Source organism: Elusimicrobiota bacterium, assembly GCA_026388155.1.
Classification (GTDB): Bacteria; Elusimicrobiota; Elusimicrobia; order Elusimicrobiales; family UBA9959; genus UBA9634.
Genome location: JAPLKI010000021.1, coordinates 1 through 57671, shown reverse-complemented (window position 1 = coordinate 57671; position 57671 = coordinate 1). Strand labels below are relative to the sequence as shown.

Below are 57671 nucleotides of genomic sequence, written 5' to 3'. Positions count from 1 at the left end.
TTCCTCTTCTTCAGGACGGCACTTGATATTTGAAAAAGTCCCGAGCGGCACTTCCACAAAAAGCGGCCTCTGGCTTAATGCCGTAACTTCCTTCGGGTCCACGCCTTCGCTCTTATAAATACCGGCCATGAGCGAAGCGCAGGTTTTTGCTCCGCAGGCGCCCATGCCGGCGCGCGTGACGGCTTTGAGCTGGTTTAAATCCCTTATGCCGGAGCGGATAGCTTTTCGTATTTCGCCTAGCGTAACCCGCTCGCAGCGGCATATAATGACCGAGTCCGGCATTGCGGAAAAACCTCCGGCCGTTCTTTCCGGCTTCTGCTGCTTGTAAAGTTTCAGGCCGGCGGCCCTGTCGGCAATGGCGGCCGTTGTTTTCGCTATTATTATCATGGTGTTTTCGGCCTTAAAATCCTTCACATCCGCCACCTGCGCGTCCCCAAGCTCCGCGCCTTCGCAGTCGGTAAGCTTTATGGCGTCCCCTTTTTTTACGAGGCCGCGGCCGATTTCAAAAGGAAGCGCCACTGTGGGACTTTTCTGGTCTTTGCGCTTGTCGACCAGAGTAACGGCAAGCCCCGGACAGATGAGCAGGCATTTGTAGCAGCCTATGCAGTCACCTTCGAATTTCGGGATATCCATCATGCTATTTTTAGGTATTTTTATGGATTTTTTAGGGCAGACCGTGGCGCAAGGGTCGCAGGGGATCTCCTGGCGGCAGTGAAGCACGGGATAAACGGCTTTATCATGATCCCTTGCTGCGCTTTCATGTGTTTTGCCCGGGCGCGCCTTAAGGGTTTGCAGGCGCTCAAACCAGAACTGCGGCACGGGACCTGTCATCACGCCAAGGCTTTTAAGCACCTTGTGCGCGGTTATCCTGCCGCTGAACATAGCCGCCGACGCCTCGGCTATCTCTTCCGCGTCGCCGCATACGAAAGCGTTCATCCCGAAAGCCAGTGCCTGGGCATGGAATTCGTCAACGGGGTTTAACCCCACCGCCACCAGCAGCGTGTCGGCCGCGAAGGTTTTTTCCGTGCCTTTAAGCGGCTTGAAATTTTCGTCCACTTGCGCCACCGTGACAGACTCCACCTCGGTTTTCCCGTTGGCGCTGACCACTGTGTGGCGGGTGTAAACCGGAACTCCCAGACGCTTTATTTTATCCAGATGCACCTTATAGCCGCCGCAGCGGTCCGCGGCCTCTATAAGACCGGCCACTTTTATGCCGGCCTGCAGGGCGTGATACGCGGCGATAAGCCCCACATTGCCCCCGCCGACTATGAACAGATTTTTTGACGGCCGCACCAGATCGCGGTTCACTAAAGTCTGGAAGGCCCCCGCGCCGTAAACGCCCGGCAGGGTATTTCCTTCAAAAGCCAGCGTTTTTTCCCTGGCGCCGGTGGCGCTTATAAAAGCTTTGGGCTTTATAAGGCAGTAGCCGCCGTCATAAACCACGCCGGCTCGCTTGTCTGAAAAAACGGCGACGCAGGAGGCGTTCACCCATACCTTCACGGAGGGGTACGCCTTAAGCTGGTCCTCCAGCTTATCGGCTATGTCTATGCCTCTGGTGCCGGCGAAACAGTCCTCCACCGACCCGAAAAATTTATGCGTCTGCAGCACAAGCTTGCCGCCAAGTTTGTGTTTATCATCTATTACAAGCGTGCTTATGTTAAGCTTTCCCAGCTCCGCCGCGGCGGCAAGTCCCGAGGGGCCGCCCCCCACAATAAGAGCGTCCACTTCAATTTCTTCAACACGCCCGAACTCCTGCACGCAGACGGTCCGCGGCATTTTCGGCAGGCCGCAGAGAGCGGCCACCTTCATGCCTTCTTTTACCTTCGTCACGCAGGCCTTTACCGGCAGGCCGTCGGCTATTACGGTGCATTGGGCGCATTGGCCGTTGGCGCAGAAAATGCCCTGCGGACTGCGGTCTTTTTTATGATAGCTGAAAATCTTAACTCCGGAAGCGAACAAAGCCGAGGAAATAACCTCGTCCTCAAGCGCCTCCAATTCCCGCCCCTCAAAGGTAAAATGGAGTTTCTTTTTTTCTTCAATTTCAAGCACGGGGTGTTCGATTATTCGTTCCATAAGTCGCCTTTGCCAGGCCGTCTCGGGAAAGTGAGGGTGCCGCGGTGTGATTTTTACCGCCGAGAACCAGGTCCGCGGCTGCGCCCGGATTCCGCCCGGTAACAATATAGTACAATAAAAAACCTGATATGGTGAACAACAAGCTGCGGGCGGCGCTTGAACATTTTTTTGAAAGCCGTATATTTATCTTTTGCGCGGCCGCGGCCGTGTTTTTCATGGCGCTTTGGCAATTGACCCGCCAGACGCTTTGCTCCATTCAAAGCCTTTACGCTTACGCGGATCGCGGCGAACTTATACTGCACGGCCTGAGTGACAAGGCTTTAAGCTACAGTATGCCTTTTTTCAGCCTGCTGAACGCTTTGGCCCTTTATGACTGGCCCGGGACAATAAAACCATTTATCCTTCTGGCTGGCTTTTTGGTTTATCTGCTTTGTTATTCCATCGGCGCGGCAGGCGGCGGGCCCCTGCGCGGTTTAATTTTCGCTTTTTCAGCCGTATTGCTGGGTTTTACCATTAAGATCACAGAAGGTGAACAGCTTGTTTACACGCTGGCCCTGCTTTTATATGCCCACGCCGCCACCCTTAAGCTAAAAAAAGACACGGCCCTGGCCGCGACAACAGCCGGGTTGGCCCTTGGCGTATCTCTGCTCATCCGCTCGCCGATGTTCCTTTTCCCTCTGCCGGTTATTTTATGGGAGCGCTTTCGGGGGGAGCATATGTCCTTACGGCGCTACGCCGTTAACTCGTCGCTTTTTTTAATCTGCGCCTACATCCTGCTGATGCCCTGGGCGCGTGTCAATTACTCCCTTTTCGGCCGGTTAATTCCCTTTGAGGAGGCTCGTGGCGCCTGTAACCTGATAACAGGGGCCAAGGGGACCGTGTTTACCATGGAAGGGGACTGCAGGGCCTTCGGCGGCCTTTCCAGAACGGAATCTGTTTACTCCTGGGCCCTTAAAACCGTGGCGGCTTCGCCTTTTAACTACGCTGAAGCCGTAGTTAAAAGGCTTTGGCAGGCAGCCCTGATGTTCCCCCTGCTGCTGGCGGCCGCTATTGCCGCGCTTTTTTTCTCGCGCCGGAGAGAGACGCGTTTTCTCGCTTTGCTGGCCGGCTATTTTATAGTCATCCATTGTCTGTTGTCCATTGAAGAGAGATATTTTTATCCTCTGCGCTACCTTTTAACGCTTATTATTGCGGCCGGGATATTTGACTTTCTGAAAGCTTTCTGGCCGGGCGCGGAAAGAAAAGACGGAGGAGTATTTATCTTCAGCGGCGTTTTCGCCGTTCTGATCGCTTTTTCGTTCTGGGTCGTCTATGAAACTGTTTTATGGCCGGGCCGGGCCTCAGAGCCGGTCATTGCGGTCACGCGCGGGCTTACGATTAAACCTTCCGACGCCTGGCTGTTCAAGAAGAAAGGGGAAATTTTACTGTCTTTCAACAGCACTGAAAACGGCATTGCCGCCCTTACGCGCTACGCTGAACTTTCCAAAAACCCCTCCCCGGAAATAATTTACATACTTGATACCCTGGCCTCAAAAAAACCGCTGCCCCCCGACGGGCTGGAGAACGGCTACGATCCCGCCCTGGTAAAAACGCTGCGCGAACTGGAATTGAACGACATGAGATCCGCCGCGGTCTCTTTTACGCTCGCGCAGGGGATGTGGGAAAGAGAAAAGAACTCCCTTAAGGGGCTGCCCTATGAGAAAGACAAACGGCTGGCCGCCGGCATACGCCCCTCAAATAATAGTTTTTGGGAGCAGGACATTTATTCGACCCTTTATTATTTTCCGCTGAAGCGGCGCGAGGCGATATTGAACCGGCTGGCCTCCCTTACGGCCCTTACGCCGAAACTTGAGTATCTGAAATTACAATCCGCCCTGGAAAACGGAAAAAAGACCCGCGCAGCGCTCGACCGGCTTTCACTGGAACTGGAAAAAAGCCTGCCTTCCTCGGAATTTAATTATAACCGGCAGGCCGGCGCTCTGCTTGAGGCCCTGCTTAAGCCGGCGTCCGGCTGCGAAACAAAAAACATACCCGCACTTTCCGCCGCCGCTGTACGCGCCGTTGAAATATCACTTTCGAAAAACGGGATTCAAAATACAATAAACCATTTTAGCCCGGAGCCCGGAAAAACCGGCTGGCGGGAAATTTCACTTTTATACTCCGCCTATGAAGCGGAAATCGCGGGTCAAAGCCCCCGCGCGCAGGCAAAAACCCTCGCAGCCTCAAACCCCGACAACCTCATTTTCTTTTATTTAGCCGCCTGCGGCGGCAAAGAACCCCGGGGCGCGCAGGCCCCGCCCTTTTGGCCCGGAAAACTCGGTTTAACTCCCTCGCCCATATCTCCCGCGCCAGCGGACTACTCCAAAAGAGCGGGACAGGCCCCGCCGGCGTTTGGCAAAAGCATTTATCCGTTGACGGCAGCCGCCTCGGTTTTTCTTGAAGACGGCCAAAAAGACACGGCGCTTTGGCTTCTGCAAACGGCGAATAAAGCCGTTGTTTTTGACGCCGGAGGAGCGGAATCAGCGGCCATAACAGCGCAAGCGGCCGGAGACTATAGGCTCGCTCTTAAGCTGGTAAAGAAGGGACTGGCCGCGTATCCGGGTTCCCCGCCGCTGTATAATGCCCGCGGCGTGCTCTCACGCCTCAGCGGAAAAGACCCGGAAGCCATGGCTGATTTCAAAAAAGCCATGACGCTTGACGCACACTACTTTCCGGCCGCGCTAAACCTGGCTTCAAGCCTTGAGCTTACGGGCGATAAACCGGCCGCGCTTAAACTTTATCTTGAGCAGCTGGCAGGCGCCTCGCTTACGCAAGAGGCAAGGCACAACGCAACACAGGCCGTTTTGCGCCTTGAAACACGCTAACCCGGAAATTGCGATTGAAGTCGTTTTTCATTGAAAGACACTGCGAACAAAAATATCCATGGCAATTTTCGGGTAGGCAACAGGCTACAGGGGAAAAATGCAACCTGACACCTGATACCTGTAACCTCCCGAATTCCAACTGGGGAATTCGGGCTGGTTGTGATATAATATTCAAGGAACACTCAATAAAAAGGGGATGAAAATGAAAAAAACGCTTTTAACCTCGGCTGTAACGCTTATCTCGTGCGGCTTCCTTGCCGCCGAAACTGTTAATTTCAACGACGCGGATTTCGCCAAAAACCTTAATGCTGTAGCCGTTACGGCCGCGCAAAATGTTAAAAGCGATACGGCCCCGGCGATAAAACCGGCTAAATCCAGAACCGGCCAGTATTTCCAGGTTTCCGGGTACGTTAACCTCAACGGGAACGGCTGGATGCCGCAGGGCGGCGGGTTTACCAGCGTCAGCCTCTCCGGCTGGGCCTCCTTCCAGGATTCCACAGGCAAGGTTACGTCTAACCAGACCTATATAACCACGCAGGCCTCCATGTGGATATACCCCAACCAGTATGTCTTCCAGACGGTGTGGCCCAATGTCTATGTTCAGTTTTACAAGGACGGCAAACCCGTGGGCTCCGCCAACATGAGCGGCAGCATCAGCGTGAGCGGCTGGCCGAGCAGCAACTTCGTCTCGCTTAGCGGCTCGGGCTACCTGAACGGCTCCATTTATGTGGAGGACGCGCAATAGCTTTTCGCAACGACGAAAATCGGTTTCAAGTCATAAGTGAAAAAGGCGGCCTTTAACTTAAAGCCGCCTTTTTTATTGAGCGCGCGATTTTATAAGATATAGCCATGCTTTTACTTGAAGGAAAAACCCTTTCGGCTGAAATACTGGGCCCGCTTACTCCGCGCGTGGAAGCGGTGAAGGCCCGGCTGGGCCGTCCTCCGTCGCTTGCCATAATAAACTACTTTCCGGATTCCCCCTCCGCCGTTTATGTAAAGCGCAAGGCGGCCGCCTGCGAAAAGATCGGGATAGCGGTAAAACTTTTCAGGCCCGCGGACGCCGACGGCTACGCTTCCCTTAAAACCCTGCTGGCCCGCCTGGGCGCGGACGCCGCCTGCGACGCTATCATGCTTGAACGCCCGCTGCCGGACGGCTTTGAGACCCTTGAAACCTGGGACGCTCTGCCCGCCGCCAAGGACGTGGACGGCCTGTCCTCCCTCAATATGGGCCGGCTCGCGATCGCCAGGAAATTTTCAGAAATAGAAACCGGCGGCTTTTTCACGCCTTGCACGGCGCTGGCGGTAATACGCCTGATGAGGTTTTACGGCATAGATCCCGCCGGGAAAGTCATAGCCGTGGCCGGCCGCTCGGCGATAGTCGGAAAGCCGCTCGCGCAGATGCTGACAATGCTTGACGCCACCGTTACGCTTTGCCACACCAAAACGCCGGACCTGCCCGGGATCTTTAAACGAAGCGATATCGTGATAAGCGCGGCGGGCAGGCCCCGCTGGATCAAAAAGGAACTGCTTTCAAAAGACGCCGTTGTGATAGACGTGGGCACTAATTTTGACGAGAACGGGAAAATGTGCGGAGACGCGGATTTTGAGAACATAAAAGACAGCGTCAAAGCCGCCACGCCCGTTCCGGGCGGCGTGGGCCCCGTGACTCTGGCCTGCCTGCTTGAAGCCGCGGTTGCGGCCGCTGAGAAAACCCGAAAATAGAGAAGGAAGGAATAATGCTGATATGAAAAAAACAACCTCCATACTATCCGCGCTTTTTATCACGGGCGCCCTGCTTTTGCCCGCCCTCGCCCAGGACGAAACACCCGCCGCGCCGCCGGACGGCGCGGCGCAGGCCGATACCGCGAAAAAACCGGCCGCGACTCCGAAGAAAGCCGCGGCAAAAAAGAAGCCCGTAAAAAAGACCGCGGCAAAAAAGAAAAAAACAAAAAAAGCGGCGGCTCCCGCGCCGGTATCCGAATATAAATTTAAAGCCGTGGACGCGCCGCCGACATATAAGTTCGATAAACGATCCGACCCCATAATAAAAGCCAAGCCCAAGGCAAAAACGCCCGCAAAAAAAGACAAAAAAGGAAAAAAAGACAAAAAAGGAAAAAAGTCCGCCGCCAAGGACGCAAAAAAACCCGCCGAAGAGGCCGCCCCAAAACTAAAAGAAGCCCCCGGCCTCGGGGATGAGCCGCCGTCAAACAATCCAGAGGGAAGCCAGTAATGGCGGACCTGCTGGTAAAACTCTACTCCCTGCCGGAAAGCGGCGGGGTTTATTCCGCGCTTAAAGAAAAAGGCATTGAACTAAAGCGGGCCATCGGCCCGGAAAAAACAGCGGTGGTCGGGTGGGTGCTGGCCAATTTTTCAAAAGCCTGGGCAAGCGAGGCGGATGTGGCATTTTCGCAAAATCCGCCCGGCATTTTTATCGCCCTTAAAGACAGCGGCATAATCGGCTTTGCCTGTTATGACACCACCGCCAAGGGCTTTTTCGGGCCTATCGGCGTTGCGGAGAAGGCGCGGACAGGGGGACTCGGCAAGGGCCTGCTCTTGAGGACACTGGAAGCCATGCGTGAAGCCGGCTACGGTTATGCCATAGTGGGCTGGGCCGGGCCTGTGGATTTCTTCAAAAAGACGGTGGGCGCGGTGGTTATTGAGGGTTCCGAGCCGGGAGTATACAAGAATCTCGTAAAAGGGTGATTAAGTATCCGGCCAATGAAACTTAAGAACGACTGGCACAAGGATTTTTTCAACAATTCCTTTTACAACCCGGCTTCGCCGGCGGCAGTGGAAAAAGCGCCATCCGAGGCGCTTTTTGTTTTAAGGCAGTTGAAACTTAAAAAGGGCGCGGCTCTGCTGGATCTTTGCTGCGGGCCTGGCAGGCACTCAGTGGAATTTGCCAAAAAAGGCATGGCAGTTACAGGCTATGATTTCTCAAAAGATTACCTGAAAGAAGCCGCAGCCCGCGCCAAAAAACGCAAAGTAAAACTCCGCCTTGTCCGCGGAGATATGCGGGAACTTAAACACAAAAACGAGTTTGACGCCGCGGTCAACCTTTTCACCAGCTTCGGTTATTTCCAGAAGTTCTCGGACGACCTGAAAGTTTTAAAGGGGCTCTCCCGCGCGCTGAAACCCGGCGGCAGGCTGATGATAGACGTTGTTCACGGAGATTTTGTGCGCGCGCACTTCCGCCCCCGCAACTGGACGGAACTGCCAGGCGGGGGCTTCCACCTTGAAAAAACCTTGTTTCAAAAAAGCCGGAAAGGTGTTTTTAACACCTGGACCATATTAATACCCGGCAAAAAACCGGCCAGCCGCAGTTTTTACACCCGCCTCTACGACAAAAAGTCGATGAGCGCGGCGCTCAAAACCGCGGGCTTGCGGCCCCTGAAATTCTGGGGAAGCTTCAAAGGCCGCCCGCTCACCCCAAAACGCAACCGCCTTATAGTATTGGCAATAAAAGCCGGCAAGTGAAACCTTTTTATTAGATTGTCCGCATGCTTCAATGCGCGATTAAGCGGAGCATCGAACAAGAACATGAATTACACATCCCGCACGAAAGTCGGTTTTCACAGACACACATTGCTGCGGCTGCTATTCCTGTTCAGCCTCTGCTTCCAGGCTCAAATTGCCGCATGCCAGCCGGTTTTGGAAGTCCCATATCTGGACACACCGCCTGTCATTGACGGAATAATTGACGAACCTGTATGGGAAAAAGCGAAAAAAACAACGGATTTCACACAGCTTCAGCCTAAAGAAGGCGCGCCCATGACGGAGGAAACGGTCGCCTATATAGGTTACGATTCTCGCAATCTTTATATCGCTTTCCACGCCAAAGACGCGGAGCCGCAAAGGATCCGCGCCAATATGACTCCCCGCGATCAGATATCAGGAGACGACTGGGTGGGGATCATTCTGGACACTTTCGGCGACCAGCGCCGGGCCTACGAGTTCTTCTCAAACCCGCTGGGAATTCAAATGGATATTTTCTCGCACGCGGGCAATGAAGACCTGGCGCCGGATTTTGTCTGGTACGCCGCGGGCAAAATCACCCCTGACGGTTATACGGCCGAGTTCAGGATCCCATTGAAAAGCCTGCGCTTTCCTGATATCGAAAAACAGCATTGGAGAATCTCTTTCGTAAGAAATATCGAACGAAAGAACGAGAAGGCCGTTTGGCCGCTTTTCCACAATGATTCCGGAAGCCTGTTTTCCCAGATGGCGAACCTGACGGGTATTCATGGCATCGCCCCCGGAGGGCGGCTGGAACTGATCCCTGAATTTACGGCTTCCAGGACTATTCCTGTTGAATCCGAGAATAATGCTTTCCACCTGGATTCCTGGAATATGCGCGCGGGCTTAAACGCCCGCTACGGAATCAATCCCAATTGGGCCATGGACGCCGCCTACAATCCGGATTTCAGCCAGGTTGAGGCGGACCAGCCGCAGGTTCAGGTAAACCAGAGATTTCCTTTGTTTTTTCCCGAAAAGAGGCCGTTTTTTATGGAAGGGGCGGATTTGTTCTCCACCCCGCTGCGCATTGTCAATACACGCACGATCGTCGATCCGCTATACGGGCTTAAACTCACGGGCAAACAGGACGCCTGGTCCGGCGGCGCCCTGCTGGCCGACGATCGCAGCCGTAACGGGTCCTCCTTCAATATCCTCCGGCTGAACCGCGACATAGGTTCGGAATCCACCATGGGCGCCGTTTACAGCGGCCGCGAGCTGGGCGGGGGGGAATATAACCGCGTCACCGGCATAGACGGGAAACTTCAGCTCAGCAAACTTTACACTATGCAATATCAGGGCGTGGGCAGCTTCACCAAAGAGGGAGGGGCAGTGCCTGTTGAGGGGACGGCTTATAATATCAGCCTGCAGAGAAACGCCAGGCACTTCGGTTTCTCCGCGTCATACGACGATTATCAGCCCGATTTCCAGGCGGACAGCGGTTTTTTCCAGAGAGTGGACATACGCACCGGCGGAGCCGATCTTTGGTATAACTTCTGGCCCTCCAGCGGCAGCCTGCTTTCCTGGGCACCCAAGGCCGGTTATTGGAGAACTTATGACCACCGGGGAACATTAACGGACGACAGTCCATATGCGGGGTTCAGTCTGAGCTTTCCGCTGCAGATATACTTCGGCTTAACTTATTGCCCGCACACCCTGGAGCGTTTCGGAGGAATAAACTTCCACAAGAAAACATGGAGCGTCAGTATCTCAGCCGAGCCGACAAGATATCTGTCAGGCTCGGTTTCCGGCAGCATAGGCGAACAGATAAATTATGACGCCGCGACCCCGTTTTTGGGAAATTCCGCGCAGGCAAGCCTGTCGTTGACGCTTAAGCCCACCGACCGCCTGTCGGTTCAGCAGCTTTACCTCAAAAGCCGGCTTGACACAAAAGCGGGAGACCGCATATTTGACGAAAACATCTGGCAGACCAACGCCCGCTTTCAGTGGAGCAAGGAAATTTCAAGCAGAGTTATCTATCAATACAGCACCCTCGAGCATTCCGGCTTCACCGATCTTCTTATAAGCTATCTGCTGGTACCGGGAACCTCATTCTACGCGGGGTACGACCTGGCTTTTGACGGAAGCGGCGGCACCCTCAGGAGAACCAGCGAATTGTTTTTCACGAAACTTTCTTACTCGTTTAGAATATGAGCGCGGCAATAACCGGGAACTGCCGGTCGTGAAAGAGGAAAACCATAATGCTTTCAAAACAAAAAGCGGCTTACCCTGAAATTACGGGGTTAAAAATAATCGGCGTGCTGGAATCCTGTTTTCAGGAAAAATTCGGGACTCCCCGCCAGCCGCAGCTGGCGCCCGGCGCCCGGGCCAAGCTGCGTATTTATCCGCAATACGCCCCGGAGCACTCCCTTATCGGATTATCGGGATTCAGCCATGTGTGGCTCCTGTCGTGGTTCCATTTAAACACAAATAAAACCTTCCACCCTAAAATTCATCCGCCGCGCCTCAAAGGCGGCAAGATAGGGGTTTTCGCCTCGCGTTCACCCCACCGCCCAAATCCCGTGGGCCTGTCGCTCGCGAAACTTGAGCGCGTGGAGAATGACACGCTTTATCTTTCGGGGCTGGACCTGGTAAACGGCACTCCGATTTTTGACGTCAAACCATACCTTCCCGCAAGCGACAGCGCGGACAGGGCGCACGCCGGCTGGACAGCGCGCAGCGCTTTCCCCGTGTTAAAAGTGGCGTTTTCTCCGCGGGCGCTTAAGGATATCCGCGTAATTGAAGCGGCGGGCAGGCAGAATTTCAGGGTATTGATAGCCGATACGCTCCGGCATGACCCGCGAAACGCCCGCGACCTGGCGCAGATGAAAGACGGCATGGACCTGGGATTTTTTCTGTGGAATCACGACGTGCATTTTGCAGTGACCGGAGATACGGCAACCGTTTTGCGCGTGGAAACCGGGACAAAATTCGAAAAAAAATTCCGCCGGGAAAAGCCAAAAAACACCGACTGAGGGGGGATGTTTGCCACAGATCCGGGGCGGGGTCCGGACGCGTTATTTCTTCCGCATGGAGGAATTGATGCTGCCGTAGACAAGGCTGGAAATGGCTTTAATATATTTTTCAAGATTGCTTAGCTTTCTGCCCTTAGCCATGACGCACAAAAGGTAGGGCCGCCCTGGGTAATATACTATCCCGCAATCCTCCAACTGGCGTTCCGCGCTCAAAGTTCCGCCTTCGCCGAATTTGTGGGCCGCCAGAACCCCGTCCGGAAGCCCGGCGACTAACGCGTTTTCATATTCGCTTTCGCTCAGAAAAAACAGGAGCTGCTCGGAATGCGCCCTGTCCAGATATGAAGCATTGAAAAGGATCCGGTAAAAGGTGGCGAAAGACTTTACGGATAACTCCCCGTCAAATTTTTCAATAACGTCATTTTCCACGCCGAGGGCTTTGTAGAGGTCGAACAAATAAGAGTCAGGGATACTTCCGTAAAGCAGAAAAAGAGCCTGGTTATCGGAATACCTGATCATAGCCTCAATAAGCTGTTCGACCGTATACTCCTTCCCCAGCTCAATTTTCCTTTTCGGAGTTATGGTTTGCACCCTGTCGGGAGGCATCGGGCGTTCCACCGTAAATCTTATCTGTTTTTTCAGGATCCCGGGGTTGTCTTCCGCGGCTTTATAAAACGACATCGCTATCGGGATTTTTAAAAGGCTGGCGGGCCGGAACTTATCCTGTTCCTTATACCCGTACCAGGGACCGCTATTCAGGTCCCTGAAATAAATAGAGGTATCTGATATGTCCCCTCTTTTGGAATGGAGCGCCACCAAAGCTAAAAGATCTTTCCTAAAAGAGCGTATCAACACGCTTATCCGTGCCGAGCTGTTCTCGCATTCCAGCAGCGGGTTGATAAACTTGTAACCTTCCTGGCGGACTTCCGTGCTCTCACTTAAGACGCTCCCGGCCCCCGGCCAGATGTCTTCCAGGAAATACCCCGCGCACATCCCGGCAATAAACACAGGGATGGCAAACCAATAACGCCGGCATGAATTGTTTTCTAAAGGCTTGTTTTGCGGCATGCCCGTGGCTCCCGTATTGCCCGCCTGCCCCCCGACTGTTCAGTATTTTACAAAAAGAATGACATGGTTGCTAAATCCAAAGCCGCTCTACAGCTCCCTGCCCGCGAGTTGACCGCAGGCCGCCATTATATCCGAACCTTTTTCAATGCGCAGATACGTCCGTATTCCGGCCGCGATCAACAGCCTCTGGAATTCTTTGGCCCGCACGGGGCGGCCCACGGCGCCGGGGCTTCCGCGCCACGGGTTATGCGGGATAAGGTTTACCCGGCAGTCAATGCCCCTGATCAGCTTAATGAATTTTTCCGCGGCCGAAGGGGAATCGTTTTCCCCGCTAAAAACAATGTATTCAAAAAACACCTGAGCGCCCCTGGCCAGGCAATACCGCCGCGCAGCCTCCACCACCTCCGCCAAAGGATATTTTGCGTCCATCGGCACAAGTCCCGCCCTTTGGCTTTCATCGGCGGTTATTATGGATATAGCCAGTTTTATCTTAAGGTCCGATTCCGCAAGTTCCCTTATCACCGGCACGATACCCACCGTTGACACCGTCATTTTTGTCTGCGGAAAGTTATAACCCTTATTATCGGAAAGGATAAGTATGCTTTTTTTAACGTTTTCCCAGTTTAAAAAAGGCTCGCCCATCCCCATAAACACCACGCTGTTCAGGACGCCGCCCGCTTCGCGTTGGCAGGAGACGAACTGGCCCAATATTTCGGAGGTGGAAAGGTCACGCTTAAACCCAAGCTTACCTGTGGCGCAAAAAGCGCAGCCGCAGGCGCAGCCGGCCTGTGAAGACAAACAGGCGGAAACCCTGTCTTTGCCTGGCACCACAACGCTTTCGACCGCCGCGCCGTCAGGAAACCTGAAAAGCAGTTTTGCCGTTCCGTCCGCCGAAACCTGTCTGTCCGTTGCCGAAACCCGTGCCAGGGAATATCCGGCCGCGAGTTTGCCTCTGACACTTTCAGAAATGCCGTCAATCGCCTCAAAGGTCCCGGCGTTTTTTCTGTACAGACAGTCAAACACCCGCGCCGCGCCGGATTTTTTCCCGCCAAGCGAAATCAGTATCTCCGCAAGCTCAGCGCGGATATAATTTCTAAGATCCGGCCCTGTCATTTATTATCCTCAGCCTTCCCTAAAAATTCAGTTTATTTTTTGGTTATGCGGCCAGCTCGAACATTTTTTCTATGGCTTTTTTAGCACGGGCCGCGATTTCGGGGGAGACCGTTACAAGCTGTTCCTTTGAAGGATTTTTAAGCGTTTGAAGGACATTTTCAAGCGTAACGGCTTTCATATACGGGCACAGTCGGCACATGGCGATGAAATTTTTATCCGGAAATTTTATGCGCGCCAGCTCCCCGAAACCGCACTCCGTGACCAGCAGATAGGCGGCGGCGTTAGTGCTTTCCACATAGCGCATCATGTCGCCGGTGCCGCCCATATAATCCACGGCGTTTATTATGTCGGAGGGGCACTCCGCGTGCGCGAGCACCGCTAAGCCGGGATATTTTTTCCGGTAAAGCGCTATTACGCGCGCGTCAAAATGTTCATGCACCACGCAGGTCCCATTCCACAAGATCATATCCGTGCCGGGCGTTTTACCCAAAACCCCGGCCAAATTCGCACCCATGAACTTGTCGGGGATAAAAATCACCTTTTTATTCTTTTCGTAGATACGGCGCAATATCTTTTCGGCGTTGGCGCTTGTCACAATGCAGTCGGACTCCGCCTTAACTTCAGCCGGGGTGTTTATGTAAGTCGCCACCGGCGCGCCGGGATGCGCGGCCCTGAGCCCGCGCACATCTTCGGCGGTCACGCTTTCACTGAGGGAGCAGCCGGCATTGAGGGAGGGAATATAAACTTTCTTCGAGGGATTTAAAACGGCCGCGGTTTCGGCCATGAAACGCACGCCGCAGAAAACAATTATATCAGCCGCCGTACGGCGCGAATCGTCGGCCAGCTTGTAAGAATCTCCCGCAAAGTCCCCTATGCCCAGTATTATCTCCGACGTCTGGTAGACATGCGCGCAGATCACGGCGTTTTTTTCTTTTTTAAGCCTGTTTATCTCAAGCGTAAGGGCCGCTATATGGTCCAGCCGCCCTTCCACGCACTTGTGGTGAAGCCCCAGCGCCATCAGCCGTTTGGCCTCTTCCTTTATCTCGTTTTCAGTTATTGAAGCCATAAAAGAGTTAAGAGTTTTGAGTCTGGAGTTATGCGTTAAGAGCTCAAGAGTTTAAAATCTTTAAACTCCAAACTCACAACTCTCAACTCCCAACTTTCCCCATTATATCCGGATAATTGCTGAAAATCCCGTCCACTCCGATTTTTTCCATTTTAAGGGCGGTTTTCCTGTCGTTGACGGTATAAACGTAAACGACGAAACCGGCTTTCTTCAGCGCCGCCACATTCAGCTTGAAAGCCAGGCGGCTGCTCATGTTGAAATTGACCGCTCCCACGGCTTTCGCTTTTTTCAGCGCCGGAAGCAGCGGGACGGTATTCAGGCTGTTGCCCAAATAACCGAGGCGCAGTTCAGGGGAAAGTTTCCGGAGGCGTTTAAGCGTGCCGTAATCAAAGCTTGAAACCAGCGCCTTTTCAAAAAGGCCGGGCCTTGAGCGCAAAAAAGCTAGCAGCTCCGCCTCGATGCCGGGGTATACATTATTATCGTTCTTTATCTCAAAATTCAGCCAGCACGCGGCAGGTTCAATAATCTCCATCACTTCCTCAAGCTTTGGGATCCTCTGGAAAGACGGGTTTGCGGCAAAATGCGCGGCCACATTTATTTTTTTCAGTTCGGCGTATGAGAGCTCCGCTATTTTAACCTCTTTCGCGGCCGTTCTTTTTAAGTCAAAATCGTGGTGAACGACCAGAATCCCGTCTCTGGTGCGGTGCACATCAAATTCAAAATAGCTGGCGCCCATTTTAACCGCCAGTTCAAAAGCCGCGAGCGTGTTCTCGGGGGCATAACCTGAAGCCCCGCGATGAGCTATTATTTTCATATAAACGCCTTTTTAATCCCTTTGAACATTTCTTCGCTGTATTCAAACCCGAACATCCTGTCGCGGTCCGTACCGGGGCCGTGAAAATCTATACCGGCGGTGATAAAAAGGCCGTAACGCGCGGCAAGCGCGATAAACTCCCTGGTAAGCGTATTGCTGTGCGACGGATAAAAGGCCTCGATCCCGTCCAGGCCCATGTCTTTCCAGGCGGGAAGGTCAAGAATTTTAACAACCACGCCCGGATGGGCCAGCACCGCAAAGCCGCCGGCCGCTTTGATCGTTTGAATGGCTTCCTCTATGCCGGGTCCGTTCGGCGGCGCATAGGCGGGGCGCCCCCGGCCGATGTATCTTTCAAAAGCCTCCTTGCGCGTTTTTACGAAACCTTTCTTTTTAAGCAGGTCCGCTATGTGCGGGCGGCCTAAGGTATGGCTGTCGCCAAACGGCAATTCCTCATACGAAATTTCAAGGCCGAGGCCGCGCAAGAGCCCTATTATTGTTTTCAGCCTTTCAAGACGCTTCGCCCGGAAAATTGCGGCCTTCGCGAGCAGCGCCGGGTTTGCCGGATCCAGGCCGTAGCCAAGTATATGCAAACTGTCGTGCAGACTGGAACTGAATTCCACCCCGTAACAATAAATTATGCCGGCCTCTTTTAAAGCCGGCTCCATCTCGGCCCAGCCGGCGGTCATGTCGTGGTCGGTGAGAGAAAAAAAATTTATACCGGCCCGCGCGGCCGTCCGGGCCAGCGCCTCCGGCGCAAGCGTGCCGTCAGAGTGGGCGGAATGGTTATGAAGATTTATCAACGGGGAAGACGGCATAAGAAAACTCAAAGTGTAAAGTGAAAAATGCAAAATGAAAAGTGAAAAATTGAGAGGAAAACCGGACAGAAAAACCGGCCTAAACCGAAAAATTAACGATTGGTTTTAACCGGCGCGCAATCTTTTCCGCCATTTTACATTTTAAACTTTGCATTTCTCCTCAGTCCACCGCCACCTCTTTAACTTCCGGCACTTCTTCCTTAATCATCTTTTCCACCACATGCTTAAGCGTCATGGCGGCATGCGGGCAGCAGCCGCAGGCTCCGGTAAGTTTTACCGTGACCACGCCCGTTTTTTCATCCACGCCCAGCAGTTCCACCGAGCCGCCGTCAGCGGCCAGCATGGGTTTTATTTTTTTTATCACTTTTTCAACTTTATCTTTCATAGATGTATCACCTCAATAAGTCAATTATACCATTCCGGCCGCGCGCGTAAGCGGAAGGCGGCGATATTTTCCTGTTATCTTTTCCCCGCCTGCCTGACTATATTTGTAAAATATCCGTTATATGCTGCGTGAGGAAAAAAACATACGGCAGACGCAGGGGGAACCTCCGAGGCGGTGGTTCGCGGACGAATTTTTTGACCTTATAGTCTGGTTTGTGCCACCGGCCTGTTCCGCCTCAGGCGGACTGTCCGCGACTGAAGCGGACGGCTCCATAGACGGATTTCAGCTGTGTTATGACCGCGAAGGCCATCCGCGGGCTTTAACCTGGACCAGAAGCGCCGGCTACACCCATAACGCAATAGACGACGGAGATTTCCCGTCGGGCGCTCATAAATCGTCCCCGGTGCTTGTCTCAGACGGCGTGTTCGACACAAAAAACATTTACGACCGTTTTGAACAGGCCGCCGGGCTTCTGCCGGAGGAGATACGGAGCATAGTCGGCAAAAAAATAAAGGAATTTCCCGATGCCAAAAAGATTTAAACCGGCCATGGGCAGGGGCGACGACGGAACAACCGGCCTGCTTTTGGGAAGACGGGTTTCAAAAACCGATGTGCGCGTGAAAGCGAACGCCCTTATAGACGAGTTGAACGCCTGGCTGGGGCTTGCCAAAACCCTTAAGGGCCCGGCCGCCAAAGAGCGGGCCGGGCTCGAAGACGCGCAAAAGAATCTCTTCGCGCTTTCCTCACACATAGCCGGGCTTGATAATTCAAAAACAATAGAATCCGGAACCCGGAAGCTTGAAAAAGAAATAACCCGCCTGGCCGAAAGCCTGCCTGAACTCAAATCTTTTGCGGTTCCGGGCAAAAACGAGGCGGAAGCCGTGCTGCATTTAGCCCGCGCCCGATGCCGCTCAGCCGAAATACTCGCCTGGCATGTAAAAAAAGCCAAACCCTGCGCGGTTTACCTTAACCGCCTGGCCGATTACCTCTTCCTGCTCGCTCGGGCAAGTTGCAAATAACAGGACACAGGTCTCAGGTCACACGCCTTAAGCTCTAACCCTTCCTGACTTCCGCAATGGGACACCTGAAACCTTAAACAGCAGCCTGTACTATACTGGCGCGGGACCTGCCAGGGAACTGGAACGCAAAACCAGGGTCGGGACACACCGTGCCCGCCCTTCGCTTCCTCGCCCTCCGCGCTATGCAAGCGTCGGGCTCCGGAGCGTTTTGCTTATCTAGTTCCCCGTCACCCGCGCAGATTACCGTAGCGGCCTTGCTTTTTTATAGATAACCCCGCCCTTATTGATGATACGGCGTATTTGCCCACCCGGCGGTATCAGAGCCGCTTATAAAATGTGCCGTTTTTTACCGTGGGACATACAAAATACAAGCGGCTCTCGTCGATAAAATCTCCATTTTTGGAGGGGTTGCGGAAGACGGGAGGGCACAAGCCTTAAGCTCTAACCCTTCAGCCTTTCAGAACTTACATTTTTTCGGGGGAGGAAACGCCCAGCAGGCTTAATCCCTCGGAGATGACGGACTTTACAGCCTTAAGCAGGAACAGCCGCATGGCCGTGGTTTGCGGCGCCTCCGGGGAAAGCACCTTGTGCTGGGTGTAGAAGGAATGAAACAAAGCCGAAAGCTCCGTAAGGTAGGTCGTAAGATAATGAGGGGAAAAGTCGGCAACGCAGGTTTCGAGCGTTTTTTCAAACCACAGGAGTTTTAAAACCAGGGCGCGCTCTTCCGGGTTGAAAGTTATTTCAGCCGGAGCAAAACCGGCCTTGACATCAACGCCTTTTCCGGCGGCATTGGCAAAAACAGAGCAAATCCGCGCGTGCACATACTGCACATAGTAAACCGGGTTTTCGTTCGAGCGTTTTTTAGCCAGATCTATATCAAAGATCAAATGCGTGTTGGGGCCGCGCATCGCGAAAAAGAACCGGCAGGCGTCGGCGCCCACTTCTTCCACCAGCTCTTTCAGCGAAACAAAATCCCCTTCCCGTTTTGACATTTTCACAAGTTCTTCTCCGCGCTTTAAAATAACCATCTGGTGAATGATTACCTTAAAGCCGCCGCGGTCTTTGCCCAGGGCGGATACGGCGGCCTCCATCCGGGGCACATAGCCGTGGTGATCGGCGCCCCAGATATCGATAAGAAGATTAAAACCCCTGTCGTACTTGTTCAAATGGTAAGCGATATCGTTTAAAAAATAGGTGTTGCTGCCGTCGGACTTGACCAGCACCCGGTCCTTGTCTTCGGAGTTGTCCTCCGAAGCGCTGCCGAACCAGACAGCCCCGTCCTTTTCGCTGGTCAGGCCAAGGCTCTTAAGGGCTTCAAGGGCCCTGCGCGGAGCATCGGCCTCGTGCAGTTCGGATTCCAGAAACCAGCGGTCGAACCCAACGCCGAAACCCTTCATGTCCGCCTTGTGCAGATTAAGCATTTCAGCCACCGCGAACCCGGAAAATTGTTTTTCCGTCCAGCCGGAAGCTTCCGGCGGCAGAACGGCGGCCGTCTCTTTGAGGTAAGCGCCTTTATAGCCGTTTTCAGGCGGTTCCTGCCCCTCAAAGCGGGCTTTCAGCGAGCGGCCCAGCAGTTCCACCTGCCTGCCCATGTTGTTGACATAAAACTCGGAACTCACTCCTGCGCCGAGCAGCCGCATAATTTTCGCCAGGCTGTCGCCGAGGGTCGCCCCCCGTCCCGACGCCAGGTGAAGCGGCCCCGTGGGATTTGCGGAGACGAACTCTATATTTATTTTCTGGGCCGCGCGCTCCGGGTTCTTAAAATAAGCGGGGCCTGAAACAATGCCTCTTAACGCCTCAAAAAAGAACTCGTTCTTTAAATTAATATTTACAAATCCGGGCGCGATAACTCCGGCTTCAAAATCAGGGGCCAAAGCCGTTGTCAGCTCTTCAGCTATTTTTAAGGGCGGTCTTTTCAGCAGTTTGGCGGCGGATATGGGCCAGGCTATGGAAATATCGGCTCGGATATGGGGCGGGGGGGCGCAAAGGCTGAAAGCCGAAAGCTGGTTTTGGTCAAGCGCGAAAGCGCGCGCGGCGCGCTCTTTCAGTTCCTCTTCAAGCGCCGAAAGTTTCATTTTTTTCTGGCAGTCTTTTTTGCCGGTTTGGTTTTCTTGCGGACGGACGGAGCCGTTTTCTTTCTACCGGCAGGTTTGGCCTTTTTCCTGGCCGCCGGTTTTAATTTAGGCCCGGCTGCGGCTTTGGGTTTTTTAGTAAGGGCTTTTTGGCGGACAGCGGCCTCGCGCCATGGTATTTGCGGGAAATGGGCGAAAAGCACGTCCATGGAGTAAAATTCCCTGGCGCCGGTCTCAAAAATGTGCACAAGCACCCCGCCGTAATCCAGCACTTTCCAGGCGCGGCTCTCGCCGCCTTCCCGGTAAAGGACATAAAGCCCCCGCGCTTTAAAAGCTTTGTTCACGGCTTCTTCCACCGCCTCCAGCTGCGGCACGGAATCGGCGGTCATCAGCACCGCGTAATCGGCCAGCGGTGAGTTTTTTGCCAGCTCATAAATTACGATGTTCTCCGCGTGTTTTGAGTCGCCGAGCCTGGCGGCCTCAATGGCTATTTTTTTGAATTTAGTGCAGGTGTTTTTCATATAAAGTTTTTCTGATTTTTAAGTTTAAGCATTAGTTCTGTTTCTACCCGGTGTTCAATATTTTCAATGGCGGAGCTGCTGATGGAGGATATTGTATTAAATATCGTGCCGAGATTGTTTTTTTCATAACTGGAAACATCCGCCGACTTGCAAAAACGGACATATCCGAGCCGGTTGCCGTGCCGCGAACAGGTCATTATATAGGTCCTGGCGTCAAGCCAGCCGTCTTTCGGAGCGCTTTGCACCGCCAAAACCGCGGGCTCGTCAAAACTTATTTTGGACCCGGCCGGATCGTACTCCTCGTTGAACTTGTTGTAAAAAAATGCGTTTATGTTCCAGTGCCCCTCGAAATAGATGCTTATTTCATCCACCATCTTTGCCATAAAAGCCGCTACGGATTTATGCTCGTCCATTATAACCCGGCTCATGTCAAACAGCATGGTGAGCTCGTTCGAGGTATGCTGCAGGCGCTTTAAGACCACCTTGATTATTTCTATAAAAAAGTTTATGCCGGTTTCGGAATGCTCCTTTATAAAGTTAAGGAACTCGGTGCGCTTTATCTCATAGAGCGAGGTTTCAAGCGCTGCCCTGGCCTGCGCGGAGCGGGGCTGGACTTCAAGCACGGCCATTTCGCCGAAAAAATCCCCTTTTGTAAGTATGGCGAGCGGCTTGAATTCTTTGCCTTCCTCGTCCAGCTTCTTTTCTATTACAACCTCGCCCGAGACGATGATAAAAAGCGTGTCGCCTTCGCTTTTCTCCCTGAAAATAACGGCGCCGGCCGGGCGGGAAATCTGCCTGAAATACCCGGAAAACTCTTCCAGCATTTCCGCGGAAAAATTCTTGAAGATCCCGATATTCTTAAGTCCGTCAATTTCTGTCATAATCCGCCGTCCCTGTTGCAGAGCTTTTTGAACATTTCCTGGTCATGCGCCTTGGCTATGGCCGCCTCAAAAGATACCAGGTTCTGGAGGACCATGTTCGCGAGAGACCTGTCCATGGGCATCATGCCGAACTTGGCGCCGGTTTCTATGGCGCTGTAGATCATGTGCGTCTTGCCTTCGCGTATAAGATTTGCGATGGCCGGGGTCATAACCATTATCTCCCGCACGGCCACGCGGCCCTTGCCCTCTTTTTTGGGCAGCAGGATCTGCGACACCACCGCCTGAAGAGATGCCGCCAGCTGCACGCGCACCTGCGTCTGCTGATGGGGGGGGAAAACGTCTATGATGCGGTCTATGCTTGACGGTGCATCCTGTGTGTGCAGGGTAGCGAAAGTCAGGTGGCCCGTTTCCGCCGCGGTGATGGTCAGCTGAATGGTTTCAAGGTCGCGCATTTCGCCGACTAAAATCACATTTGGATCCTCGCGCAAGGCGGCCCTGAGCGCGTTGCTGAAAGACTTCGTATGCTGGCCTATTTCGCGCTGGCGGACTATGCATTCCCTGCTCTCGTAGGTGAATTCGATCGGGTCCTCTATTGTAAGGATATGGCCCTTTTTCTTTTGGTTTATAAGGTCCAAAATGGCGGCAAGCGTCGTGGATTTGCCGGAACCGGTGGGCCCGGTAACCAGCACCAGACCTTTTGGAAGGGTGGAAAGATTTACTATGGTCGGCGAAAGGCCCAGTTGCTCCGGAGTCGGAATGATCGAGGGAATAACGCGCATGACCGCTTCCACGCCGCCTCTTGTGATAAGAGCATTCAGGCGGAACCGCGACACGCTTTTAATGGCGAAAGAACAGTCCAGCTCCCAATTCTCCTCAAACTTGGCCCGCTGCTCGTCGTAGAGCGCGGAATACACCAGATTTTTTGTTTCCTCCCCTCTAAGCGGCTCAAAAGCCGCGTTTACCGGCATTATCTGCCCGTTAAGGCGCATCATGGGCGGCTTGCCCGAGCAGATATGTATGTCGGAAGCGCCCTGCTGCACCGCCGTGCCGAGTATAGTTACCAAATCCGTCATAGGAACCCCCTTATTGTCGCACCCCGCCCGCACTGCACAGCGTTCGGCCATCTGATGGCCATAGGCCCTTGATAGACGACCCTTTCCCAACTACTTAAGGGACACCGCACTGCGGTTTCCCCTCCTGCGCAGGCCCCGCCCTTTTGGGCTCCAATGCAAACCCAAAAGAGCGGGGCAGGCATTGGGGCGGATCAGCCGCCTAATCTTTTATTATCGTTCTGTTAAAGTCCACGCCAAGGATAACAGAAACTTCAGCCACGCTGCCCGGGCCCGGCTTTGAATATATTTCAAGCGCGTTCAGACCTAAAGCCGAGCGCGCGGCCTTGGCGGCCTCCATGTTACCTGAACAGTTTACTATTTTTGTCTGTTCCTCCACACTTCCATAGGTCCCGAAATTTATAACATCAAAACCCTTTTTTCTCAGGTATTTGGTAACCTGCGCGGCCAGGTCTTTTTCGCCGGAGGCGTTTAAAACTTCCACCCGGAAAACCGGCGCAAAAGCGCCGGCTTCAATATCCGCCTTATCCCCGGCTCCAATGTCGCCGGAGCCGTCCGCCGCGCCGCCGCGGCCGGTCCCGCGCTCAAAATCCGTAACAATGAAGTTGGAGGAATTAAGACGGGATAATTCAAGCGCCATGAGTAAAAGATCGTGAAAGGAAATATTGGTGCGCTCCTCTTTTTTTAGCAGCCAAAGCCGGCGCGCGGCTTCAAAAAGCAGCCTGGGCCTGGAACGCCACGAATTTAAAGTTTCATAAAACGCGCTCAGATCGGCCGACTGGGCGTCCGTTACAAGGTAAAGCACGTCTTCCCCTTGGCCCGATATTTTGCCGGAAACGAGCGCCAGCGCCGCGCAGGCCTTTTGGTAGTTCGAGCCGCGGCCTTTTAACCGCGCCGGAGGCAGGTTTATCGCGGTTACCGTTTTTGAAAAAGAATGATAAATAAAGACCCTGGACGCTCTTTCGCCGATAACAGCTATTTCAAGGTCGCGGTTGGCGGCAAGTTCGGCGGCCAAACCGGAAAAATAATGCGCGGCAAGCAGCCCCGCGCATATGGCGAGACCGGCCGCCAGCATCAGTCTCTCTTTTGTCGGTGAAGTTTCCATAACTTTAAATTCCCGGGGTGCGGCCAGAAGCCCCTGCCGGCCGCGTATTTGAGTTTAACATAATTTGCCGCCAGGAAGGCGGCGTCAAGGTCCCGGCGCGCGAGAGCCGCTATTTTTTCCGCCTCCGGAAACCCTCTGCCTTCCGCCGCAAGATCCGCCACATAGAGTATTTTTGACAGCGCGTCCATGCGGGTGGACCCCAAAGTGTGCAGGGTTATGGCCCGCAAAACGGTTCCGTCGCGCACACCGAAACGCTCGGCGGCAAGCCTTGCGGACGCGTAGGAGTGGAGCAGCATTGGCGCGCGGACAACCGTCGCTTTAAACCAGGGAACTTTCAATTTCTTTGAGACGGCATAGCGAATAAGGCGGTTTTTTTTAAAATCCCTGGCGGCGTCATGTAAAAGCCCGGCAAGCGCCGCTTTCTGCGGGTCTTCCCCGTGTCTGCCGGCAAGTTCCGCTGACAGCCGCGCCACCGCCAGACAATGCGCGTACCGCGCCGGGGTGATAAGCTTTTTCAAAAGCCGTCTTTCTCTTGAAAAATAAAGCCTTTTTCTTAATATATATCTGTTTACCGGGGCGGCAAGAAAGCGGCTGCGGCCGCCGAATAACAACGCCGCCCGCAAAGAAGTAGAGGAAACTTCCGGAAAAACCCCTTTAAGCCGCTCAAAAGGCGCGTTCGACGGATTTTTCAGAGGGAAACCGCTGCGCGCGCCCACAAGCAATCCGGCGTTTTTAATTATGCCGCGGGAATTTTTCCAGCGCCCGAACCCGGTCAGGCAGTCGGAACCCATCAGGAAGTAAATTTTTGACCGAGGATGCAGGCGCCTGAAATGTCTTAGGGTTTTAAAGGTATAAGAGGGCCGGACCCCGCTTCCTTCAAAACGGCTTACCTTAACCTGGTCCAGGCCGGAGCCCCGCAGTGCCAGCTTTGTCATTTTAAAACGGTCGTTAAAAGAAACAGGGGCGGTTTCTTTAAAAGGAGACCTAAACGCCGGTACCGCGTATATCCGGCGCGGCTTAACGGCTTTTATGGCGGCCCTGAGCAGCGCCGCGTGGCCCTTGTGCGGCGGGTCAAAACTGCCGCCATAAATTATAATGGTTTCTTCGGTATGGTTCATGTCTCCGTCGACCCCGCAGCAACAGCAACTTAACGCCAGCTGACTAATTTAGTATAATACACTTCAGCCTGCTTTGCCAATGCTTGCCCCGCCCTTTTGGATTTGCATTGGAGCCCAAAAGGGCGGGGCTTGCGCAGGAGGGGAAACCGCCTATGCGGTGTCCCCTCAGTCGTTGGGAAAGGGTGGAAACCGCCCATGCGGTGTCCCGCCAAAGTAAAGTTTTATGAAAGACAAGAGAAACAATAGTATCATCCTGCTGGCTGAAGCTCCGGAACCGGGAAAAACCAATTGCGAACTTAAAACCTCGCTTGGCGAGGAACGCGCTCTTCATGTGTCCGGAGACCTGCTTAAAAATTCGTATGCTCTCGCGAAGAATTTCAAAGACGCCATATTGCTGATTTCCTACGAAAAGACACCTTCACACCCCGACCTTACCTGGCTGGATCCCGAAGACCCCGGTTTTTTGGAAACTAATAAAAAAACCGCCGCTGAACAGCTTACCGACGCCTTCACCCTCGCGTTCAATACCGGCGCGAAAAAAGCCCTTTTTTTAAATCATCTTTCTCCGGATGTAAAGCCGGAATGGCTTTCACAGGCCTTTGACGGAGCCGGAGAAAAAACCGTTTCCATCGGCCGTAATCAGGACGGCTCTTTTTACCTGCTGGCTCTGACACAAAACAACCTTAAAATTATTTCCGGCATTTCCCCTTACGCGCCAAGCACCGCGGATGAATTGTCGGAAAAAGCCAAAAAGAACAAACTGGCTGTTTTCACCACGCCTGAAACTTTCGCCGTTAAAAACGCGGAGACGCTAAGCGCCTGGATTGAAGCCAGAAAGCAGGAATCTCCGCTTTTTTCGGCTCTCCAGCCGCCCCCTGAACCGGGCCCCGCTTCAAAACACCCTAAAAATCACGCCGGGAAAAACCGCAGGGATGCTTCTCCGGAAGAAACCGAAAAATAATATAACGCGTCTTACCGGCAAAGCCAAAGAACAAAACGAGGCTGGCCGTTCGCGGGCCACAGGTCTTTAGGTGAAGCGAAGCAACACAATACTTGCGTAGGTGCCGTATCAAGCACGGTGTGCATCAGACGGCCAATACTTGCGTAGGAGGGGAAACCACATGGCGGTTTACACCCCTTAACAAGGATCGGAAAATGATTAAAACAGAAGACATCTGCGAGCGGATTTTCGCCCTGGCAAAAGGAGTCCAGACGGAAGCTTTTATGGTGCATTCCGCCGGGGCTCTCACGCGATTTGCGGATAATGAAATTTCACAGAACGTGTACAACGACTCTTCTTCTGTTTCCATACGTTTCGTGGACTCCGGGAGGACGGCAAAGATAACGCTTAACCAGTTTGACAGGACGGCCCTTGAACGCGCCGTGAAGACCGGCCTTGAAACCCTTAAATGGCAAAAAAAAGATAAAAATCTTCTGCCTCTGGCCGGACCGCGGCCGCTTGAACGCGGCCGCAACGTTTTTTCCAAGGAAACCGCGGAACTGCCCCCTCTTTACAGGGCTCAAAAGATAAACGACCTTGTGCGGACCTGTAAAAAAAACGGGCAGATCGCTTACGGCACACTTGAAAACGGCCTTGCCTCATACACCGTCGCCAACAGCCGCGGAGTGTTCGCCAAACATCTCGAAAGCTACATAACCTACAGCGTAACAGTGAGAGACGGCGACGGTTTCGGCTGGGCGGAGACGCCGGCCGCAACCGCCGGGGACATTGATTTTGAAGCCGTTAACCGGACCGCCCGCCTGAAAGCGGCCATGGGCAGAAAACCGCGCGACATAAAGCCGGGCCTTTATCCGGTCATACTTGAGCCGGCGGCCGCGGCCGACCTTTTGTCTTACCTGTGCGTTTTCGGCTTCGGCGGCCAGTTTTATAATGAAGGCTCCAGCTTCGTAAGCGGCAACCTGGGGAAAAACCTTCTGAGCCCCCGCCTTTCAATTGAGGACAACGCGCTTGACGGCCCGGCGCCCGGTATGCCTTTCGATTTTGAAGGCCAGCCCCGGAGCAGGGTGTTTTTGGTGGAAAAAGGAACAGTGAAAGCTGTAGTGCACGACCGTAAAACGGCCGCGGCCGCGAAAACAGCCTCCACCGGCCACTCCCTGCCGCAGCCCAACGGTTTCACCCCTTTCCCCCTTAACGTTTCAGTGCATCCCGGGGAAAGCTCCGTTGAGGAAATGATAAAAAACTCTAAAAAAGCCGTGCTGATAACGCAGTTCCACTACACCAACCTTCTCAGGCCGCTCTCCGTGGAAATGACCGGCATGACAAGGAACGGAACTTTTCTGGTGGAAAACGGAAAAATTTCAAAGCCTCTTAAAAACCTGCGTTTCACGCAGAGCATGGTAAAAGCTTTTAGAGACGTGGAAGCGGTAGGCCGCAAGGCCGAACTCTGCCAGGTTTGGGGCAGGCTCAGCTGCCCCGCTTTCAAACTGAAGGCTTTTAATTTTTCCTCGGCTACTGAGTTTTAATAACTGCCCAGGTTGTTTAGGCTGTAAAACGCCATCGGTCGTAGGCCTTAAGCCATAGGCAGAATATATAATAAACCATTAAGGCTTCCTTACAGCTTATGGCATACGGCTTAAGGTAGTTACGAATTTTAAGGGAGAACCCGACATGTTTAAACTTGCGACAAAAGCTATTGAAATAGCCGATAAGAGAAAAGCGGATTTTGCCGACATACGGATAATAGAGGACCGGCGCCAGGACCTGAGCGTGAAAAACGGGGAAATAGCCGATTTAAACGACCGGGTAACGCTTGGTTTCGGGGTGCGCGTGCTGCACCGAGGGTCATGGGGCTTTGCCTCAAGCAGCCTGCTTAGTGCCCGCTCCATTGAGCTTTGCACGCTTAAAGCCTTTGAAATAGCACGGGCCGGGACTCTTATCAAGGGAAGAGCGGCGCGCATGGCTCCGGAGCCGGCCTGGCAGGATTTCTGGCAGACGCCGTTCATAAAGGACCCTTTCGCCGTTTCCATTGACGCTAAATTGGAGTTGCTCTTTAAAATGAACACAATGATGGCGAAAAACAAAAAAATAAAATCCGCGGTATGCGACATGAACTTTATCCGCGAACATCAGTGGCATATGACCACGGACGGCTCAAAAATAGAACAGGTCCTGCTGTCTTCAGGCGCAGGCTCTTCGGTTTCCGCTATTTCCGGCGGAGATATGCAGCTCCGCTCCTATCCTTCCGTTCACGGCGGACAGACGCTTGCCGGAGGATACGAACTCATAGAAACGCTGGACCTGGCCGGCAACGCCGAGCGGGTAAGAGAAGAGGCTTTGGCGCTTTTAGCCGCCCCGCCGTGCCCCTCGGGGGAAAAAGACCTTATTATAGGCGGCAACCAGCTCGCCCTGCAGATACACGAATCCGTGGGCCATGCCTCAGAGCTTGACCGGGTGCTGGGCTACGAAGAGTCTTATGCGGGTTCAAGTTTCGCTACCACGGAAAAGCTGGGGAGATTCCGCTACGGTTCGCCGATCGTCAATCTGGTAGCCGACGCCACTCTTCCGGGCGGGCTCGCCACCGCGGGGTACGACGACGATGCCGTGAAAGCCCAGCGCTGGCATATAGTAAAAGAAGGTATTTTAAGCGGATATATGACCAACAGGGAATTCGCGCACGCCATAGGCGCCCGGCGAAGCTGCGGCAGCTGCCGCGCCGACGGCTTCTCCAACATTCCGATAACAAGGATCTGCAACCTCAGTCTTATGCCCGGAAACATTCCGTACGAAGAGTTGATAGCTTCCACGAAAGACGGCATAATAATGGAAAACAACAAATCCTGGAGCATCGACCAGAAACGCCTTAATTTCCAATTCGGCTGCGAGCTGGGCTGGCTGGTAAAGAACGGCAAAAAAACAACTTTGGTGAAAAACCCGACTTACCAGGGAATTACGCCGGAATTCTGGAATTCCTGCGACGCCATATCCGACGAAAACAGCTGGCGCCTTTACGGAGTTGCCAACTGCGGCAAGGGCCAGCCGGGACAAACAGCCATGATGTGCCACGGCAACAGCCCGGCGCGCTTTAAACAAGTGAAAATAGGCGTAAAAAGCAATTGACTTGCGGTTAAAAAAGGAATAATATTATATATAGGGCTCGGCTGTAACATTCTGTTAACAAATTCCTGTTTTTTTTTAGTAAAACTGTTCGTTATTATCAGGAAATAAAGTTGTCAACAGAAAAAAGTCATAAAAAACAAGCGTTTTTCGGTATTTTTTAAAATCTATTAACAGTTGTGGATAACTTGTGGATAACTTAACAGAAGTCAAGGAAATCTGGCAGGAAGTGTTAAAAAAACTTGAAGCTGAGGTTGGGTTCGCTGAAGTTGACCTTTGGCTGCGCCCGATAAAACCGCTGCTTATAGAAAGCGGCACTTTAAAAATTGAAGTGCCGAATTCCACAATTTATGGCACGGTCAAGCAGCGCTATGAAGAAAAAATTTTAAAAATTGCCGGCGAAATAACCGGCAAAACCATCGCACTGAACTATTCAATGTCGATCGCCCCGGCGGAGACGAAACCCGCGCCCCTGCCGGAACCGCCGCCGGAAAAGCGGCCCGCCTCCATGAACCAGGTCAGTTTTAACCCTAATTATACCTTTGAAACTTTTGTGGTGGGAGCCTCGAACCGCTTCGCTTACGCGCTGGCTGAAAGCGTGGCAAAAACTCCCGGCCAGACAAATCCGTTCTTTATTTACAGCGCCCCCGGTCTGGGGAAAACCCATCTTCTCCACGCCATCGCCCACGGAATTTTCAAAAATAATCCTTCAGCTAAAATCCTTTATACCGCAAGTGAAAACTTTGTAAATGAATATATTGACGCCATCGGCTCAAAATCCACCGAAAATTTCAGGAAAAAGTACAGAAATCTGGACTGTCTGCTTTTAGACGACATTCAATTTCTCGTGGATAAGGAAAAAAGCGAAGAAGAGTTTTTTAATACTTTCAATACCCTGGCCGACTCCAAAAAACAAATAATTGTCACTTGCGACCGCCCTCCGCGCGAACTCGCGTTCAACCAGCGCCTTGTTTCACGCTTCCTTTCCGCGGGGCTGGCCGACATAAAAAACCCGGACTTTGAAACACGGGTGGCCATACTGCGTCAGAAAAGGGATTTTCATAAATACGACATTCCCGACGATATAATAACTTTCATAGCCGAGAATGTGCGTAAAAACATAAGGGAACTGGAAGGCTGTCTTATTAATGTCGGAAGTTTTTTTACAAGCATGAAGATCCCCCCCACAATAGACGCGGTAAAAGGGATAATAAAAGATCACATAACAGACTCCGACCAGGAAGAGAATAAGATTGAAATTGAACTGATAAAAACCGTGGTGGGCGAAAAATTTAATGTGGAAGCCAAGGATTTTAATTCAAAGAAAAAAACAGAGGCTATAGCCTTTCCGCGCCAGATAGCGATGTATCTGGCCTGCGAGCTGACCGACATGTCCCTTCCCGATATAGGCGAAGCTTTCAGCCGCGACCACACTACTGTTATGTACGCCAGGGATAAAATCCGCCAGCGTTTACATACTGACCCCTATTTTAGCGAGACCGTAAATGCCATCATCTCAAGGTTAAAGGTTGTTAATAACTCCGGAAAAACGCGGTAGGGGGGTGTTTTTTGTTGGGACTATCAGTAAAAACTTAAAAATTGTGGATAATAAGCGTCAATATAACTAACAAAACTAACACTATCCACAGCTTCATTCTTATAGAGGAGTATTATGATGAAAATAAATACTACTAGAGAAACCTTGGTAAAGGGGATACAGACCATACAAGCCGGCGTTTCCTCAAAGACCGGCACTATACCTATATTACAGAATTTTCTGATGGAAACGGAGGAACAGGGCCTAAAGGTTGTTTTTACCGACCTTGAAATGGCTATAAAACACCATATAGAAGTTAATGTGAAAAACGAAGGCAGTATAACCATACCCATGAAAAAATTCATGGAAATAATACAAAACCTTGAAGGGGAGGCTGAGGTTAATATTTTAGTGGATGATTCCAATAAAATAGCCATTAACAGCGGGAAATCTAAATTTAAAATAAGCGGCGCGCCCAAAAACGATTATCCTGTTATACCGGATCTGGACGAAACAAATTCTTTTAAAATCCCAGCCGGAATATTGGCTGAAATGATAAGCGGCACCATATTCTCGGCTTCCACTGAGGATGACAGGCATTTTCTTAACGGCCTTTTATGGAAACACGAGAAAGGTCTTTTTTCCGTGGTGGCCACCGACGGAAGGAGGCTTGCTTTATCCTCAAGCGACAAAGTTAAAATAAAAAAAGACTTCAAGGTTATTGTCCCCTCTAAAATACTAGGTGAGCTTGTGAAATTTATAAAAAGCGCCGGGATAAACGAAAAAACCGAGGTTACAGTGGGCCTTTCTTCCAACCAGATAGGGTTTAAGGTTGAAAAAACAGTTTTTATTTCAAGGCTTGTGGAGGGTAATTTTCCGGCTTATGAACAGATAATACCAAAAACCAAAGAAATAACCATTGAATTGAACGCCGAAAAACTGCTGGCTATCACAAAAAGGGCCGCTATCTGCTCAAATGAAAGGAACGGTTCTGTTAAATATGTTTTTAAAAAAGGATTTTTATCGGTAAGTTCCGAATCGCAGAATATGAATTTTGAAGATGAACTTGACGTGGAATACAGCGGAAAAGATTTCCAGATAAATTTTAATCCCCGTTTCGTCATGGATGTTTTAAAAAGCGCCGGGGGAAAGAATATTATAATAGAATTTTCCACCCCCGCCACCCCGGCTTTAATGCGCGTCGCGGGAAGTGACTCTTTCGTTTATATTATCATGCCGCTCAGGACGCAATAAAAAAAAGAAGACAGAAGTCAGTATTCAGAATATTAAAAATTTTTTTCCTGCCATATTCCTTCTGACTACTGAATTATGTCTTCATGAGTTTTAATCCTTAATTTTATATGTTTTTAACCAGAAGAAGCTCCAATTGGACCAGGGCATCTGAAATAAAATCCTCCTGGAAATTTCTTGGCGGCATAGACCCGGATCGCCTGGTTATTCTTGACGCTGTTTGGAAAAAAGAGATTGGCCGGCTGGCGCAGCATTGCCGGCTTTTAGGGGTTAACAGGGGCTGGGTACTGGTAAAAGCGGATTCTTCCGTGATGTCAAACGAATTGCTTCTGCGCAGCCGGCAGCTGGTAAGAAGCCTTAACAGATATTTCAGGAGACCGTGGATAAAAGGCATAAAAACAGCCAACGAAATTTAGACCCGGCCGCAAAAAGACAGGGTACGCGGCGGAGAAGGAGTTCTTTTAATGAACAAAACAACCGATACTAAACCTGAAAGCTACGATTCCTCAAAAATACAAGTGCTGGAAGGGCTTGAAGCCGTAAGAAAACGGCCCGCCATGTATATAGGGTCCACCAGCGTGCAGGGGCTGCATCACCTTGTTTATGAAGTTGTTGACAACTCAATAGATGAAATTTTAGCCGGAGGCTGCAATAAAATAGAGGTTATTCTCAAAGATGAGAATATATGTTCCGTATCCGATAACGGACGCGGCATTCCGGTGGATCCGATGATGGACGTTAAAGACCCCAAACTTAAAGGGAAATCTGCCCTTGAAGTCGTTTTAACCGTGCTTCATGCCGGGGGTAAATTTGACAAAGGGGCGTATAAAGTTTCGGGAGGGCTTCACGGCGTGGGAGTGTCTGTTGTTAACGCGCTCAGCGAATGGATGGAGGTGCAGGTGCACCGTGACGGCAAGCTGTGGACGCAAACCTACGACAGGGGCCGGCCGCGGGCCGCCGTTAAAACCATAGGCCAGACCGAAGAGCACGGCACCACCGTGATCTTTAAGCCGGATACCCAGGTTTTCGGGGAAGCCATTTTTTCTTTTGACACCGTTTCCAACCGTCTGAGGGAGCTTGCCTTCTTGAACCCAGGCACCCGCATAACCATAATAGACGAGCGCGAAGATAAAAAACACACTTTCTTTTTTGAGGGGGGAATAAAACAGTTCGTTAAGTTCTTGAACACCAATAAAACCGTCCTTCACGAAGAACCTATTTTCAGCAGCAAGACCGAAGGTGATGTAATGCTTGACCTTGCCATACAGTATAACGGCGATTATTCAGAGAATGTTTATTCTTTTGTCAACAACATCAAAACCATAGAAGGCGGAACGCATGTGTCGGGGTTCAGGTCTTCGCTCACGCGCGCGATAAATAACTATATTAAAAAGTACGAGCTTACCAAAGACAAGGAATATTCCGTTACCGGCGACGATGTGCGCGAAGGGCTTGCCGTGGTTATTTCCGTTAAGATCCCCCAGCCGCAGTTCGAGGGCCAGACCAAAACCAAACTCGGCAACTCCGAGGTGGAAGGCATAGTAAATTCAATAGCGGGGGAAATGCTGTCCGTTTTTTTTGAAGAACATCCCTCCATTGCCAAAGCTATTTGCATGAAAGGCATCGGCGCGGCCGAGGCCAGGGAAGCCGCCCGCAAGGCCAAAGAACTCGCCCGCAGGAAAGGCTCTCTTTCAGACTCGGGCCTGCCCGGAAAACTTGCCGACTGCCAGGAGCGAGATCCGAAAAAATCCGAAATTTTCATAGTGGAGGGCGATTCCGCCGGCGGCAGCGCCAAGCAGGGGCGCGACCGCGTGTTCCAGGCGATACTGCCGCTAAGGGGAAAAATACTTAATGTTGAAAAATCCCAGCTTGTAAAGATCATTTCAAGCGAGCAGATACGCACCCTGATATCGGCCATAGGCACCGGCATTGGCGAGGGGGAGGACGGTTTTAATCTTGAAAAGCTCCGGTACCACAAAATAGTAATAATGGCCGACGCCGACGTGGACGGCCAGCACATAAGAACGCTCCTTCTTACTTTTTTCTACCGCCAGATGAGGCCGCTTATAGACGGCGGACATATCTACATTGCCCAGCCGCCTCTTTATAAAGTAAAAAAAGGAAAGTTCGAAAGCTATTTTGAAAATGAGGATAAACTGCAGAAATGGCTGCTTAAAGAGGCCGTTTCCGGAATAACCGTTAAGGCGAAAAACAAGAAACTGGACACAAAAGAGCTCAGCGACCTGCTGGAGCTGATCATTTCTCTTGAAAACACCCTGCGCAGGATGGAAGTTAAAAACCTCGGGTTAAAAGATTACCTTAAATTCGCCGCGGCGGAAAAAATTCCTCTTTACCGCATAGAGACCGGCCCGGAGGAATACCGGTATTTCTACGCCGAGGGAGACTGGCTTAAATACCAGAACGAGTACATCCAGTCCCGCAAAGCCGCCATGGCAAAAGAAGGCCCGGTTGATGAAATCTCGGACGAGGACCTGGGTCCGGAATTCCAGTCCATGGGGGAACTTGCAAGGATAAACAACCTGTCCCAAAAACTGAAGGCCCTGGGTTATGGCATTGAAAATTACTTCGTTGAGGAAGACAATAAAAAAGGGCCTTTTTTTGAAATAATGACCGATAAGGCTTCCTTTCCCGCCCCGGACCTTAAGCGGCTTCTTGAAAATGTTATGAAGATAGGTTCCGCCGGCGCAAACATCCAGCGCTATAAGGGCTTGGGCGAAATGAACCCCGGACAGCTTTGGGAAACCACCATGGACCCCTTCAAGCGCAAACTTTTAAAAGTTTCCCTTGAAGACCCGGCCGAGGCCGAAGCCATTTTTACCACCCTCATGGGAGACAAGGTTGAACCCAGGCGCTTGTTCATAGAGCAGAACGCCCTGGCGGCCAGGAATCTGGATATCTAGAGCTGAAGCGCTGAAGTCCTGAAGCTCTGAAGTAAAGAGCTTTTTTAAGCCTTCAGCGCTTCAGATCTTCAGCTCTACTTTAAGGAGCATTTAAATGACAGAACACAAGGATAAAGACAAGACGCCGGCGAACCCTGAAAACCTTTTTGTGAATATTGTAGACCGCGATATAAGCGAGGAGATGAAATCCTCCTATATAGAGTATTCCATGAGCGTTATCGTAGGGCGCGCTCTTCCCGATGTGCGCGACGGGTTAAAACCCGTCCACCGCCGCGTGCTTTATACCATGGAAGACATGGGCCTTCAGCACAATAAGCCCTTTAAAAAGTCGGCCCGCATAGTGGGCGATGTGATGGGAAAATACCACCCGCACGGCGACTCCGCCATTTACGACACGCTGGTCCGCATGGCGCAGGATTTTTCGCTTCGCTATCCCCTGGTGGACGGGCAGGGAAATTTTGGCTCGGTGGACGGCGACCCCGCGGCCGCCATGCGCTATACCGAGGCCCGGCTTTCCGGTATTGCGGGAGAATTGCTCGCCGATATAGAAAAAGAAACGGTAAAATTCACGCCCAACTACGACGGCTCCCTGACGGAGCCCAGCGTATTGCCCGCGAAACTCCCCAATCTGCTTATAAACGGCTCTTCCGGCATAGCGGTCGGCATGGCCACCAATATTCCCACTCATAATCTTTCCGAAGTCTGCGACGCCACCATGGCGGTGATAGAAAACCCAGATATTGAAGTCAAAGAGCTGATGAAAATAATCAAGGGGCCCGATTTTCCCACGGGCGGAATTATCCGCGGCCGCAAGGGCATAAAGGATTATTTTGAAACAGGCCGCGGCTCCATAAAAACCCAGGCCCGCGCCGAAATAGAGGAACTGAAAGGCAACAGGGAAGCCATCATAATAACCGAGATCCCCTACCAGGTCAACAAGGCGAACCTTATAGAGTCCATCGCCAACCTGGTAAAAGAAAAACGGATCCCCGATATCTCGGATATCCGCGACGAGTCCGACCGCCGCGGAATGCGCATATATGTCGAGGTGAAGCGTGACGGCAACGCCCAGGTGGTATTAAACCAGCTTTACAAGCACACCCAGATGGAAACGTCCTTCGGGGTCATAATGCTTGCCATCGTTGACGGCAGGCCCCGCGTGCTTGCGCTGAAAGAAGTAATACGGCATTATATCAGGCACCGCCAGCTTATGGTGGTGAACCGCACCAAGTACGACCTGAACAAAGCTCTTCGCCGCGCCCATATACTTGAAGGCTACCTGATAGCCATGCAGAACATCGACGCCGTGGTGGCGATAATAAAAAAGGCGAAAGACGCCCTTGACGCCAAACAGAAATTGATGGGCCAGTTCGCCCTCTCGGATATCCAGGCGCAGGCTATTCTTGATATGCGCCTGCACCAGCTCACCCGCCTTGAAGTGGGAGCTATCGAGGAAGAGCACAAGGCCCTTATGAAGCTTATCGGGGAACTGCGCGCGATACTCGCGGACCCCCGGAAAGTTCTGCAAATAATAATCGCCGAACTTAAAGAGATCAAGGAAAAATACGGCGACAAGCGCAAAACCGACATAACCGGCGAGGCGGCCGAGCTTGATATCGAGGACCTCATCCCTGAGGAAAAAGTCGTTATCACGCTCTCGCACGGCGGCTACATAAAGCGCATCCCTTCCGACACCTACAAAGTGCAGGGCCGCGGCGGCAAAGGCATTATCGGCTCCGAGGTCAGAGAGGAGGATTTTATCGAGAAACTCTTCGTCACCTCAAGCCACGCCACCATACTGATGTTCACAACGCGCGGAAAAGTTTACGCGCTCAAAGGCTACGAAATACCAGAGGGCAACCGCACCTCGCGCGGCAAGGCCATAGTGAACCTGCTTGAGGTGAAAGACGAGAAAGTAACCTCGGTGCTCGCCGTGGAGTCTTTTGAAGAGGCAAAGGGCGGGGAAAGATATATCGTGATGTGCACCCGCAAGGGCAATATAAAGAAGACGCCCATAAAAGACTTCGCGAACATCCGCCGCTCGGGCATTATAGCCATAGGTCTTGAAGACGGCGACATCCTTACAAGCGTGGGCTACACCGACGGCAAGTATGAAATTATAATCGGCACCAGGGGCGGCATGTCCATCCGCTTCAACGAGTCGGATGTGCGTTCCATGGGGCGCAACGCCATGGGCGTGCGCGGCATACGCCTTGACAAGGAAGATATAGTGGTAGGCATGGAAGTGGCCGAGCCTAAAACCAAAAAAACCCTTCTTACGGTGTGCGCCAACGGCTACGGCAAGCGCACCAAACTTGACGAGTACCGCAACCAGCACCGCGGCGGCTCCGGAGTTATCACCATTAAAGCCAACGACCGCAACGGCGCCGGGCTTGGAATCTACCTGGTGGAAGACGACGACCATCTGATGGTGATGACCGAAAAAGGCAAGATCATCCGCATGCCCTGCAAGGATATCCGCGCTATTTCCAGAAACACCCAGGGGGTGCGCCTGGTCCGGCTTGAAGAGGGGGATAAAATAGCCTCCGTCGAGCCGGTAATTGACGACGGAGAAGTTGAATCCACGGCCGAAGAGAAGAAGTAGGCAGAAGTTGAGAATGCAGCGTGTGAATCAGCAAAAAAACCGTCCGCCTTAGGCGGACGGTTTTACATTTCTTGCGCTTGGAAAGCTATTTTATATCCAGCTCAGCCTGCAGTATTTCCAGCGCCTTGTCGGCGTCTGAAACATTCAGCAGCAGCCGGGCGCTTACCCCGCCGACCGAGGTGCCGTAAACAGTGGTAATGTTTATGTTGTTTTCGCCAAGGAGCTTCGTAAGGCGCAGAAGCTGGCCCGGCTTGTCCGGCAGCTCCAGCGAGAGCATGGAAGTTTCTATGGTGGTAAAACCGGCATTTGTAAGCACATGGCTTACCTTGCGGTCCGCGTCAACGGCCACGCGCACAATGCCTGAATCATCGCGTATTTCGGAAGCTATGCCGATTACGTTTACCCCTTCCTTCGCGAACAGTTCCACGAATTTGCTTAAAGCGCCGGGGATATTGGGCAGAAACACGGTGTATTGCTTGACGGCTTTTACGGGCATAAATTTATGTTCTTCCTCTTCAAGATTTAAGATCAGCAGACAACCCGCAATCTTCTTACTGCATTGCAAGCCCTTAATCTAATTTAGTAAATTTTCACTGTTGGAGGCAATAAAATTTACGGAAAACACCGAAAAGACCGAAAAAACAATTCCCGCGCAGGCGGCGCGCGCGGTAGATACCGGATCCGGCGGGAAAAGAAGCCGTCTTGTAACTGTTACGGCTGTCTCAGCCATCGTAATAGGCGGCTTCCTCAGTGTATCATTTGCCAGGGCGAATTTTACGCTTATTTCCATGTTTTCCTCTCCCTCCTTCCAGCTTTCCATGGCGCACGCCACCGTGCCGGTGGAAATGCCGCCGGCGGCAGCTTTTCTTGTGCGGTATCCCCGCGGATTTTTCTTTTTTTCTCTGATAATGTGGCTTTCCGTTACGGCGCTGGGATTCGGAGTTTTGCGGCGCAGGCAATGGGGGCGCGACGGGTTTAACGTCCTGCTTTACCTTGGCGCGGCGGTTTTGTTTATACTCTTCATGTTCCCCGAACTGGTTGTGCCGAAGCCTTTTTTCTATCAGGGGATCTCGCTCGCGCCTGAATTTAACGCGGCGGTTAAAACCGTAAAATTATGGCTTCAGGGTTTCTGCGGCGCCGGGACGGCCCTGTTTTTCTGGCTGGCCAGAAAATTTGAAACCCAGGCCGTGCGAAACGAATTCAAAAGCTAAAAAGTGCAAATATTATTAAGAAAAACGGTTTCCCATTCCCGGCCTTCCCCGCGGCTCAAGCTCATTGAACGGGGCCTCAGTATTTAATAAAATCAATTATAAGGGCCGGAAGACTGAAGTTCGGGAAATTCTATTGTAAATCTTAAGCCTTCAGTCCGCAGCCTAAAGGCTAATATGTGGAATTATACCGAAAAGGTCTATGAATACTTCAGAAACCCCCGCAATGTGGGCGAGATAGAGAACCCCGACGCCGTGGGCGAGGTGGGCAGCATCATCTGCGGCGACGCCCTGAAACTTACCCTTAAAGTGGAAAAAGGCACCGAAAAGATACTTGACGCCAAATTTAAAACTTTCGGCTGCGCCAGCGCCATCGCCTCGTCCTCGGCCCTTACCGAAATGATAAAGGGCAAAACCCTTGCCGACGCCTCAAAAATAACCAACCAGCATATAGTCGAATTCCTCGGCGGACTTCCAAGCGAAAAAATGCATTGTTCCGTAATGGGCATGGAAGCGCTTGAGGCCGCCATCAAGAGCTACAAAGGCGGCAAACAGGAAAAAGTCATTATCGGCGCCGGCGAACGCATTGTATGCAAGTGTTTCAGCGTCACCGAGGCGAAAATTTTGAAGGCGATAAAAGAAAACAAACTGCATACCGTTGAGGAAGTCACCAATTTCACCAAGGCCGGAGGCGGCTGCCGCCAGTGCGTGGGCGAGATAGAAAAAATATTAAAAGACTACTGGGCCGAAGCCGAGCACAAGAGCTTTGAAAAAATGACCGTGGTGGAAAAGATCAAGATGCTTGAAAAAGTCCTGTCCGAGGATATAAACCCGAAGCTTAAGGCCGACGGCGGCTGGATAGAGCTGGTGGATGTGCGCGGCAAAACGGTTGTGCTGCGCTTCCTCGGCATGTGCGTCGGCTGTCCGTCTTCTTCGGCCACCCTGAAAAACGTGGTTGAAAAAGAATTCAGGGAAAGAATAGATCCCACGCTGGAAGTCGAAGCGCAATAGCGCTTCTACGCCATAAGAGCGCCGCGCTTGCCATAGGCCATAAGCCGGAAGGCTGCCATAAGCTTTACGCCGTATGCCATATGCTTTTTAGGAGTTTCCTTATAGCTTATGGCCTAAAGCATACGGCTTATGGCAACCTTTCTTCCTATGGCTTACGGCCTAAGGCGTATGGCAGTAGAAGATGATACGAATAGAATTTTATGGACAATGAAAAAGTGATTTATTTTGATAACAACGCCACCAGCCGCACTGCGCCGGAAGTAGAGCGGGAAATGCAGCCATTCTTCGGCGAGTTTTACGGCAACCCCTCAAGCATGCATTTTTTTGGCGGCGGGGTGCAGAAGTATCTCGACCAGGCACGCGAGCGTGTGGCCGCCCTTCTTGGTGCAATGCCTGAGGAAATAATATTTACCAGCTGCGGTACCGAGTCCGATTCCACAGCGCTTTGGTCCGCAGTTCGCGCCTTCCCGGATAAAAAACACATCATCATCACAAAAGTTGAACACCCGGCGGTGATGAATGTGGCAAAATTCCTTGAGAGCCAGGGTTGGCGCGTCACCTATCTGCCTGTGGACGAACACGGCAGGCTGAATTTAGAGGATTTAAAAATTGCGCTTACCCCCGACACCGCTTTGGTTTCCATAATGTGGGCAAATAACGAAACCGGTGTGGTTTTTCCGGTGGAAGAAGCGGCCCGCATAACTCACGCCAAAGGTGTTTTATTCCACACCGACGCCGTTCAGGCGGCCGGCAAACTGCCCATAAACCTCAAAGACGCCAAAATAGACATGCTTTCCATTTCGGGGCACAAATTGCACGCGCCAAAGGGGATAGGCGCGTTTTACCTCAAAAAAGGCTCGCGCTTCATGCCGTTCATGATGGGGGGCCATCAGGAGCACGGGCGCCGGGCAGGCACCGAAAATGTGCCCTACATAGTGGGCCTCGGCAAAGCGGCGGAACTGGCCGCCTCAAACCTTAAGAAAGAAAATACTTATGTTAAGGGCCTGCGCGACCGTCTTGAGCAGGGCCTCTCAAAAGCCATAAAAAACACCAAAATCAACGGCATCGGGGCCGAGCGCCTGCCCAATACGGTAAACATCAGCTTTGAATATGTGGAAGGCGAATCAATTTTAATAATGCTGAGCGAAAAGGGCATTTGCGCCTCGTCCGGCTCGGCCTGCACCTCCGGTTCGCTTGAGCCGTCGCATGTGATAAGGTCCATGAGTGTGCCGCAAACTTTCGCCCAAGGCTCAATAAGGTTCTCGCTCAGCGTTTACAATACCGAAGAAGAAGTGGATTTCGTGCTGAAAGAAATGCCGGCGATAATAGAACGCCTGCGCGCCATTTCGCCGTTCGCCGACGACAAGCCGCTGTTCGGAATGGACGCCTGCCAGATGCATAACCACTAGGAGGACAGAGGGGATAATTGGGTGCAGGGTGGTAGTTGTCGGGGAGATAAGAGTTTTTACTGGCCGAGCGCGGGGAATTGTTAATTGTTGGTTATTCTGTTGTCGGATTAGTGCGTAAAATTTGTAAGTTGTCTCGCGTTTTTACACATGGAGATCAAATGAAAAATGTCCTGGTTTTCTTTTTAGCCGTTTTAAGCTTTACCTTTCCTTGCCGGGCTTTTGCCTATAACCCCTTTATGTCCGACCAGGCTCAGGCGTCCGCCGCAACCGGGGCGTCTGCGCAATTTGGACAGTCGCTCGAAAAAACCATGGCCGCGCAGCCGTCCTCTCCGGCTGAGTTTGAAGAAACGCGGCTCGTCTTAAAACAGGAACCTGAAACCCCGTCAGCTTTTGAGGATTTTCTGGCCAAGTCATCTTCCGGAACTGCCGTAAAGCAATTTGGCTACTCGCTTTTCCGCAATCAGCCCACAGCTTTCGCCTCCGCCAAAAATGTGCCGGTAACGCCGGATTATATCGCGGGTCCCGGCGACGAAATAATAATTTCAGTCTGGGGCCGGATAGAAGGCCGCTGGGCTGTGGTAGTGGACAGGGACGGCAATATCTCTATCCCCAAAATCGGAATTATTTCCGTGGCCGGGCTTTCATTCGGAGAGCTTAAGGAGACGGTCAACAAGGAACTTTCCAAAAGCTACAGCGACTATAATCTCAATGTAACTTTCGGCTCGCTGCATTCCATAAGAATTTATGTGGTGGGCAACGCAAGGCGCCCGGGAGCCTATACCATTTCCTCGCTTTCAACGCTTGTAAACGCGCTTTTTGAAGCCGGCGGCCCGGATAAAAACGGCTCCATGCGCGAGATACAACTTAAACGCAGCGGCAAGACCGTAACCACGTTTGACCTCTACGACCTGCTGTTGAAAGGAGACAAGTCAAAGGACTCAAAACTCCTAAACGAGGATGTGGTTTTTATCCCGCCGGTAGGACCAATGGCCGCCGTTTCCGGCCAGGTCAAAACCCCGGCCATTTACGAACTTAAAGAGGGCACATGTCTGCTGGACCTTATAACCATGGCCGGAGGCTTTGACAATACCGCTTTTCGGGGCAGGGTGGCCATGCGGCGCATTTTCGACCATAAATTCCGCGATTTCCTTGAAAGCGGCTTGGGTGATTTGGAAAAAGACCCCGCAACCAACATAGTTCTGCAGGACGGTGACTCGGTAAGTGTTTTCCCCATAATTGAAGACGACAGCGCCGTGCAGGTGGCCGGGGCCGTGCCCTATCCCGGTAAATTCGGAATCCTCCAGGGGCGCACCACTATCAAAGACATTATAAAACTCGCCGGCGGCCTTATGTCTTATTCATCCGACCAGGCGGAGTTAACCCGCGTAGCCCTCTCAAGCGCCGGAGTAATTACCGAGCGCTTCAATATAAACCTTACCAAAGCGCTTACCGGCGCGGAGCTGGATAATTTCACACTTAAAGCCAACGATCACATAATGGTAAAACCCATTCCCGACTGGAAACTTTATAAAACCGTTACACTTGAAGGGGAATTTAACCACCCCGGCGTTTACACCGTAAAAAAAGGAGAGCTTCTTTCCTCCGTGCTTGAGCGCGCCGGCGGATTCACCGATAAAGCTTATACCAAAGGCGTGGTTTTTACGCGCGAAAGCGCCCGGCGCCAGCAGCAGCAGAACCTTGAAGAAATAGCCGCCCGGCTTGAGAAAGAGCTGTTTGTTGAGTCCTCCGTCAAAATGCAAACCGCTCTTTCCGCCGAAGATGTGCAGGGTAAACAGGCCGAAATGGAGGCCAAGAGAAAATTCATAGACTCCCTTAAAGGGCTTAGAGCCAGGGGCCGGGTGCAGATAAAAATTGCAACTATAAAGAGCCTTAAAAACTCAGACTACGACATAGAGCTTGAAGACGGCGATATGATAACCCTGCCGTCAAGATCCGGAGTGGTAAGCGCGGCCGGCGCCGTAATGTCGCAGGGCAGTTTTGTATACTCAGGCGGCAATTACACCGACTATATTGACATGGCCGGCGGCTACGCCGATTATGCCAACTCCGGCAAAACCTTCATCCTGAAGGCAGACGGTTCCGCCCGCAAGGCTAAACATTTCTTTTTCTTCAAGTCCCGTGTAGAACCCGGCGACACCATTGTAGTGCCCGAGAAATTCGACCGCATAGCCTGGCTGAGGGAAATCCGCGACTTCTCACAGATACTGATGAATGTCGCCCTAACCGCCGGAATAGTGATAAAGGTGTTCTAAGGTGAGTTGTTTGTTGCAGTCGGGGAAGTTTTAGGGTTGTCAATCAAGGCAGGAAAACAAAATATCCTGCCTCCGCAAACCGGGGTGGAACTATTTTGCGGCAGTGCGTATCAAGCTGTTAAGCCGCACAGCAGTTTCACTGTCCAATCGCCCAACTACCCAGCCGTTCCGCTGGTTCTTCGCCATAGCGGCGGGAATCGGCGCCAACCTGAAAAACCCCTGCAAATTATTTTATGTGCATGTCTTTGTGCAACGCCTTTTAAAACAGAAATAGGTATTGTCCGCCACGAATCTTTTAGTCAATGAATAAAGAAACCAGAGGTTTCCGCAGGCAATTCCCGGCTAACATGGCCGCTAATGTGGTTTCTTTTCTTTTTAAGATAGCGGTTGGTCTTTTAATGGTGCCATACTATATACGCCATCTCGGGATTGGCGCTTATGGGCTTATCCCGCTTGCCGTTTCTATTACCGCATATTTAAGCATTGCAACCATGTCGCTAAACGGAGCTGTTTTGCGGTACCTGGTTATTGACATACATAAGAATGATATTGGTTCGGCAAACCGCGTTTTCAACACGGCCTTTTTTTCGGTTACAGTATTGACGCTTGCTCTTCTTCCTGCGGTTGCGGTTTTGGCATGGTATGCCCCGCAGATTTTCAATATGCCTGCAAATGTTGAGGGCGGGGTCCGATGGCTTTTCTTTTTCTCAATGTTGAGTTTTCTGATAGGGATAATATCGGCCAATTTCTCTGTTTCCGCTTATGTCTTTAATCGGCTTGATATTCAAAACCTGATTATTATATCAGCCCTTGTGGCCCGCACGTTGCCTGTAATTATTCTTTTTACCCTGTGTGGGGCTGCGGTTCGTTGGGTGGGAGTAGCCTTTATGTTTGGTGCTTTGACCGCGCTTGCCCTGAGCGTTATGGCCTGGAGGGAACTTGCCCCGTTTCTTGAATTGAATATCAAAAAATTTGATTTTAAAAAACTGGGGCAGATTACCCGGATGAGCGGGTGGCTTACAATAAACCGGGCAGGAGTTTTACTTTTTTTAAATGCAGATATAATAATCGTTAATCTGCTTTTTGGCTCTGAAATTACAGGAAAATATGGGGCGCTTATGCGATGGCCGGTGCTTTTGCGGGCCATGGCCGAGGTTTTTTCGGGGGTGTTTTCTCCCATGGTTCTTATTCTGTTTGCGCGTGGCCACCGGGACAAGATGCTTTTGTTGTGCAAAAAATCCCTCAAGTTTCTTGGTTTAGGGATGGCTTTACCCATAGGCCTTATCTGCGGCTTTGGAGGTTCTATTTTAAAACTTTGGCTTGGACCTGAATTCGCCAAATACTCCGTTCTATTGGCTATAATGTGCGCCCATCTAAGCATAAACCTCGCTGTATCTCCATTGCTTTCAATACAGACAGCGGCCAATAAAGTCAGGGTTCCCGGTTTGGTTAATCTCGCCGGCGGGGGGATGATGGTCGGTCTGGCCCTGATTCTGGGCAAATTCACCCCCTTGGGCGTTTACGGCGTGGCGCTGGCCGGAGCTCTTATGCTTACGCTGAAAAATGTGATGTTTACCCCGATATACGCAGCCATGATACTTGGCATAGATAAAACAGTTTTTTTAAAACCACTTGCGGGAGGGGTTGCCGGAACAGTTTTGGTTTGGTCGGCGTGCGTTGTAATTAATGAAACCATAATGCCGCAATCATGGACAGGGCTTATCATCTCCTCAGGTTTGATCAGTTTGGTTTACTGCGCTGTGGCCTATTTTAAAGCGGTAAACCGTGAAGAAAAGGAACTGGTTTTGTCAATCCTAAAACTTTCAGCGGCGCAAGATGGGGCGTAAGCGCATGAAAATTATGCATCTTCTCCCTAATCTTTCCAACAGGGGAGCTGAACGGCAGTTTGGTTGTTTGGTTCCTGCGTTAGTGCACATGGTTTTGAGAGGGTTTTAACCGGGTATGCGCATACTTCACTTTATCCCTTGTCTCAGCGGCGGCGGAGCGGAGCGGCAGCTTAGTTATCTAGTGCCCGAGTTGGCGCGGATGGGGCATGAGGTTCATATCGCATATTCCACGGGAGGCCCTTGCGAGCCGGAATTGCCAGGCGTGGTGCGTCATCGGCTAAAATCACGGTCCAATTACGACCCATATTTACTCTGGCAACTGATTCGGCTTATCCGAAACATCAAGCCGGACATTATCCACACGTGGATCTTACAAATGGATATTCTGGGCGGAATCGCGGCAAGAATGAATGGAATCCCTTGGATACTTCGTGAGCCGACTCACCCGTTGGCCTATCTTACTCCGACCTGGAAACACCGTTTGAGGGTTTGGATAGGAGCTGGCGCGAGTGCCATTGTATCTGTTTCTCGGGGCGGAGACGAATATTGGAAGATCCAGCGCCCAAACAGTCGGCGTTATATCGTGCTGCCCGGATTGGTCATGCCGCGCGCCCCCATCGCGCTTTATGTCGGCAGGCTGGTAGCGCTCAAAAATGCGAAAGTGTTTTTAGAAGCATTGGGCCGCATCAAGCTGAAACAAGAAGTGCTGGGTGTTTTGTGCGGGGAGGGGCCCCAGCGTTCCGAATTGGAAGCATTAAGACACAAGCTGGGACTTGACGCGGATGTCTGTTTTACGGGTCATTTACCGGCCGCCGCGGTTTGGGCGCTAATGAAGAAAGCTTCGATTTTTGTGTCGCTCAGTGCGTATGAGGGATGCCCCAACGCGGTTATGGAAGCCCTGATGTGCGGTTGTCCGCTGACACTCTCGGATATCCCCGCGCACCGTGAAATTCTTGATGAAAGTTGCGCGCTGTTTGTGGACCCGGCCAACATTCAGCAAACGGCCGACACGATTTTACAGGCATTGCGTAATACGGAAGCCGCAAAAGCCCGTGCTTTAATAGCCAAACAGAAAACTCAGGAATGGACCATAGCCGCAATGACCAGAAATTATGAAAACGTGTATAAAGAAGTTGCATGAGTTCATAATTTGAACCCGAAAAATATTTTTCCAAATAACTTTGAAGCGCATATAATGCTCTCTGACTGGGTGGATCCAGGGGAAGCGGGAAAATCCCAATGGGGGCCGCATACAACTTCCGGCGTTGTCTATGCGCATGAGGTGCGCGGGTCTGCCTGCTCCTCCGAGGACCTGCTAATAATGAAAGCTTTTGCCAACAGGCCAAGAGACCGGGCCGACATTAAAACTGTTGTAGGCCTCCGCCCGGGGGAACTTGATATGACCTATACATTGGATTGGAGCGTCCGATCCCTCTGGCTGAAATAAAATCAGCCCCTGAAATAGTCACCGCCCTTAAAACCCGATTCTAATTCCTCTCATCTGTCCCTCTCTTTATCAAAAGTTACACTTCACTATCCCCGTCCATAATTTATATAATAAGGATATCGTAAGACGTCTAGGAGTCGGGGAGTCTGAGAGTCTAAGCGTCAATAACTCTACGACCCCAAGCCCCTAAGGCCAAGTTAACGACAAAATGGAAACCAAGATCGAGAGGTTCGAGGATATCCTGGTTTGGAAGAAGTCCCGTGAGCTTGTTATGCTTATTTATCATGTAACCTCGGAAAACGAGGGATTTAAACGGGACTTTGACCTTAAGAGCCAGATACGAAGAGCGGCAATTTCAGTAATGTCCAATATTGCCGAGGGATTTGCAAGGAGAAGCGACAAAGCGTTTGCTAATTTTCTGCATATCGCGCACGGTTCCATAGCGGAGGTTCAAAGCCAACTCTATGTAGCACTGGACTTAGACTACATAAGCAAGGCTGCTTTTGATAAAACATATGAAATGTCAGATGAAATAAGCCGCCAATCCCAAAACTTCATCAAGTATCTGAATAATTCCCAGTCATCAAGAATCCTATGACTCTTCGACTCTCAGACCCTGCGACCCTCAGACCCAATTGAAGGCAACTTTATGGATAACAATCAAATTCCACACCAAGAAGACGAAATAGAAATCAACTTATTCAACTACCTCATCGTTCTCCTTAAACACAAAGAATTTATTATTAAAACCACCCTCGCCGTCACCTTTGCCGCCGCTGTTTTTTCTCTTCTTGTCCCCCCTTCATACCTTTCCGAAACCAAAGTCCTGCCGCCTCAGAGCGGCAACTCCTCAATGGCCTCCATAATGGCTTCTCAGTTGGGCGGGCTTGGTATGTCCCCGGCTGCTTTCGGAGTAAAAAACACCAACGAGCTGTATATCGCGCTTCTTAAAACCCGGGGGGTGACAGATTTCGTCACGGAGAAACTGGACTTGATGAAATCTTACAAGCTTAAATCCCGGGAAAATATGCGGAAGCTTCTTGTGAACGGATTAACGGTGCGTAACGATATAAAAAGCGGAATAATAACCCTGGGCTTTGAACACCGCAATCCCCAAATGGCCGCCGACATCGCAAATGCTTTCGTTGAGGGCCTCCAGCATTTTAATAATAACCTTGCGGTTACCGAGGCTTCCCAAAGGCGGTTGTTTTTTGAAGAGCAGCTGAAAACCGCCAAAGAAAACCTTATCCAATCCGAGGAATCCTTGAAAAGTTTCCAGCAGAGAACCGGAACCATAAAAATCGACGAGGAAGCCAGGGGAGTAATAGAAACAGTTGCCAAGATGCGCGCAGAGGTTTCGGGCAAAGAAGTGGAATTGCGCGTTATGAAAGCTTACGCTACCCCTGAAAACCCGGATATGCAGAGGCTTCAAACCGAAACAGCCGCTTTAAAAGAAGAGTTGCTGAAACTGGAATCAAAAACCAGCCTGGGAGATGACTCCGTTCCCACAGTGGGTAAAATGAGCGTACTTGGCACCGAGTATGTCCGCAAAATGCGCGATTACCGCTATAACGAAGCACTTTACGAAATATTTCTGAAGCAGTTCGAGGCCGCCAAGATCGACGAATCTAAAGACGCCGCCCTTGTGCAGATAGTGGAAAAAGCGGAGGCCCCGGAAAAGCGCTTTAAACCGCAGAGACAAGGAATTGTTGTTCGCGCCTTTTTTCTCGCTCTTTTTTTAACAGTCGTGTTTGTGTTTTTTAAAGGCTATTGCCAAAGTCTTACAGCCGACCCTGAAACAAAAAAGAAAATCCAGCAGACAAAGAGTTATTTAGATTTCAGCCAGCTAATAAAAGACCTGAAACTGGAAAAAATAGCTGAAAAAATCGGAGTGCTGTTCTCTAAATTGCAAAAGAAGTGAATCAATTTTACAACTGGACGGTCGAACCGCTAGCCGTCTAGCAATCTTTATGGCCCTGTCTACAAAAAAAATCATGTTAACCGGCGGCGCCGGCTTCCTGGGAGCCTTTGTAACCGAAAAACTCCAAGCCCGCGGCTGTAAGAGCATTTTCATCCCCCACGAACCCACGAATCCCCCATCTCACCCCCAAGCGACCAACAACAAACAACTAACCGCTAACACTTACTATGATCTCACAAAAGCAGCCGATATAGAGGCAGCTTTCAAAGATTCCAAACCCGACATCGTCATCCACCTGGCCGCCAAGGTTGGCGGTATAGGCGCCAACCGGGAAAACCCCGGCAAGTTCTTTTATGACAACCTTATGATGGGCGTGCAACTTATGGAGCAGGCCCGGCTTTCCGGCGTGGAGAAGTTTGTGGCCTTAGGCACCATCTGCGCCTACCCTAAATTTGCCCCCGTCCCATTTAAAGAAGAAGACCTCTGGAACGGCTACCCCGAAGAAACCAACGCCCCCTACGGCCTGGCCAAAAAAATGCTGCTGGTCCAGTCCCAGGCCTACCGCCGGCAGTATGGCTTCAACTCCATTTTTCTCCTGCCGGTAAACCTTTACGGCCCCGGGGACAACTTTAACCCCGGCTCCTCCCATGTAATTCCCGCCCTGATTAAGAAGTGCGTGGAGGCTGTAAAATCCGGCGCTAATGAAATAACCGTCTGGGGCACCGGCAAAGCCACCCGTGAATTCCTATATGTGGAGGACTGTGCCGAAGCCATAGTGCTGGCTACCGAGAAATATAATTCCCCGGAACCAGTAAACATCGGTGCCGGATTTGAAATATCGATAAAAGACTTAACCGCGCGTATAGCCAAACATACCGGTTTTACTGGAAAACTGGTTTGGGATGTGTCAAAGCCCGATGGTCAGCCGCGCCGTATGCTGGATACCTCCCGTGCAGAGAGGGAATTCGGGTTTAAAGCGATTACCGGGTTTGAAGACGGCCTGAAAAAGACTGTGCAGTGGTATAAATCAGCCTGTTAAAAAAGAAGTTGTTTCTTGTGTGTGGTAGTTGGGTGAAATGTAAGGATATTCATTATGCTTAATGCAAAATCAATATTGGTTACCGGCGGAACAGGTTCTTTCGGGAAAATGTTCATTAAAACAATTCTTAAGAAATATCCCAATTTCAAGCGGATTGTGGTTTATAGCCGGGATGAACTTAAACAATTTGAAATGGCTCATCAGCCGCCTTTTAATGATCACCGAATTCGGTATTTTATCGGGGATGTGCGCGATAAAGAGCGATTGTTAAGAGCGTTTGAGGCAGTTGATGTCGTTATTCACGCCGCGGCTCTTAAACAGGTCCCGGCATGTGAATACAACCCCTTTGAAGCTATTAAAACAAATATTAATGGCGCTCAAAATATTATTGAGGTTGCAATTGACCGTAATGTGAAAAAAGTTATTGCTTTGAGTACCGATAAGGCTTGCTCCCCTATAAATCTTTATGGGGCCACAAAGTTATGTTCGGACAAGCTCTTTATCGCCGGCAATGCCTATGTCGGTTCTCATAAGACCCGATTTTCAGTGGTCAGATATGGAAATGTCGCGGGAAGCAGGGGATCGGTAATCCCGGTTTTTAAAAAACTGATTGACTCAGGCGCAAAAGAACTGCCGATAACCGATGTAAAAATGACCAGATTCTGGTTAAAACTGGAAGAGGCGGTGGAAATGGTTTTAACTGCCTTGGATACCATGTGCGGCGGGGAGCTTTTTGTCCGGAAAATTCCCTCAATGAAGGTGGTTGATCTGGCAAAAGCAATGGCGCCGAAATTGCCGATAAAAATTATCGGCATCAGGCCCGGCGAAAAAATACATGAGATGATGATTTCTTCCGATGACGCCAGAAATACGATAGAGTTCGGTAAATATTATATTATCCAGCCGGATTTCGGCTGGTGGGCGCCAAGAAATCTTCATAAAGAAGGCAAAAAAGCTCCTGCAGGGTTTGAATATCAAAGCGGAAACAATTCGCAATGGCTGACTATTGCGCAAATGCAAAAGTTAATTCGGGAGATATGATCAAATGGATTTTATTCCTTATGGTAAACAATGGCTTGATAAAGACGACATCGAGGCTGTTATAGGTGTGTTGAAAAGTGATTTTTTGACACAGGGGCCGGCTGTTGAAAATTTTGAAAAGAAAATATGTGAAATTACGGGCTCTAGATATTGTGTAGCCGTGGCTAATGCTACTGCCGCCCTGCACCTGGCGGTTACTTCCCTGGAAATAGAAAAAAACAGGGAAGGGATTACTTCCCCAAATACATTTTTAGCCTCGGCAAATTGTTTAATCTACAACAATCTCAAGCCGGTGTTTGCCGATATTAATCCCAGAACCTATAATATAACAGCGGAAAATATACAAAAAAGAATATCCTCAAAAACCAGCGTAATAATCCCTGTCCATTTTGCCGGTCAGACCTGTGACATGTCTGCCATTAAGAAGCTTGCCGATGAAAACAATCTTTATGTTATTGAAGACGCCGCCCATGCGATTGGCTCAAAATATGCCGATGGAACAATGGCGGGGAACTGTAAATATTCGGATATGACCGTTTTTTCCTTTCATCCGGTAAAAACTATTACTACCGGCGAGGGCGGCGCGATTACAACAAACAACGAAAAACTGTATAAAAGATTGCTGATGCTGCGAAATCATGGCATGACTAAAGACCCTGCGCTGCTTGCACAAAATCCGGGCCCTTGGTACTACGAAATGCAGTGCCTGGGGTTTAACTATCGTGTTACTGATATGCAATCGGCGCTTGGTGTTAGTCAATTGAACAAACTTGATCGTTTCGTGCAAAGACGGAGAGAGATTGCAAATAAATATAACAAAGCTTTTGAAAATATTGATTGGTTGCTCAGGCCATACGAGGAAAACCCCGGCAGCTCAGCTTTTCATTTATATGTACTGGAAATCGATTTTGAGAAGCTCGGAATCACAAGAAAAGAAGTAATGGAAAGATTACAGGGAAATGGAATAGCAACACAAGTTCACTACATACCGGTCCATACTCAGCCTTATTATAAAAGCAACTTCGGCTATAATTGGGGTGATTGTCCCATTGCAGAGAACTATTATCAAAAGGCGCTAAGTTTACCATTGTATCCTAGAATGACCGATGAAGATGTTGCTTATGTGATTAAAAATGTAAAGAATCTTGGCATTAAAAAAACTTTGATATGAGTGACCACTACGAAAACAGCCTAGTTGACCGCACTCCGCAAATGGGGGGTTGGGCGGGTGTTTGGCGATAATATCTTGACTTTTACGGAAAGCTGGGGAATAAGGTGAGCGTTATGCTGACTGCAAAGACGAAGCAGTAAGTTTTTTTGGGCGGGCAAGTTCAGCGCCGACTACTTAAAGAAAAACCAGGACGAAGCCAGAATATCAGCCAAGATTCCCACCTCTCCCCCAACATGAGGAGAATATATAAATGAGTGAAAATGATTTGTATGGGAAAAGCTATTTTAGAAATCGATTAAACAATGATGAAAAAAGACTGATATCTTTTCAGCAAGAGAAGTTATTTATTGAGAAATATTGTTCAATCAATGGCAAAATACTTGATGTCGGATGCTCGACCGGGGAATTCCTTGCCAGTATTGGGTGGAAAGGAAAAAAATACGGCATAGAAATCAGTCAGTATGCTGCAACGCTTGCTGTTAAAAATGGGATTGAGATTGTAACATCATACACCACAAAGGAGTCACTTGATGTTGTAATATATCGTGGAACTATTCAACATCTTCCAAAACCATTTGAATCATTAATGCATGCAAAAAACACCCTAAAAACAGGGGGGTGGCTTTTTATTTTAGCAACGCCAAACGCAAATAGTTTGTATTATAAATTTTGGAACACATTGCCAGCACTGTCTCCTGATTATAACTGGCTGATTCCATCAGACATTATGTTGAAAAACATAATGCGACATTTGGGATTCAGTTGCGGAGGCGTCCAATATCCGTATTTTAAATCGCCTTATAGTAAAATAGTTAGGGATCATCTGAATTTTGTGTTAAAACTCTTCGGTTCCAAAGTGGCGTTCCCGTTTTGGAGGAGCATGATGAGCCTGGCATTCAAAAAGGTTTAATATGAGTGGTAAATACAAAGATGTCTTGATTGGTCCCAAATTACATCAATGGGTGAAACATTTGTTCCCGATTTGTAGAAGCATAACTGGCCCTGGAGTCCGGGAAACTTTAATTTATTTAAAAAAATTATTGCCAGATCTTAATATCCATGCAGTCCCTACAGGCACAAAGGTTTTTGATTGGATTGTCCCGAACGAATGGACAATCCGTGATGCCTTCGTGATTGATACGCATGGCAATAAAATCATTAATTTCAAGGCAAACAACCTGCATATAGTTGGATATTCGGAACCAATCGACAAATGGATGACACTTAATGAGCTTGAGCCGCACCTGTACTCACTTCCTGAACAACCTGAGCAGATACCATATATCACGTCCTATTATAAACGTCACTGGGGATTTTGTCTAACCTTCCATCAGAAAAAAATGCTCAAGCCCGGGAAATATCGTGTCGTAATTGATAGCGATTTAAAACCGGGCGTATTAAACTATGGCGATTTAGTGTTGCCTGGAAAGAGCAGCAGTGAGATACTGATATCAACCGATATTTGTCATCCATCTATGGCAAACAATGAACTTTCAGGCCCGGTAGTAACAACAGGATTGGCACAGTGGTTATCAAGTTTAACAGATCGACAGTACACATATAGAATTGTGTTTGTGCCAGAAACAATAGGTTCAATCTCATATCTCAGCCGTAACCTGGAAGTTATGAAGAAGAAAACTGTTTCTGGTTTTGTGGTTACTTGCATTGGTGATGAGCGAGCTTATTCATATCTGCCTTCAAGACGTGGCAATACACTTGCTGATCGTGTGGCTCTTCATGTGCTTAAGTATATCGCCCCAGGCTTCCAGCGGTTTCGTTTTCTTGATCGAGGCAGTGACGAACGGCAGTACTGTAGCCCAGGTGTAGATCTTCCAGTGGTTTCTATTATGCGTTCAAAATACGGCGAATATCCTGAATATCACACTTCATTTGATGATATAAATTTTGTAACACCTTCTGGGTTGGCTGGCGGCTATATGGCATTACGGCTAGCGATAGAATGTATAGAAAAGAACTGTATTCCTGTGACAACCATTAAATGTGAGCCCCAATTAAGCAAATATGGATTATATCCTACACTGAGTACTAAAAAAACCAAAGCAGAGATGCGTAGTATGATGAACCTGTTGGCATATTCTGATGGGCAGGATGACCTACTCGGAATAGCTGATAAGATTGAGGTGCCAATGTGGGAGCTTACACAAATTGCGCACTGCTTATGTAAGCACGGTCTAGTAGAATTGCGCCCTATTGCAGGGCATAATCATTGATAAACGTATAAGTAATGGAAATATCGTATCGTCGGGGAATAGCTTTCTATTACTTTGACGTAAGTCTATAATCTGAAAAGGGCTTCAAATTTTGTGCGGATATTGTTGGCTATATGCATAAGATAGGGCTTAAACTTTACTCCATTAACGATTTCTATTTAAAAGAAGCCGCCGTGCTTTACGAGCAGGGCGTATACGATTTTATTGAGCTGTTGCCGGTGCCAGCCAGTTATGAAAGAACTCTGGTGTGGTGGAAGGGTCTTCAAATTCCTTTTGTGGTCCACGCTCCACATTTAGGTTTCGGTATTAATCTTGGCCGACGGGAACTGTTTGACACAAACATGGCTGCTGTAAAAGAGACATTAGCATTTGCTGATGCGCTTAATACCGCACATATTATTTTCCATCCTGGCACGGAAGGAGATATCTGCGAATCCGCCCGTCAGCTAAAAGTCATAAATGACCCTCGCGTTCTTGTTGAGAATAAGCCGTATAAAACCGTGGATGGCCGGTTTAGGTGCATTGGCGGATCCCATGAGGAAATAAAACTCGTAATAGAGACCGCCGGGACCGGATTTTGTTTGGATATTGGACATGCAATAAGCTATGCGAAAAATATCGGGGCAGACTGGTATGATTATCTGCGCGGTTTTTTAGCCATGAAGCCTGCCATGTACCATGTTTCAGATGGGGACACGAATTCCGGGACTGACACCCATGAACATATCGGGTCGGGTAATTATGCCTGGGATAGAATATTACCGCTCATCCCTGCCGGCTCTCTGGTTACGTTGGAAACCAAAAAGAATTCAAAGAAGAATCTGCGTGATTTTAATGAGGATGTGCAGAATTATCGCCACCTTACGGAGGCTCACGCTCCAGCCATCGCTGTTCGGCGCGTGGTGGGAAGTGACATGCATAATATATTTAAACTCTCTAACGAACCATTTGTGCGGCAGTATTCCATAAATAAAAAGCAGATAACCTGGCAGGAGCATATGGTGTGGTTCAACGCAAAAATTAAGGATTCCTCCTATGACTTTTTCGCGGCGGAAGTCAAGGGGGAATTTGCAGCGCAAGTCAGGTACCAAATGGAAACTGGAAAAATGGTGGTTAGCCTTAGTATTGCCGGTCCCTTCAGGGGAAAGGGCTTTGCCTCTGAGATATTGAGTACATCCGCACGCATGGTTTTCGCGGCCAGACCCACGTTAAATGAGATAATTGCCTATATCGATCCGGAAAATTCTGTTTCCACCAAGGTGTTTACTAAAGTCGGTTATGTTTCGGCGGGGGAAAAAAGCATTTCGGGTCGCCTTTTCAGAAAATACGCACTCTCAAGGGGCAATATATGAGCAGGACCGCTAATTTTTGGGGCACAAAGCGGACATTTATAATCGCCGAATTATCAGCTAATCATAATCAAAAGTATGAGCAAGCGGTTCGTACTATCAAGGCCATGAAAGAGGCGGGTGCGGATGCTGTAAAAATGCAGACGTATACTCCCGACACGATCACCATTGATTGTCATAATCGGTATTTCCGCATTAAGAGTGACACTTTATGGGACGGTCGCACCTTGTATGATTTATATAAAGAGGCACACACTCCTTGGGAATGGCAGCCGAAACTTAAAAAATATGCGGAATCTTTGGGGTTGATATGGTTCTCGAGCCCCTTTGATAAAAGCTCCGTTGATTTTTTGGAAAAGATGAAAGTCCCGGCATATAAAGTGGCATCCTTTGAGATTCGGGATACCCCGCTGATAAAATATATCGCTTCTAAGAGAAAGCCGGTTATAATTTCTACTGGTATAGCGAGTTTGACTGACATCTGTGAAGCAGTTAAAACATGCAGAAGCGTGGGGAATAATAAGATTATTTTACTGAAATGTACTTCAGCCTATCCAGCCCCCATTGATGAAGCGAATCTGAAAACCATTGCGGATATTGCTGCAAGATTTAAGGTGATGGCCGGATTATCGGACCATTCCTTGGGGATAACGCTCCCAATTGCCGCAGTCGCGCTTGGAGCTCGTGTAATAGAAAAACACTTTATACTAGCTAGAAAGTTGGGCGGGCCGGATGCCGAATTTTCACTTGAGCCTTATGAGTTCGCGACAATGGTGAAGTCAATAAGGGATGTCGAAATAGCTCTTGGTAGAGTTAATTATACGCTTTCAGAAAAAATGCTGAAAAACCGGACATTTTCCCGTTCATTGTTTGCAGTAAAGGATATTTGCGCCGACGAACCTTTTACATGCGAGAATATCCGTTCAATACGCCCTGGTTTTGGTCTGCCGCCTAAGTATCTAAGCTCTATAATCGGCAAAAAAGCCAGGCAAACCCTGAAAAAAGGAACTCCGCTTCAATGGAGGCATATTGTCCGATAATGCATAACGCACTTGCAATTATAACCGCCCGGGGTGGCAGCAAAAGGATTCCCCGGAAGAATATAAAAGACTTTCTTGGGCGTCCTATCATAACGTATTCCATTGACGCTGCCATTAAATCCGGATGCTTTGATGAAGTTATGGTTTCAACGGATGATGAAGAAATAGCTGCTATAGCTAGGAAATCAAAAGTGATCGTGCCTTTTTTAAGAACCAGTAAAAATTCTGGTGATTTCGCGTCTACGGCTGATGTTATAGTGGAAGTTCTACTGGGATATTCTAAGTCGGGCCGAAAATTTGATTATGCATGTTGCATCTATCCCACCGCGCCGTTTGTTACGGCTGAAAAACTTAAAAAAGGGTATAAACTTCTGACAACCTCTTCTGCAGACGCCGTTGTCCCGGTTGTGCGGTTTGATTATCCCATACAACGGGCGCTTGAAATACAAAATGGCAGGCTACAAATGCTTTATCCGGAAAATCGGGATGTCCGTTCTCAGGATCTCAAACTGAACTACCATGATGCCGGGCAATTCTACTGGCTTAATATTGAGCGGTTTTTAAAAAACAGAACCTTGTTTGGCAATAACACTCTGCCAATAGAGGTCCCGGCTTCTGAAGTTCAGGACATAGATACACTGGAAGATTGGTCTCTGGCTGAAATGAAATTCCGGATGTTAACGAAATAAACGCTGGCATAAAGAGAATAGCGAACTGGACCCTTATATCATAGGCAGCCTTAAGAATAGTGATTTGGCTTAAGTAAAATTCGGAACGGGTTAGTAATTATTTGGTTTTTATTTTAGAGGATATTATAATGAATACTAAACATGGAGACTCACTTCTGTCCGATTCTGACAAGCTACGAAATTTAGTTCTCGGTATGCGAGCGGCCTATGCTCGGGGTGAGAATGCTATGGCGTACGCGCGGCAAGTGGACAAGACTTTCTACAACTCAGCAGTTGCAACACTGATAGCTTATGATCTTCAGGCAGGCACTTATACAGCGGATGCCCGCTGTAATCCGGAGACGAATAAAAGATGGTGCGATCAGTTGGCCAAAATTATTGATCCATTTGTAGCCGAGAAGAGCTCAATTCTAGAGGTGGGCTGTGGTGAGGCAACTACCTTCGCTGGTGTATTGAGGCAGTTGACAAACACACCCGATTGTGCGTTAGGCTTTGATATCAGTTGGTCACGTTGTTCTGAAGGTCTTGCCTGGCTATCGGAAAATAAAGTCTTCGCACGGCTTTTCGTGGCGGATCTTTTTAAAATTCCATTGGCAGACGCAAGTGTTGATGTTGTATACACCTCATATTCGCTTGAGCCTAATGGAGGGCGTGAAGAGGAAGCTATTCGCGAATTAATGCGTGTATCCCGTCGCACAGTGGCCTTGTTTGAGCCAATTTTTGAACTTGCAGGAGCTGAAGCTCAGGCTCGCATGAAATATCACGGCTATGTGAGAGCTCTCAAAGAAACGGCCGAGCATTTAGGGGCGAAGGTTACTGATTATCGCTTACTTAACTACGCTCCCAATGCTCTCAACCCTAGCGGCGTAGTTCTGATTGAAAAAGATGTCAAAAATGAAGCGGGAGGTCGTGGGGGCGCGCCAGTATGGCGTTGTCCACTGACTAATACCCCAATGCATGAATTAGGTGATGTATTCGTGTCAGACCAGACTGGATTGCAGTGCGCCCTTGCAGTAGACAGTTAGAGCAGTTATTTGTGTAGGGTTGTGGCCGGCTCCGAAAAGGAGACGTGGTATAATGATAAATACCAAGGAGCCGGATATGCCAAAGAAAAGACGTTCGTTCCCGGTGGAGGTC

General features: G+C 50.3%; 50 protein-coding genes (1 of these 50 running past the window's edge). 35 read left to right on the top strand and 15 right to left on the bottom strand.

Annotation, left to right across the window (positions count from 1 at the left end; translation table 11 throughout):
- A protein-coding gene (locus NTX59_09855; protein MCX5785980.1) for an FAD-dependent oxidoreductase crosses the window boundary here: on the bottom strand, positions 1-2073 show its 5' portion. 24 nt of this gene lie to the left of the window's left edge; the window shows 2073 of its 2097 coding nt (coding positions 1-2073); its start codon is at positions 2071-2073; its stop codon lies beyond the left edge, outside the window.
- Positions 2074-2201: 128 nt separating this feature from the next.
- Between NTX59_09855 and NTX59_09850 the strand changes: the two genes are divergently transcribed.
- From NTX59_09850 to tsaA, 8 genes are all read left to right on the top strand, one after another.
- Positions 2202-4937 (top strand): hypothetical protein, encoded by a 2736-nt coding sequence (locus NTX59_09850; GenBank protein ID MCX5785979.1) that lies wholly within the window; start codon positions 2202-2204, stop codon positions 4935-4937.
- Between the two features lie 202 nt (positions 4938-5139).
- Complete coding sequence (locus NTX59_09845; protein MCX5785978.1) at positions 5140-5682, top strand: hypothetical protein; 543 nt, start codon at positions 5140-5142, stop codon at positions 5680-5682.
- Positions 5683-5786: 104 nt separating this feature from the next.
- Positions 5787-6659, top strand: coding sequence for a bifunctional 5,10-methylenetetrahydrofolate dehydrogenase/5,10-methenyltetrahydrofolate cyclohydrolase (locus tag NTX59_09840; GenBank protein ID MCX5785977.1), 873 nt, complete (start codon positions 5787-5789; stop codon positions 6657-6659).
- Positions 6660-6681: 22 nt separating this feature from the next.
- A complete protein-coding gene (locus tag NTX59_09835) occupies positions 6682-7167 on the top strand; it encodes a hypothetical protein (protein ID MCX5785976.1) in 486 nt (161 codons plus the stop codon).
- Positions 7167-7640 carry a GNAT family N-acetyltransferase gene (locus NTX59_09830; GenBank protein MCX5785975.1) on the top strand — a complete coding sequence of 158 codons (474 nt, stop codon included), beginning with the start codon at positions 7167-7169 and terminating at the stop codon, positions 7638-7640. Before NTX59_09835 ends, NTX59_09830 begins: the two co-directional genes overlap by 1 nt.
- 15 nt (positions 7641-7655) lie before the next feature.
- Positions 7656-8414 carry a class I SAM-dependent methyltransferase gene (locus NTX59_09825; GenBank protein MCX5785974.1) on the top strand — a complete coding sequence of 253 codons (759 nt, stop codon included), beginning with the start codon at positions 7656-7658 and terminating at the stop codon, positions 8412-8414.
- Positions 8415-8477: 63 nt separating this feature from the next.
- Positions 8478-10604, top strand: a complete 2127-nt coding sequence (locus NTX59_09820) for a DUF5916 domain-containing protein (protein ID MCX5785973.1) — start codon at positions 8478-8480, stop codon at positions 10602-10604.
- A gap of 47 nt (positions 10605-10651) precedes the next feature.
- Positions 10652-11425 (top strand): tRNA (N6-threonylcarbamoyladenosine(37)-N6)-methyltransferase TrmO, encoded by a 774-nt coding sequence (gene tsaA / locus NTX59_09815; protein ID MCX5785972.1) that lies wholly within the window; start codon positions 10652-10654, stop codon positions 11423-11425.
- Between the two features lie 42 nt (positions 11426-11467).
- Here the strand turns inward: tsaA and NTX59_09810 are convergent, their stop codons facing one another.
- From NTX59_09810 to NTX59_09785, 6 genes are all read right to left on the bottom strand, one after another.
- Positions 11468-12490 (bottom strand): class A beta-lactamase-related serine hydrolase, encoded by a 1023-nt coding sequence (locus NTX59_09810; GenBank protein MCX5785971.1) that lies wholly within the window; start codon positions 12488-12490, stop codon positions 11468-11470.
- An 87-nt stretch (positions 12491-12577) separates the two neighbouring features.
- Positions 12578-13603, bottom strand: a complete 1026-nt coding sequence (gene rlmN / locus NTX59_09805; protein MCX5785970.1) for a 23S rRNA (adenine(2503)-C(2))-methyltransferase RlmN — start codon at positions 13601-13603, stop codon at positions 12578-12580.
- 43 nt (positions 13604-13646) lie between these two features.
- Entirely contained in the window at positions 13647-14669 is a 1023-nt protein-coding gene (gene nadA, locus NTX59_09800) for a quinolinate synthase NadA (GenBank protein ID MCX5785969.1), read from the bottom strand.
- Positions 14670-14751: 82 nt separating this feature from the next.
- Complete coding sequence (locus NTX59_09795) at positions 14752-15483, bottom strand: glycerophosphodiester phosphodiesterase family protein (GenBank protein ID MCX5785968.1); 732 nt, start codon at positions 15481-15483, stop codon at positions 14752-14754.
- The gene (locus tag NTX59_09790; GenBank protein ID MCX5785967.1) at positions 15480-16298 is read right to left on the bottom strand and encodes a PHP domain-containing protein; all 819 of its coding nucleotides are present in this window, start codon (positions 16296-16298) and stop codon (positions 15480-15482) included. Before NTX59_09790 ends, NTX59_09795 begins: the two co-directional genes overlap by 4 nt.
- A gap of 160 nt (positions 16299-16458) precedes the next feature.
- Positions 16459-16683, bottom strand: a complete 225-nt coding sequence (locus NTX59_09785; protein ID MCX5785966.1) for a NifU family protein — start codon at positions 16681-16683, stop codon at positions 16459-16461.
- Positions 16684-16804: 121 nt separating this feature from the next.
- Here NTX59_09785 and NTX59_09780 point away from each other — a divergent pair, with 121 nt between their 5' ends.
- Positions 16805-17224 carry a hypothetical protein gene (locus NTX59_09780; protein MCX5785965.1) on the top strand — a complete coding sequence of 140 codons (420 nt, stop codon included), beginning with the start codon at positions 16805-16807 and terminating at the stop codon, positions 17222-17224.
- Positions 17208-17702 carry a cob(I)yrinic acid a,c-diamide adenosyltransferase gene (locus NTX59_09775; GenBank protein MCX5785964.1) on the top strand — a complete coding sequence of 165 codons (495 nt, stop codon included), beginning with the start codon at positions 17208-17210 and terminating at the stop codon, positions 17700-17702. Before NTX59_09780 ends, NTX59_09775 begins: the two co-directional genes overlap by 17 nt.
- Before the next feature lie 464 nt (positions 17703-18166).
- Here the strand turns inward: NTX59_09775 and argS are convergent, their stop codons facing one another.
- The 6 genes from argS to nadD all read right to left on the bottom strand — a co-directional run bounded on the left by argS (position 18167) and on the right by nadD (position 24469).
- On the bottom strand, positions 18167-19777 hold the full coding sequence (argS, locus tag NTX59_09770; GenBank protein ID MCX5785963.1) for an arginine--tRNA ligase: 1611 nt from the start codon (positions 19775-19777) through the stop codon (positions 18167-18169).
- Complete coding sequence (gene rsfS, locus NTX59_09765; GenBank protein ID MCX5785962.1) at positions 19774-20295, bottom strand: ribosome silencing factor; 522 nt, start codon at positions 20293-20295, stop codon at positions 19774-19776. The genes argS and rsfS overlap by 4 nt, the downstream gene beginning before the upstream one ends.
- Positions 20292-21176 (bottom strand): cyclic nucleotide-binding domain-containing protein, encoded by an 885-nt coding sequence (locus tag NTX59_09760; GenBank protein MCX5785961.1) that lies wholly within the window; start codon positions 21174-21176, stop codon positions 20292-20294. Before NTX59_09760 ends, rsfS begins: the two co-directional genes overlap by 4 nt.
- On the bottom strand, positions 21173-22249 hold the full coding sequence (locus NTX59_09755) for a type IV pilus twitching motility protein PilT (protein ID MCX5785960.1): 1077 nt from the start codon (positions 22247-22249) through the stop codon (positions 21173-21175). Before NTX59_09755 ends, NTX59_09760 begins: the two co-directional genes overlap by 4 nt.
- Positions 22250-22448: 199 nt before the next feature.
- Entirely contained in the window at positions 22449-23351 is a 903-nt protein-coding gene (locus tag NTX59_09750) for a LytR C-terminal domain-containing protein (GenBank protein MCX5785959.1), read from the bottom strand.
- Positions 23321-24469, bottom strand: a complete 1149-nt coding sequence (gene nadD, locus NTX59_09745) for a nicotinate (nicotinamide) nucleotide adenylyltransferase (protein ID MCX5785958.1) — start codon at positions 24467-24469, stop codon at positions 23321-23323. Before nadD ends, NTX59_09750 begins: the two co-directional genes overlap by 31 nt.
- Before the next feature lie 223 nt (positions 24470-24692).
- Here nadD and NTX59_09740 point away from each other — a divergent pair, with 223 nt between their 5' ends.
- The 8 genes from NTX59_09740 (at position 24693) to gyrA (ending at position 36858) form a co-directional block, all read left to right on the top strand.
- The gene (locus NTX59_09740) at positions 24693-25430 is read left to right on the top strand and encodes a DUF2064 domain-containing protein (protein ID MCX5785957.1); all 738 of its coding nucleotides are present in this window, start codon (positions 24693-24695) and stop codon (positions 25428-25430) included.
- 194 nt (positions 25431-25624) lie between these two features.
- A complete protein-coding gene (locus NTX59_09735; GenBank protein ID MCX5785956.1) occupies positions 25625-26953 on the top strand; it encodes a TldD/PmbA family protein in 1329 nt (442 codons plus the stop codon).
- A 145-nt stretch (positions 26954-27098) separates the two neighbouring features.
- Positions 27099-28547: a TldD/PmbA family protein gene (locus NTX59_09730; GenBank protein MCX5785955.1), complete on the top strand. Its 1449-nt coding sequence runs from the start codon at positions 27099-27101 to the stop codon at positions 28545-28547.
- Between the two features lie 187 nt (positions 28548-28734).
- Positions 28735-30102 (top strand): chromosomal replication initiator protein DnaA, encoded by a 1368-nt coding sequence (gene dnaA, locus NTX59_09725; GenBank protein MCX5785954.1) that lies wholly within the window; start codon positions 28735-28737, stop codon positions 30100-30102.
- 114 nt (positions 30103-30216) lie between these two features.
- On the top strand, positions 30217-31335 hold the full coding sequence (gene dnaN / locus NTX59_09720) for a DNA polymerase III subunit beta (GenBank protein ID MCX5785953.1): 1119 nt from the start codon (positions 30217-30219) through the stop codon (positions 31333-31335).
- 107 nt (positions 31336-31442) lie between these two features.
- Positions 31443-31748 carry a DciA family protein gene (locus NTX59_09715; protein MCX5785952.1) on the top strand — a complete coding sequence of 102 codons (306 nt, stop codon included), beginning with the start codon at positions 31443-31445 and terminating at the stop codon, positions 31746-31748.
- Positions 31749-31796: 48 nt separating this feature from the next.
- Positions 31797-34253 (top strand): DNA topoisomerase (ATP-hydrolyzing) subunit B, encoded by a 2457-nt coding sequence (gene gyrB, locus NTX59_09710; protein MCX5785951.1) that lies wholly within the window; start codon positions 31797-31799, stop codon positions 34251-34253.
- 94 nt (positions 34254-34347) lie between these two features.
- The gene (gene gyrA / locus NTX59_09705; GenBank protein MCX5785950.1) at positions 34348-36858 is read left to right on the top strand and encodes a DNA gyrase subunit A; all 2511 of its coding nucleotides are present in this window, start codon (positions 34348-34350) and stop codon (positions 36856-36858) included.
- A gap of 85 nt (positions 36859-36943) precedes the next feature.
- Here the strand turns inward: gyrA and NTX59_09700 are convergent, their stop codons facing one another.
- Entirely contained in the window at positions 36944-37354 is a 411-nt protein-coding gene (locus NTX59_09700; protein MCX5785949.1) for an ACT domain-containing protein, read from the bottom strand.
- A gap of 100 nt (positions 37355-37454) precedes the next feature.
- On the opposite strand from NTX59_09700, the gene NTX59_09695 reads away from it, so the two are divergent.
- The 4 genes from NTX59_09695 to NTX59_09680 all read left to right on the top strand — a co-directional run bounded on the left by NTX59_09695 (position 37455) and on the right by NTX59_09680 (position 42759).
- The gene (locus NTX59_09695; protein MCX5785948.1) at positions 37455-38069 is read left to right on the top strand and encodes a hypothetical protein; all 615 of its coding nucleotides are present in this window, start codon (positions 37455-37457) and stop codon (positions 38067-38069) included.
- A gap of 174 nt (positions 38070-38243) precedes the next feature.
- Positions 38244-39077 carry a Fe-S cluster assembly protein NifU gene (gene nifU / locus NTX59_09690; protein MCX5785947.1) on the top strand — a complete coding sequence of 278 codons (834 nt, stop codon included), beginning with the start codon at positions 38244-38246 and terminating at the stop codon, positions 39075-39077.
- Between the two features lie 200 nt (positions 39078-39277).
- The gene (nifS, locus tag NTX59_09685; protein ID MCX5785946.1) at positions 39278-40486 is read left to right on the top strand and encodes a cysteine desulfurase NifS; all 1209 of its coding nucleotides are present in this window, start codon (positions 39278-39280) and stop codon (positions 40484-40486) included.
- 158 nt (positions 40487-40644) lie between these two features.
- A complete protein-coding gene (locus NTX59_09680) occupies positions 40645-42759 on the top strand; it encodes an SLBB domain-containing protein (GenBank protein ID MCX5785945.1) in 2115 nt (704 codons plus the stop codon).
- A gap of 436 nt (positions 42760-43195) precedes the next feature.
- On the opposite strand, the gene NTX59_09675 is transcribed toward NTX59_09680, so the two are convergent.
- A complete protein-coding gene (locus NTX59_09675) occupies positions 43196-43504 on the bottom strand; it encodes a hypothetical protein (GenBank protein MCX5785944.1) in 309 nt (102 codons plus the stop codon).
- 142 nt (positions 43505-43646) lie between these two features.
- On the opposite strand from NTX59_09675, the gene NTX59_09670 reads away from it, so the two are divergent.
- The 13 genes from NTX59_09670 to NTX59_09610 all read left to right on the top strand — a co-directional run bounded on the left by NTX59_09670 (position 43647) and on the right by NTX59_09610 (position 57559).
- Complete coding sequence (locus NTX59_09670; GenBank protein ID MCX5785943.1) at positions 43647-44606, top strand: hypothetical protein; 960 nt, start codon at positions 43647-43649, stop codon at positions 44604-44606.
- A gap of 115 nt (positions 44607-44721) precedes the next feature.
- Positions 44722-45747: a glycosyltransferase gene (locus NTX59_09665; GenBank protein MCX5785942.1), complete on the top strand. Its 1026-nt coding sequence runs from the start codon at positions 44722-44724 to the stop codon at positions 45745-45747.
- Positions 45748-46261: 514 nt separating this feature from the next.
- The gene (locus NTX59_09660) at positions 46262-46651 is read left to right on the top strand and encodes a four helix bundle protein (GenBank protein ID MCX5785941.1); all 390 of its coding nucleotides are present in this window, start codon (positions 46262-46264) and stop codon (positions 46649-46651) included.
- Positions 46652-46702: 51 nt separating this feature from the next.
- The gene (locus NTX59_09655; GenBank protein ID MCX5785940.1) at positions 46703-47974 is read left to right on the top strand and encodes a Wzz/FepE/Etk N-terminal domain-containing protein; all 1272 of its coding nucleotides are present in this window, start codon (positions 46703-46705) and stop codon (positions 47972-47974) included.
- 49 nt (positions 47975-48023) lie between these two features.
- Complete coding sequence (locus NTX59_09650) at positions 48024-49013, top strand: GDP-L-fucose synthase (protein MCX5785939.1); 990 nt, start codon at positions 48024-48026, stop codon at positions 49011-49013.
- Between the two features lie 54 nt (positions 49014-49067).
- The gene (gene pseB / locus NTX59_09645; GenBank protein ID MCX5785938.1) at positions 49068-50054 is read left to right on the top strand and encodes a UDP-N-acetylglucosamine 4,6-dehydratase (inverting); all 987 of its coding nucleotides are present in this window, start codon (positions 49068-49070) and stop codon (positions 50052-50054) included.
- 4 nt (positions 50055-50058) lie between these two features.
- The gene (pseC, locus tag NTX59_09640) at positions 50059-51225 is read left to right on the top strand and encodes a UDP-4-amino-4,6-dideoxy-N-acetyl-beta-L-altrosamine transaminase (GenBank protein MCX5785937.1); all 1167 of its coding nucleotides are present in this window, start codon (positions 50059-50061) and stop codon (positions 51223-51225) included.
- A gap of 250 nt (positions 51226-51475) precedes the next feature.
- Positions 51476-52135, top strand: a complete 660-nt coding sequence (locus NTX59_09635) for a methyltransferase domain-containing protein (GenBank protein MCX5785936.1) — start codon at positions 51476-51478, stop codon at positions 52133-52135.
- A 1-nt stretch (position 52136) separates the two neighbouring features.
- Positions 52137-53456 carry a DUF4910 domain-containing protein gene (locus tag NTX59_09630; GenBank protein ID MCX5785935.1) on the top strand — a complete coding sequence of 440 codons (1320 nt, stop codon included), beginning with the start codon at positions 52137-52139 and terminating at the stop codon, positions 53454-53456.
- A gap of 113 nt (positions 53457-53569) precedes the next feature.
- On the top strand, positions 53570-54808 hold the full coding sequence (locus NTX59_09625; GenBank protein MCX5785934.1) for a GNAT family N-acetyltransferase: 1239 nt from the start codon (positions 53570-53572) through the stop codon (positions 54806-54808).
- Positions 54805-55845: a pseudaminic acid synthase gene (pseI, locus tag NTX59_09620; protein MCX5785933.1), complete on the top strand. Its 1041-nt coding sequence runs from the start codon at positions 54805-54807 to the stop codon at positions 55843-55845. The genes NTX59_09625 and pseI overlap by 4 nt, the downstream gene beginning before the upstream one ends.
- Positions 55845-56534 carry a pseudaminic acid cytidylyltransferase gene (pseF, locus tag NTX59_09615; protein ID MCX5785932.1) on the top strand — a complete coding sequence of 230 codons (690 nt, stop codon included), beginning with the start codon at positions 55845-55847 and terminating at the stop codon, positions 56532-56534. The genes pseI and pseF overlap by 1 nt, the downstream gene beginning before the upstream one ends.
- 128 nt (positions 56535-56662) lie before the next feature.
- Positions 56663-57559, top strand: a complete 897-nt coding sequence (locus NTX59_09610; protein ID MCX5785931.1) for a class I SAM-dependent methyltransferase — start codon at positions 56663-56665, stop codon at positions 57557-57559.
- Positions 57560-57671: the final 112 nt, after the last annotated feature.

Excerpts from the sequence above, each read along its gene's own strand:
- NTX59_09850 (MCX5785979.1), top strand. The coding sequence starts at position 2,202 with ATGGTGAACAACAAGCTGCGGGCGGCGCTTGAACATTTTTTTGAAAGC.
- NTX59_09845 (MCX5785978.1), top strand. The coding sequence starts at position 5,140 with ATGAAAAAAACGCTTTTAACCTCGGCTGTAACGCTTATCTCGTGCGGC.
- NTX59_09840 (MCX5785977.1), top strand. The coding sequence starts at position 5,787 with ATGCTTTTACTTGAAGGAAAAACCCTTTCGGCTGAAATACTGGGCCCG.
- NTX59_09835 (MCX5785976.1), top strand. The coding sequence starts at position 6,682 with ATGAAAAAAACAACCTCCATACTATCCGCGCTTTTTATCACGGGCGCC.
- NTX59_09830 (MCX5785975.1), top strand. The coding sequence starts at position 7,167 with ATGGCGGACCTGCTGGTAAAACTCTACTCCCTGCCGGAAAGCGGCGGG.
- NTX59_09825 (MCX5785974.1), top strand. The coding sequence starts at position 7,656 with ATGAAACTTAAGAACGACTGGCACAAGGATTTTTTCAACAATTCCTTT.
- NTX59_09820 (MCX5785973.1), top strand. The coding sequence starts at position 8,478 with ATGAATTACACATCCCGCACGAAAGTCGGTTTTCACAGACACACATTG.
- tsaA (MCX5785972.1), top strand. The coding sequence starts at position 10,652 with ATGCTTTCAAAACAAAAAGCGGCTTACCCTGAAATTACGGGGTTAAAA.
- NTX59_09810 (MCX5785971.1), bottom strand. The coding sequence starts at position 12,490 with ATGCCGCAAAACAAGCCTTTAGAAAACAATTCATGCCGGCGTTATTGG.
- rlmN (MCX5785970.1), bottom strand. The coding sequence starts at position 13,603 with ATGACAGGGCCGGATCTTAGAAATTATATCCGCGCTGAGCTTGCGGAG.
- nadA (MCX5785969.1), bottom strand. The coding sequence starts at position 14,669 with ATGGCTTCAATAACTGAAAACGAGATAAAGGAAGAGGCCAAACGGCTG.
- NTX59_09795 (MCX5785968.1), bottom strand. The coding sequence starts at position 15,483 with ATGAAAATAATAGCTCATCGCGGGGCTTCAGGTTATGCCCCCGAGAAC.
- NTX59_09790 (MCX5785967.1), bottom strand. The coding sequence starts at position 16,298 with ATGCCGTCTTCCCCGTTGATAAATCTTCATAACCATTCCGCCCACTCT.
- NTX59_09785 (MCX5785966.1), bottom strand. The coding sequence starts at position 16,683 with ATGAAAGATAAAGTTGAAAAAGTGATAAAAAAAATAAAACCCATGCTG.
- NTX59_09780 (MCX5785965.1), top strand. The coding sequence starts at position 16,805 with ATGCTGCGTGAGGAAAAAAACATACGGCAGACGCAGGGGGAACCTCCG.
- NTX59_09775 (MCX5785964.1), top strand. The coding sequence starts at position 17,208 with ATGCCAAAAAGATTTAAACCGGCCATGGGCAGGGGCGACGACGGAACA.
- argS (MCX5785963.1), bottom strand. The coding sequence starts at position 19,777 with ATGAAACTTTCGGCGCTTGAAGAGGAACTGAAAGAGCGCGCCGCGCGC.
- rsfS (MCX5785962.1), bottom strand. The coding sequence starts at position 20,295 with ATGAAAAACACCTGCACTAAATTCAAAAAAATAGCCATTGAGGCCGCC.
- NTX59_09760 (MCX5785961.1), bottom strand. The coding sequence starts at position 21,176 with ATGACAGAAATTGACGGACTTAAGAATATCGGGATCTTCAAGAATTTT.
- NTX59_09755 (MCX5785960.1), bottom strand. The coding sequence starts at position 22,249 with ATGACGGATTTGGTAACTATACTCGGCACGGCGGTGCAGCAGGGCGCT.
- NTX59_09750 (MCX5785959.1), bottom strand. The coding sequence starts at position 23,351 with ATGGAAACTTCACCGACAAAAGAGAGACTGATGCTGGCGGCCGGTCTC.
- nadD (MCX5785958.1), bottom strand. The coding sequence starts at position 24,469 with ATGAACCATACCGAAGAAACCATTATAATTTATGGCGGCAGTTTTGAC.
- NTX59_09740 (MCX5785957.1), top strand. The coding sequence starts at position 24,693 with ATGAAAGACAAGAGAAACAATAGTATCATCCTGCTGGCTGAAGCTCCG.
- NTX59_09735 (MCX5785956.1), top strand. The coding sequence starts at position 25,625 with ATGATTAAAACAGAAGACATCTGCGAGCGGATTTTCGCCCTGGCAAAA.
- NTX59_09730 (MCX5785955.1), top strand. The coding sequence starts at position 27,099 with ATGTTTAAACTTGCGACAAAAGCTATTGAAATAGCCGATAAGAGAAAA.
- dnaN (MCX5785953.1), top strand. The coding sequence starts at position 30,217 with ATGATGAAAATAAATACTACTAGAGAAACCTTGGTAAAGGGGATACAG.
- NTX59_09715 (MCX5785952.1), top strand. The coding sequence starts at position 31,443 with ATGTTTTTAACCAGAAGAAGCTCCAATTGGACCAGGGCATCTGAAATA.
- gyrB (MCX5785951.1), top strand. The coding sequence starts at position 31,797 with ATGAACAAAACAACCGATACTAAACCTGAAAGCTACGATTCCTCAAAA.
- gyrA (MCX5785950.1), top strand. The coding sequence starts at position 34,348 with ATGACAGAACACAAGGATAAAGACAAGACGCCGGCGAACCCTGAAAAC.
- NTX59_09700 (MCX5785949.1), bottom strand. The coding sequence starts at position 37,354 with ATGCCCGTAAAAGCCGTCAAGCAATACACCGTGTTTCTGCCCAATATC.
- nifU (MCX5785947.1), top strand. The coding sequence starts at position 38,244 with ATGTGGAATTATACCGAAAAGGTCTATGAATACTTCAGAAACCCCCGC.
- nifS (MCX5785946.1), top strand. The coding sequence starts at position 39,278 with ATGGACAATGAAAAAGTGATTTATTTTGATAACAACGCCACCAGCCGC.
- NTX59_09680 (MCX5785945.1), top strand. The coding sequence starts at position 40,645 with ATGAAAAATGTCCTGGTTTTCTTTTTAGCCGTTTTAAGCTTTACCTTT.
- NTX59_09670 (MCX5785943.1), top strand. The coding sequence starts at position 43,647 with ATGTTTGGTGCTTTGACCGCGCTTGCCCTGAGCGTTATGGCCTGGAGG.
- NTX59_09665 (MCX5785942.1), top strand. The coding sequence starts at position 44,722 with ATGCGCATACTTCACTTTATCCCTTGTCTCAGCGGCGGCGGAGCGGAG.
- NTX59_09660 (MCX5785941.1), top strand. The coding sequence starts at position 46,262 with ATGGAAACCAAGATCGAGAGGTTCGAGGATATCCTGGTTTGGAAGAAG.
- NTX59_09655 (MCX5785940.1), top strand. The coding sequence starts at position 46,703 with ATGGATAACAATCAAATTCCACACCAAGAAGACGAAATAGAAATCAAC.
- NTX59_09650 (MCX5785939.1), top strand. The coding sequence starts at position 48,024 with ATGGCCCTGTCTACAAAAAAAATCATGTTAACCGGCGGCGCCGGCTTC.
- pseB (MCX5785938.1), top strand. The coding sequence starts at position 49,068 with ATGCTTAATGCAAAATCAATATTGGTTACCGGCGGAACAGGTTCTTTC.
- pseC (MCX5785937.1), top strand. The coding sequence starts at position 50,059 with ATGGATTTTATTCCTTATGGTAAACAATGGCTTGATAAAGACGACATC.
- NTX59_09635 (MCX5785936.1), top strand. The coding sequence starts at position 51,476 with ATGAGTGAAAATGATTTGTATGGGAAAAGCTATTTTAGAAATCGATTA.
- NTX59_09630 (MCX5785935.1), top strand. The coding sequence starts at position 52,137 with ATGAGTGGTAAATACAAAGATGTCTTGATTGGTCCCAAATTACATCAA.
- NTX59_09625 (MCX5785934.1), top strand. The coding sequence starts at position 53,570 with ATGCATAAGATAGGGCTTAAACTTTACTCCATTAACGATTTCTATTTA.
- pseI (MCX5785933.1), top strand. The coding sequence starts at position 54,805 with ATGAGCAGGACCGCTAATTTTTGGGGCACAAAGCGGACATTTATAATC.
- pseF (MCX5785932.1), top strand. The coding sequence starts at position 55,845 with ATGCATAACGCACTTGCAATTATAACCGCCCGGGGTGGCAGCAAAAGG.
- NTX59_09610 (MCX5785931.1), top strand. The coding sequence starts at position 56,663 with ATGAATACTAAACATGGAGACTCACTTCTGTCCGATTCTGACAAGCTA.